Source organism: Dyadobacter sp. BE31 (assembly GCF_031457695.1).
GTDB lineage: Bacteria > Bacteroidota > Bacteroidia > Cytophagales > Spirosomataceae > Dyadobacter.
The window spans coordinates 115344-173014 of the sequence record NZ_JAVDXA010000004.1 but is presented as its reverse complement, the minus strand read 5'-3'; the positions used below and the strand labels follow the sequence as shown (position 1 = coordinate 173014).

At 50.2% G+C, this 57671-nt stretch carries 49 protein-coding genes (2 of these 49 cut by a window edge); 12 read left to right on the top strand and 37 right to left on the bottom strand.

Annotated elements, in window-relative coordinates; genetic code table 11:
• The 3 genes from J2Y43_RS21445 to J2Y43_RS21435 form a co-directional block, all read left to right on the top strand.
• On the top strand, positions 1-697 hold the 3' end of the coding sequence (locus J2Y43_RS21445) for an outer membrane beta-barrel family protein (protein WP_309987680.1). It extends 1769 nt beyond the left edge of the window; 697 of the gene's 2466 nt are visible here — the last part of the coding sequence; its start codon lies off the left edge, out of view; it ends in the stop codon at positions 695-697.
• Positions 698-834: 137 nt separating this feature from the next.
• The gene (locus tag J2Y43_RS21440; RefSeq protein ID WP_106597212.1) at positions 835-1284 is read left to right on the top strand and encodes a response regulator; all 450 of its coding nucleotides are present in this window, start codon (positions 835-837) and stop codon (positions 1282-1284) included.
• 51 nt (positions 1285-1335) lie between these two features.
• Complete coding sequence (locus tag J2Y43_RS21435; protein ID WP_309987685.1) at positions 1336-3735, top strand: PAS domain S-box protein; 2400 nt, start codon at positions 1336-1338, stop codon at positions 3733-3735.
• On the opposite strand, the gene J2Y43_RS21430 is transcribed toward J2Y43_RS21435, so the two are convergent.
• Genes J2Y43_RS21430 through J2Y43_RS21420 form a run of 3 tightly spaced genes read right to left on the bottom strand, consistent with a single transcriptional unit; the run spans position 3714 to position 7059 of the window.
• On the bottom strand, positions 3714-4598 hold the full coding sequence (locus J2Y43_RS21430; RefSeq protein WP_309987687.1) for a DMT family transporter: 885 nt from the start codon (positions 4596-4598) through the stop codon (positions 3714-3716). The two genes, J2Y43_RS21435 and J2Y43_RS21430, sit on opposite strands and share 22 nt — an antisense overlap.
• A gap of 9 nt (positions 4599-4607) precedes the next feature.
• Positions 4608-4817: a YwbE family protein gene (locus tag J2Y43_RS21425; protein WP_309987689.1), complete on the bottom strand. Its 210-nt coding sequence runs from the start codon at positions 4815-4817 to the stop codon at positions 4608-4610.
• A 1-nt stretch (position 4818) separates the two neighbouring features.
• The gene (locus J2Y43_RS21420; protein ID WP_309987690.1) at positions 4819-7059 is read right to left on the bottom strand and encodes an FUSC family membrane protein; all 2241 of its coding nucleotides are present in this window, start codon (positions 7057-7059) and stop codon (positions 4819-4821) included.
• 245 nt (positions 7060-7304) lie between these two features.
• On the opposite strand from J2Y43_RS21420, the gene J2Y43_RS21415 reads away from it, so the two are divergent.
• Positions 7305-7898, top strand: a complete 594-nt coding sequence (locus tag J2Y43_RS21415) for an HPP family protein (protein ID WP_223404039.1) — start codon at positions 7305-7307, stop codon at positions 7896-7898.
• 53 nt (positions 7899-7951) lie between these two features.
• Here the strand turns inward: J2Y43_RS21415 and J2Y43_RS21410 are convergent, their stop codons facing one another.
• Entirely contained in the window at positions 7952-8476 is a 525-nt protein-coding gene (locus J2Y43_RS21410; protein ID WP_106597205.1) for a ferritin, read from the bottom strand.
• A gap of 144 nt (positions 8477-8620) precedes the next feature.
• Between J2Y43_RS21410 and J2Y43_RS21405 the strand changes: the two genes are divergently transcribed.
• Positions 8621-8878, top strand: a complete 258-nt coding sequence (locus J2Y43_RS21405; protein ID WP_309987691.1) for a hypothetical protein — start codon at positions 8621-8623, stop codon at positions 8876-8878.
• A gap of 316 nt (positions 8879-9194) precedes the next feature.
• Here the strand turns inward: J2Y43_RS21405 and J2Y43_RS21400 are convergent, their stop codons facing one another.
• On the bottom strand, positions 9195-10865 hold the full coding sequence (locus tag J2Y43_RS21400) for a glutamine--tRNA ligase/YqeY domain fusion protein (RefSeq protein WP_309987693.1): 1671 nt from the start codon (positions 10863-10865) through the stop codon (positions 9195-9197).
• 104 nt (positions 10866-10969) lie between these two features.
• Here J2Y43_RS21400 and truA point away from each other — a divergent pair, with 104 nt between their 5' ends.
• A complete protein-coding gene (gene truA, locus J2Y43_RS21395; protein ID WP_309987694.1) occupies positions 10970-11716 on the top strand; it encodes a tRNA pseudouridine(38-40) synthase TruA in 747 nt (248 codons plus the stop codon).
• Here truA and J2Y43_RS21390 read toward each other — a convergent pair.
• The 4 genes from J2Y43_RS21390 to J2Y43_RS21375 all read right to left on the bottom strand — a co-directional run bounded on the left by J2Y43_RS21390 (position 11709) and on the right by J2Y43_RS21375 (position 18182).
• Entirely contained in the window at positions 11709-13304 is a 1596-nt protein-coding gene (locus J2Y43_RS21390) for an aldehyde dehydrogenase (NADP(+)) (protein ID WP_309987696.1), read from the bottom strand. The two genes, truA and J2Y43_RS21390, sit on opposite strands and share 8 nt — an antisense overlap.
• 99 nt (positions 13305-13403) lie before the next feature.
• Positions 13404-14366, bottom strand: coding sequence for a MoxR family ATPase (locus J2Y43_RS21385; protein ID WP_223403292.1), 963 nt, complete (start codon positions 14364-14366; stop codon positions 13404-13406).
• 56 nt (positions 14367-14422) lie between these two features.
• Positions 14423-15796 carry a peptidylprolyl isomerase gene (locus J2Y43_RS21380; RefSeq protein ID WP_309987699.1) on the bottom strand — a complete coding sequence of 458 codons (1374 nt, stop codon included), beginning with the start codon at positions 15794-15796 and terminating at the stop codon, positions 14423-14425.
• A gap of 94 nt (positions 15797-15890) precedes the next feature.
• Positions 15891-18182 (bottom strand): peptidylprolyl isomerase, encoded by a 2292-nt coding sequence (locus J2Y43_RS21375; protein WP_309987701.1) that lies wholly within the window; start codon positions 18180-18182, stop codon positions 15891-15893.
• Between the two features lie 345 nt (positions 18183-18527).
• On the opposite strand from J2Y43_RS21375, the gene J2Y43_RS21370 reads away from it, so the two are divergent.
• Positions 18528-19010 carry a hypothetical protein gene (locus J2Y43_RS21370; RefSeq protein ID WP_309987703.1) on the top strand — a complete coding sequence of 161 codons (483 nt, stop codon included), beginning with the start codon at positions 18528-18530 and terminating at the stop codon, positions 19008-19010.
• 15 nt (positions 19011-19025) lie between these two features.
• Here the strand turns inward: J2Y43_RS21370 and J2Y43_RS21365 are convergent, their stop codons facing one another.
• From J2Y43_RS21365 to J2Y43_RS21345, 5 genes are all read right to left on the bottom strand, one after another.
• Positions 19026-19415: a VOC family protein gene (locus J2Y43_RS21365; RefSeq protein ID WP_309987704.1), complete on the bottom strand. Its 390-nt coding sequence runs from the start codon at positions 19413-19415 to the stop codon at positions 19026-19028.
• A gap of 42 nt (positions 19416-19457) precedes the next feature.
• Complete coding sequence (locus tag J2Y43_RS21360) at positions 19458-20663, bottom strand: acyltransferase family protein (protein WP_409014474.1); 1206 nt, start codon at positions 20661-20663, stop codon at positions 19458-19460.
• A gap of 125 nt (positions 20664-20788) precedes the next feature.
• Positions 20789-22507 carry a GMC family oxidoreductase gene (locus tag J2Y43_RS21355; protein ID WP_309987706.1) on the bottom strand — a complete coding sequence of 573 codons (1719 nt, stop codon included), beginning with the start codon at positions 22505-22507 and terminating at the stop codon, positions 20789-20791.
• A gap of 64 nt (positions 22508-22571) precedes the next feature.
• A complete protein-coding gene (locus tag J2Y43_RS21350) occupies positions 22572-23171 on the bottom strand; it encodes a gluconate 2-dehydrogenase subunit 3 family protein (protein ID WP_223403281.1) in 600 nt (199 codons plus the stop codon).
• A gap of 227 nt (positions 23172-23398) precedes the next feature.
• Entirely contained in the window at positions 23399-24454 is a 1056-nt protein-coding gene (locus J2Y43_RS21345; RefSeq protein WP_309987933.1) for an acyl transferase, read from the bottom strand.
• A 51-nt stretch (positions 24455-24505) separates the two neighbouring features.
• Between J2Y43_RS21345 and J2Y43_RS21340 the strand changes: the two genes are divergently transcribed.
• Entirely contained in the window at positions 24506-25060 is a 555-nt protein-coding gene (locus J2Y43_RS21340; RefSeq protein ID WP_309987708.1) for a hypothetical protein, read from the top strand.
• A gap of 4 nt (positions 25061-25064) precedes the next feature.
• On the opposite strand, the gene J2Y43_RS21335 is transcribed toward J2Y43_RS21340, so the two are convergent.
• Entirely contained in the window at positions 25065-26348 is a 1284-nt protein-coding gene (locus tag J2Y43_RS21335; protein ID WP_309987711.1) for a HAMP domain-containing sensor histidine kinase, read from the bottom strand.
• 273 nt (positions 26349-26621) lie between these two features.
• Here J2Y43_RS21335 and hemA point away from each other — a divergent pair, with 273 nt between their 5' ends.
• Entirely contained in the window at positions 26622-27881 is a 1260-nt protein-coding gene (hemA, locus tag J2Y43_RS21330; RefSeq protein WP_309987713.1) for a glutamyl-tRNA reductase, read from the top strand.
• Between the two features lie 259 nt (positions 27882-28140).
• Here the strand turns inward: hemA and J2Y43_RS21325 are convergent, their stop codons facing one another.
• The 10 genes from J2Y43_RS21325 to J2Y43_RS21280 form a co-directional block, all read right to left on the bottom strand.
• Complete coding sequence (locus J2Y43_RS21325) at positions 28141-29931, bottom strand: ABC transporter ATP-binding protein (RefSeq protein ID WP_309987714.1); 1791 nt, start codon at positions 29929-29931, stop codon at positions 28141-28143.
• A gap of 46 nt (positions 29932-29977) precedes the next feature.
• Positions 29978-31321, bottom strand: coding sequence for a DEAD/DEAH box helicase (locus J2Y43_RS21320; RefSeq protein ID WP_309987717.1), 1344 nt, complete (start codon positions 31319-31321; stop codon positions 29978-29980).
• A gap of 68 nt (positions 31322-31389) precedes the next feature.
• Positions 31390-31932, bottom strand: coding sequence for a hypothetical protein (locus tag J2Y43_RS21315; RefSeq protein WP_309987719.1), 543 nt, complete (start codon positions 31930-31932; stop codon positions 31390-31392).
• 104 nt (positions 31933-32036) lie between these two features.
• Positions 32037-33434 (bottom strand): glycosyltransferase family 39 protein, encoded by a 1398-nt coding sequence (locus J2Y43_RS21310; RefSeq protein WP_309987720.1) that lies wholly within the window; start codon positions 33432-33434, stop codon positions 32037-32039.
• Positions 33435-33521: 87 nt separating this feature from the next.
• Positions 33522-34163 carry a porin family protein gene (locus J2Y43_RS21305; RefSeq protein WP_223403269.1) on the bottom strand — a complete coding sequence of 214 codons (642 nt, stop codon included), beginning with the start codon at positions 34161-34163 and terminating at the stop codon, positions 33522-33524.
• 204 nt (positions 34164-34367) lie between these two features.
• Positions 34368-35423 carry a hypothetical protein gene (locus J2Y43_RS21300; protein WP_309987723.1) on the bottom strand — a complete coding sequence of 352 codons (1056 nt, stop codon included), beginning with the start codon at positions 35421-35423 and terminating at the stop codon, positions 34368-34370.
• A 24-nt stretch (positions 35424-35447) separates the two neighbouring features.
• Complete coding sequence (locus J2Y43_RS21295; protein ID WP_309987725.1) at positions 35448-36362, bottom strand: hypothetical protein; 915 nt, start codon at positions 36360-36362, stop codon at positions 35448-35450.
• 8 nt (positions 36363-36370) lie between these two features.
• On the bottom strand, positions 36371-36940 hold the full coding sequence (locus tag J2Y43_RS21290; RefSeq protein WP_223403266.1) for a phosphoribosylglycinamide formyltransferase: 570 nt from the start codon (positions 36938-36940) through the stop codon (positions 36371-36373).
• Positions 36941-37074: 134 nt separating this feature from the next.
• Complete coding sequence (locus J2Y43_RS21285; RefSeq protein ID WP_309987727.1) at positions 37075-37770, bottom strand: hypothetical protein; 696 nt, start codon at positions 37768-37770, stop codon at positions 37075-37077.
• A gap of 90 nt (positions 37771-37860) precedes the next feature.
• Complete coding sequence (locus tag J2Y43_RS21280; RefSeq protein WP_309987729.1) at positions 37861-38742, bottom strand: geranylgeranylglycerol-phosphate geranylgeranyltransferase; 882 nt, start codon at positions 38740-38742, stop codon at positions 37861-37863.
• A 181-nt stretch (positions 38743-38923) separates the two neighbouring features.
• Here J2Y43_RS21280 and bshA point away from each other — a divergent pair, with 181 nt between their 5' ends.
• The gene (gene bshA / locus J2Y43_RS21275; RefSeq protein ID WP_106598535.1) at positions 38924-40066 is read left to right on the top strand and encodes an N-acetyl-alpha-D-glucosaminyl L-malate synthase BshA; all 1143 of its coding nucleotides are present in this window, start codon (positions 38924-38926) and stop codon (positions 40064-40066) included.
• Between the two features lie 127 nt (positions 40067-40193).
• Positions 40194-40451, top strand: a complete 258-nt coding sequence (locus J2Y43_RS21270; RefSeq protein ID WP_309987732.1) for a DUF4834 family protein — start codon at positions 40194-40196, stop codon at positions 40449-40451.
• 74 nt (positions 40452-40525) lie between these two features.
• Here the strand turns inward: J2Y43_RS21270 and J2Y43_RS21265 are convergent, their stop codons facing one another.
• The 6 genes from J2Y43_RS21265 to nuoB all read right to left on the bottom strand — a co-directional run bounded on the left by J2Y43_RS21265 (position 40526) and on the right by nuoB (position 52728).
• Complete coding sequence (locus tag J2Y43_RS21265; RefSeq protein WP_309987733.1) at positions 40526-44764, bottom strand: T9SS type A sorting domain-containing protein; 4239 nt, start codon at positions 44762-44764, stop codon at positions 40526-40528.
• 154 nt (positions 44765-44918) lie between these two features.
• Positions 44919-47762 (bottom strand): carbamoyl-phosphate synthase large subunit, encoded by a 2844-nt coding sequence (gene carB, locus J2Y43_RS21260; RefSeq protein WP_309987735.1) that lies wholly within the window; start codon positions 47760-47762, stop codon positions 44919-44921.
• 209 nt (positions 47763-47971) lie between these two features.
• The gene (locus J2Y43_RS21255; RefSeq protein WP_309987737.1) at positions 47972-49807 is read right to left on the bottom strand and encodes a hypothetical protein; all 1836 of its coding nucleotides are present in this window, start codon (positions 49805-49807) and stop codon (positions 47972-47974) included.
• 62 nt (positions 49808-49869) lie between these two features.
• Positions 49870-51549 carry a hypothetical protein gene (locus J2Y43_RS21250; protein ID WP_309987739.1) on the bottom strand — a complete coding sequence of 560 codons (1680 nt, stop codon included), beginning with the start codon at positions 51547-51549 and terminating at the stop codon, positions 49870-49872.
• A gap of 97 nt (positions 51550-51646) precedes the next feature.
• Positions 51647-52189 (bottom strand): NADH-quinone oxidoreductase subunit C, encoded by a 543-nt coding sequence (locus J2Y43_RS21245; RefSeq protein WP_309987741.1) that lies wholly within the window; start codon positions 52187-52189, stop codon positions 51647-51649.
• 8 nt (positions 52190-52197) lie between these two features.
• The gene (gene nuoB / locus J2Y43_RS21240; protein ID WP_309987742.1) at positions 52198-52728 is read right to left on the bottom strand and encodes an NADH-quinone oxidoreductase subunit NuoB; all 531 of its coding nucleotides are present in this window, start codon (positions 52726-52728) and stop codon (positions 52198-52200) included.
• A 130-nt stretch (positions 52729-52858) separates the two neighbouring features.
• On the opposite strand from nuoB, the gene J2Y43_RS21235 reads away from it, so the two are divergent.
• A complete protein-coding gene (locus J2Y43_RS21235) occupies positions 52859-53602 on the top strand; it encodes a hypothetical protein (RefSeq protein WP_309987744.1) in 744 nt (247 codons plus the stop codon).
• A 1-nt stretch (position 53603) separates the two neighbouring features.
• On the opposite strand, the gene J2Y43_RS21230 is transcribed toward J2Y43_RS21235, so the two are convergent.
• The 6 genes from J2Y43_RS21230 to J2Y43_RS21205 all read right to left on the bottom strand — a co-directional run.
• On the bottom strand, positions 53604-53939 hold the full coding sequence (locus J2Y43_RS21230) for a helix-turn-helix transcriptional regulator (protein ID WP_309987746.1): 336 nt from the start codon (positions 53937-53939) through the stop codon (positions 53604-53606).
• Positions 53940-54075: 136 nt separating this feature from the next.
• Positions 54076-54543 carry an NADH-quinone oxidoreductase subunit A gene (locus J2Y43_RS21225; protein WP_309987748.1) on the bottom strand — a complete coding sequence of 156 codons (468 nt, stop codon included), beginning with the start codon at positions 54541-54543 and terminating at the stop codon, positions 54076-54078.
• A 63-nt stretch (positions 54544-54606) separates the two neighbouring features.
• On the bottom strand, positions 54607-55488 hold the full coding sequence (locus J2Y43_RS21220; RefSeq protein ID WP_309987749.1) for a sulfite exporter TauE/SafE family protein: 882 nt from the start codon (positions 55486-55488) through the stop codon (positions 54607-54609).
• Between the two features lie 207 nt (positions 55489-55695).
• On the bottom strand, positions 55696-56637 hold the full coding sequence (locus tag J2Y43_RS21215; RefSeq protein ID WP_309987751.1) for a nitrilase family protein: 942 nt from the start codon (positions 56635-56637) through the stop codon (positions 55696-55698).
• 72 nt (positions 56638-56709) lie between these two features.
• On the bottom strand, positions 56710-57516 hold the full coding sequence (locus J2Y43_RS21210; RefSeq protein WP_310226640.1) for a helix-turn-helix transcriptional regulator: 807 nt from the start codon (positions 57514-57516) through the stop codon (positions 56710-56712).
• Between the two features lie 5 nt (positions 57517-57521).
• Positions 57522-57671 carry the 3' portion of a HesA/MoeB/ThiF family protein gene (locus J2Y43_RS21205; protein WP_309987755.1) on the bottom strand. 894 nt of this gene lie beyond the right edge of the window, so the window shows 150 of its 1044 coding nt (coding positions 895-1044); its start codon lies off the right edge, out of view; it ends in the stop codon at positions 57522-57524.

Genomic DNA, 57671 nt, shown 5'->3' with positions numbered 1-57671 from the left:
GTTTGCGACTTACAGCGATAACCGCAATTATTGGAGCGGTAACCCCGACCTGAACCCGGAGTTTACCAATGCATTCGAATTCGGCCATATCAAATACCTGAATAAGGGCTCGCTGACGTCATCGATCTATTACCGCCACACCAACGGCAAGATCATCAGTATCCGCACTGTGCAGGATGATGGAAGCTCCTATACCCGACCCGAGAACCTCGGAACGGAAGATGCATACGGGGCTGAATTTGCCGGGTCATTTAATCCATACCCATGGTGGAAACTTGACGGAAGCGCGAACTTCTTCCGCGCGATCACCGACGGAACCGGGGTAGATGAGGACTTTAAAAGCGATACTTACAGCTGGTTTATCCGCACAATGTCGCGTTTTACGCTTTGGAAAAATACGGATGTGCAGCTGAGAGGAAACTATGAAGCGCCGCAACAGACCCCGCAAGGCCGCAGAAAAGCATTGGCAACGCTCGACCTGGCTGCAACAAGGGATATCCTGAGAGGGAATGGCACGCTGACGCTGACAGTGGTCGACGTTTTCAATTCGAGGAAATACAGGTCGATCACCGAAGGGGGCAACTTCTATGCCCGCAACACTTCACAAGGGCGCTTGCGGCAGATTAACCTTACCTTAAATTATCGTTTGCATCAGGCGAAGAAGAAGCCGAAAGAGAGTCTGGAAGGGGAGTTTTAATGTAAATTAAATTTATTATACGGTTTTTATTCCCTACCTTGTATATCCTTACAACGGAATTGATTGCCACCGTACCTCGTTTAGGTTGAATGTATGAGCAACGTTTATGTTATTTCATGAATACTTAAATTCAGGTTATGAGCACAAAACCAAATAAATCTATTTTCCTGGCCGACGACGATGAGGATGATTGCCTGCTGTTTGAGGACGCGCTCAGGGAAGTGAGCACTTCGACCGAGCTGTTGACAGCTAGCGACGGAGTGGAGCTGATTGACCTGATGGAGAAAACGGTACCGCCTCCGCCGGACGTTATTTTCCTGGATTTGAATATGCCCCGGAAAAATGGTTTCGAATGCCTGGATCTGATCCGGCAGACCAAAGCCTGGGAGCACATACCGGTAGTGATTTTCTCGACCACCGGCCAGGAGGAAATGGTACGGAAGGTGCACGAAAAAGGCGCCAATTTCTTCATTCGTAAACCGGGATCGTTTCCCAAGCTGAAACAGGCTATCAAACAAATCCTGGATATCGACTGGACCAAGCACAGCTGGACACCGGCACCGGAAAACTTCTATTATCAATATTGACTTCTCACGACTTGTCCACTTATTTTGGAAGTATATTCTCAGTGAAAGCAGGTGGACAAGTCGAAACAACTCAATCAGCATATTTCTGAAAATGGCGAAGGTCACCCTGAGCAGGTGAATCTTGCGTCGTTTGCGGGTGAAAGCAAGTTCTGGAACACCGTGAAGCAGGCTCCCGTGGGAATGATTATCCTGCGAGGGGAAGATTTTGTGGTGGAAATGGCCAATGACGCCTATTTGAGCATTGTCGACCGTACGGAAGAGGAACTCGTTGGAAAATCCCTTTTTACCGGACTGCCGGAAGTACGCGATTACGTGGAGCCGATCCTGTTCCGGGTTTTACGAACGGGTATCGCTTATCACGGCAACGAGTTCGAAGTGACGATCCGTCGTTTCGGGCAGCCCGAGCTCTGCTATTTCAACTTTGTATACCAGCCGCTTTTTGAAGAGGACCCGGAGCAAGTATCCGGCATTATGGTTGTAGCCACAGAGGTTACCCAGCAGGTTTTGTCCAAGCATGCCTTGCAGCGCAGCGAAAATCAGTTCCGGAATCTGGTTACACAATCACAGTTTGCAAAAGCTATTCTCAAAGGCCCCGAACTGGTGATCAGCATTGCCAATGAAAGTATGCTCAATATCTGGCGGCGCAGGCTCGATGAGGTCGAGGGAAAAAGGCTCGTCGATGTCTTCCCTGAATTGAAAGGCCAGAAATTCCTGGCACTTCTAGACGAAGTATATCATAGTGGTCAAATCTACCGGGAAAATGAGGCAATCGCTTATGTCGATGGACCCGGCGGCCTGAAAAAGCATTACCTCGATTTTCAGTACGCGCCCATATCTGAAATTGATGGCAGCGTGTCCGGTATTATGGCCTCGGTGAACGACGTGACGGACAAGGTAACGCTGCGCCAGCAATTTGCTGAAACTGCCGACCGGCTTTCGCTCGCTACCGACGGAACACGCCTCGGGACCTGGGATCTGAACATCCAGACGAAAGAAATCATCTATTCGGGAAGAATGGCGGTGATTCTGGGATATGATGAGGATGCTGTCCTTACCCACAGTGAGATGAGGGACATGATTCATCCCGAAGACAGGCATACCATTGTGGAGAAGGCTTTTAGCACGGCGCTCGAAACAGGCGTTTATTACTACGAGGCGCGCGTTATCCATCGCGATCAGTCGGTGCATTGGGTGCGAACGCAGGGGAAGGTGTTTTTTGGTGAAGGACATGTGCCGCTACGGATGCTCGGTACTATGATGGACATTACCGACCGTAAGGAGTCGGAACTTGCGCTGAAAACCAGTGAGGGGAAGTTCCGGACGCTTGCGGATTCCATGCCGCAGTTTGTATGGACGGCCGATTCACAGGGATATATTACGTACTTTAACAGGTCGCTGCTTGACTACTCCGGTTTTGCGGCGGAAGAAATAGAAAGGGATGGCTGGCTGCCTCTTGTTCATTCCGACGACCTGGCCGAAAGCGTAAGGCTGTGGGTCGAATCGATCGCGAAAGGTACCGAATACCTGTTTGAGCACCGGCTTAAACGTGCCGACGGAGAGTACCGGTGGTATCAATGCCGCGCCATCCCGCAGCGCCGCGCCGACGGCACGATCGAAATGTGGGTGGGGACGAGCCTGGATATTCATGATAGCCGCCTGTTTATCGACCAGCTCGAAACAAAAGTACAGGAGCGGACTCAGCAACTGCTGGTGGCGAACAACGAGCTCGTGCGCACGAATATGGAACTCGCGCAGTTCGCGTACGTGGCGAGCCACGATTTGCAGGAGCCGCTCCGGAAAATCCAGACATTTGCCACCCGTATTCTCGAAACCGAGCGGGACAATCTTTCCGAGCGCGGCAAGGATTATTTCAAGCGGATGCAGGCTTCGTCCACGCGTATGCAGCAGCTGATCGTCGACTTACTGGCTTTTTCCAGGGCCAACGTTGGAGAAAAGCATCTCGAAAACACCGACCTGAATCTGGTATTGCAAAATGTGAAGGAACAGCTGGGCGAGGTCATTCAGGCTGGAAATGCGGTTATCAAAAGTGACGTTCTGCCGGTAAGGGAAGTGGTTACCTACCAGTTTGAGCAGTTGTTTATGAACCTGATCACGAATGCGATCAAATTTATCGGCCCCGACAGGACGCCGGTAATAGAAATCCGCTCGGGAGAGGTGCCCGGCGCTGCTATTCCGTTGGCCGAAGCCGACGCCACCCGCTTGTATCAGTACATTTCATTTGCCGATAACGGCATCGGGTTTGATCCCCAGTACAAAGACCGTATTTTTCAGGTATTTCAAAGATTGCACAACCGCTCGGCTTATGAAGGTACCGGCATTGGCCTGGCGATTTGCAAAAAGATCGTCGAAAACCATAAAGGGCTGATCGACGCCGTCGGGAAACCGGGCGTTGGGTCGACGTTCATTATCTATTTGCCCGTCGGGGCCTGACCCTGAGCCGGTTTTTTACGGCCGGTGTAGGTAATGGCAATGCCGATGAGGATAATGACACCGCCGCCGATCATTTGTGGAGTAATTTTTTCTCCAATAAAAACCCACGCAAAAATTCCTGTAACAATTGCCTGGCTCAAAAGGCTGAGTGAAACGCTTTTGGCATCCATTTGCTTCATCGCTGCATTGATCGTCAGCCAGCCGATAAGCTGGCAAACCAACCCTTGCACCACAAAAACGCCCCAGATCAACGGTTCGAAATGCCAGATGGGCTGATCGAAAATGAGGCATATGATAAAAAGGTAAATGCTCGATACCGCCATACTCACCGTCATAAAGCTGACAATATCGATTTTGTTCAAAACCGTTTTACTGATCAGCATATAAGATGCGTAAAGCACGCCCGAAAGCATCGCCAGGGCAAATCCCAGGTCGAATTTCATGGTCATGAATGTCTCGACGCCAATTAGAATGACCATTCCAATAAGCGCTATCAACGTGCCAAGCCAGAAGCGGGGAGCGGGTTTGTCGGGCAGGAACAGGAACGTGCCCACACCCACCCATACAGGCGAGAGGTTGGTCAATAAAGTGGCCTGTGTGGCATTGGAATAATGAATGGAAAGATTCCAGACTGCAATGTCACTCGCAAATATGATTCCGCATAGAACGATCGGGAACCAGAGCGCAGCGCTGGGTAATGTAAATTTCCCGCGAAACAACACGTAAGGCAGCAGCAACAGCAGCCCGAGAAACATTCTGTAAAATGCAGAAGTAACGCCAGATACCGGGGCCCATTTAACGAGTACCGGGAAAATACTGATGCTGATGATCCCGATAATCAGGTTAATGCGGGGATTTGACATAAATCGGGGCTAATCTTCGGCTTCAATAACTTTTACTCTTCCTATTTCGCCCGATTCAAGGCGCACCTTGATGCCGTGGGTGTGTACGGGTGCTTTTGTGAGAATGTCTTTCACAATGCCCTCTGTCAGTTTACCGCTTCGTTGGTCTTTTTTGAGCACGATGGAGACGGCGAGGCCAGGGGCGATATTTTTTCTTTCGGTTCCAGATAATGTCGACATGCTAGGCGGCTTTCGCGGTTTTAATTTTTTGCAGGATCTTGATTTCGTCGATCGAAATGGTGCTGATGAGTTCAAACAGGCCATTGATCGTTTTTAAGTCGGACAACATTTTCCGCACGGGAGACTGATCGGCTTTTTCGATGCCAAGCTCTTTGATTTGCTTTTTACGGTCGGCGAGTAGTGCGAGCAGGCGCTGATTTTGTGGTAACGATTCGCGCACAATTTCCAGGCTGTTACCGGTTTTTCCGTCGATAATGTCCATCGCAGCCTGTAACTGGCGGTCGATCTGCCGGGTCATCATTTCAAATTCAACCGAAAATTCCAGGTATTCCAACGTCTGCGCGTAAGTCGAAAGCGAGGCGATGTAGGAGGTAAGCATATGGCTCGTCGCGACGAACTGGTGGTACTCTTCCATGTTCAGTTGCTGGCGTTTGGGCTCGGAAAGCATTTTTTGAAAATTATCCGAAAGGTTGGCCATGGCGATGATCGCATTCTTTCTTAATAATTTCAATTCATTGATATCCAGTTGCTTCCCGGTGAATTTGGCCGCCACAATATCAAAATATTTCCGGTTCGCATCCAGCGCCTCTTTCATATATTGCTTGATCTGCGAATGCTCCCAAACCGGCAGGACATAAGAGGAAATAACGTAGGCAATCAGCGAGCCGATCACGGTATCCACCACGCGGTCCTGCAACACATTGGTCACATGCTGCGGATTAAGGAAGTGAAACGACAGGATTACATACAACGTAATGCTCGTGGACGCGACGAAGTAGTTGATTTTCAAAAAACTGTATGCCAGTATCATCGCAACCATCATCAATATGAACAGCGGTGTGCTTTCCTGGATCAGATAGAGCAGCAGAAACCCTATCACTACGCCCAGGATGGTCCCGCCGATCCGGTGGATATTACGCTGCTTGGTAATACTGAAAGCCGGTTTCAGGATCACGGCGATCGTCAGCAAGATCCAGTAACCGTGTCCCACATCGAAAAAGAGCGAGGCAATGTACCCTGCCAGCAACCCGAGCGTTACCCGTACCGCGTGCCGGAAATGGCTCGATTTGAGTGAAAGGTTATCCAGCAGAATGCGCGGGTGGTAATCCTGCTTTGGTGTGAAATCTTCCGCTTCGACGGTCAATTTATAATCGTTGCTCACGTCCGCTTCATACTTTGTGGCGCGGTGCAATTTTTTCACGCGCTCGGTGACGTCCTGCAAGCTGTTGAGGATCTGCCGGAGCATGATGAAATCCTCCATATTATCATGGTTCATCTTATGCTCGCGCATGCGCTCGAATGCGCGCTGGCATTTGTTGAATGCCTCGTCTAGGTCGTGACGAGGGTGGGAGGCGTATCCGCTCTGTACCGCCAGCCCGATCTGCTGTATTTCAGCCGCAAGCCAGGTAATGTAGGTGCCAAATAGTCGCAGCACTTTTGTATGGTCGAATGCGCGGTGAAGGTTGGCGTAGTTTTGTTGTGAATTGAGTATCCTTTCAAAAAGATCGATGCTATCGAGGAACATCAGCATCAGTATCCGGCTCTTTGTCGTCGATTCCGTTACGATTTCCCGCGTTTTGAACAGGATTTCGCGCAGGTTTTCGTGGTTTTCGCGGAGGATCACCTGTTGGTGCACCATCCTGTTGAAGAGCTCGTCGTAATCCGGATTGGCGAAATAGTAATCCGCTTTGATAGACAGCAGTTTGCCCAGTTCTACAAAATTTTCTCCCAAAAGCTGTTGAATGAGCTTGTAGGGAAGCAGTTTTTGTAAAACCATAAACAATATAAAGTACCAGATCCCGCCGGCCGAGAATATCGCCGCAGTGCGAAACACCATATCGCCGCTGAGGTGGTCATCAATATTAAATACAAAAACGAGCAGCGAAATGAGCCCGATGCTGTTCACGCGGTTGCCATACACGCCCACGAGCGAGAAGAACATCCCGAATACGATGATTTCAAGAAATATAATGAAGTGGAAATGCCGCAGGTAGCCGGTAACGCAAGCCACAATGAAGCAGGTTACAATGGCGACGAGCAGGGCATTGCGTCTTCTGTGATAAGGCCCGGGATTGTCGGTGCCGCCGATCAGCAGCGTACCGAGCGGAAAGGCGATCCACTCGCTTAATATGCCATAATGATGAAAAATAAGGCTAGGGATGATCGTCCCGAGGGTTAGGCGTACACCGGTCGACAGGTAATGGCTGGAAATAAACTTTTTGAACTCGTCGAGGTAATTCATGGAATCAAATCACGGTGTGTTATTGCAATACTACTATTTTAAATTTCGCAACCCAACAAAAGGCGTACCAAAATTTAATGGTAGCCCGAAGGCGCTTATCGGTCCGGCCCGGGCCGTTTTTTGTATATTTGGAAGGGATTAGGAGAAAGGAACCGGAGAAAATTTGGAATCTTCCCGTAATTTACGAACCATCGCCATCCCGTTATAGTTCTATTTCCAACGCTACTTCAACCAAAAGTTTCCCTATTTTGAGAAAAAGGATCAAACGTAACGCAAGACTAGTCCGTTACGTCGTCTACAAAGAGACACTGATTGACTTTAAAGACCATTTCTGGACTTTCCTCGGCTCATTCCTCGGCATCGGCCTCATTGGCCTGCTCAACGACAAGCAATTCACCGATTCCGATTCGCTGTTCCTGATCGGCTCCTTCGGGGCATCTTCGGTGCTCATTTACGGCATCGTGAACAGCCCGCTCGCGCAGCCGCGCAACCTCATAGGCGGGCACGTGTTATGCGCGCTCGTGGGTGTGACGGTGCATAAAATCATCCCGGATCAGATCTGGCTGTCGTCGGCATTCGCGGTTTCGGTATCCATTGTATTGATGCAGGTAACCAAAACGTTGCATCCTCCCGGAGGTGCTACGGCGCTGATCGCCAATATCGGCTCGGAGAAGGTCAAGGCGCTTGGCTATATGTACGTACTGAGCCCGGTGCTTAGCGGGGTGCTTATATTACTTTTTGTAGCTGTGATGGTGAACCGTTTCGCCGCTCACCGCAAGTATCCGGCTAACAGAAACTGGTACAAAGTGTGGGAAAGGAAGTATTTCACAAGGGTTTAAAACAAAAATAGCTGCTCTTTCGGGCAGCTATTTTTGCAGATAAGAAACTTATATTATTCTTCGGAACCGATTTTGCCGATCGCCTTGTCGATCACATACAGACCTGTTCCGTCTTCACCAATTACATCGAAAAGCTCGATCGCGCGGCGTGCATTGTCTTCTTCTTCGATCTGCTCGCTCACGAACCATTGCAGGAAGTTCTCAGTCGCGTAATCTTCTTCTTTGCGTGCGGCTGTAACAATGCGGTTGATCGACTGCGTTACGGCGATTTCGCTTTGAAGTGCTGTTTCGAATACGCTTTTGAAAGTGGGATATTCCTGTTTTACACCTGAAATCTCAGGAGAGATCGCTGTGCCGCCTACTGTCATCAGGTAGTTAAAGATTTTCAGCATGTGGGTGCGTTCTTCGTCGGATTGGTGCATGAAATACTTGGCGCTGTGTTTGAAACCGTTGCGGTCGCACCACGAAGCCATGGCAAGATATTTAGCAGAAGCTTCTGCTTCCATCTTCACCTGGTTGTTCAAAAGTATCTCTATTTCCTCTTTGAGGGAAGTACGTGCTCTAAGTAAGTCTTTCATGATTTTGCCTGTTTATTCGTGTATTAACAAGTGCAAATATCATGCGAAAGTTCATGATTCCAAATCGTTTTAGAAATTTGGAAACGGTCTAATATAGTCTGAATGAGTAATTTAGACTAATTCTTGTTCAGAAAAGAGCACTTCATGAAGCATGGAATTGAGCTCGATAGCGAAGTGTGTGCCGTTTACCAGTTCACGCAGCTGGATCACTTCGCAAAGGGTCATTTTGTGGCCCATGTTAAGGCGGGGCACCTCAACGAACTCATAGTCAGATTCGTCCGACAGGTCGAAAAGTTTGCTGTGGATATCGATGCTGTTGATAAACCGGCGGAAATTCAAAAAATCCAGGATCTTAAAAGGAGCTTTGATATCGCCAAAGTGAAGGATAATACGGGAAGTTAAATCACACTGTACGCTGTAACCTTTAGCGGTACTGAACAATTCATTCTGGGTATTCACTGACAGCAAGGATTTGAATTGTGGAAATTGTCGCACAAAGATAAATTCAAACTTCTTGCTAAGCAAGTTTATTTGTAAACAATCTAATTAATGATTTTAAATTAATCAATCAATCAATCAATCAATCAATCAATCAATCACCGTCGACTTAAGTCGACGGCAGGGAGATTAATTCTGGAGATGAGTTTGAAAAGATTGAAATGCAGAATCTTAATCCTTAGCCGTCGACTTAAGTCGACGGGAAGAGATTAAATCAATTTCAATTTGCGGCTTTCGCCCAGTTATCGCGCAATGTCGATGTCCGGTTGAAAACCAGCTTGTCGGCGGTGCTGTCCGGGTCTTTGGCAAAGTATCCTTTTCTCAAAAACTGGAACGATTCGCCTTCTTTCGCTTCCAGCAATGCCGGTTCAGCATAGCCGGTGATCACGTGCAAGGAGTCCGGGTTCAGGTAATCTTTGAAATCACCTTCTTCGGACGACGGATCTTCGACCGAGAACAGGCGGTCGTACAGCCGCACTTCAATTTCAGCCGCATGCGCAGCGGAAACCCAATGCAAAGTTCCTTTTACGTTAATACCGGTTGTATCTTGCCCGCTTTTGCTGTTTTCAATGTAAGTACAGCGCACCTCGGTAATGTCGCCGTTTTCATCTTTTACAAAATCATCGCACTGGATAATGTAAGCGCCTTTCAAGCGCACCATCTTACCTGGCGCGAGACGGAAGTATTTTTTCGATGGCACTTCCATGAAATCTTCTTTTTCGATGAAAATTTCACGAGAGAACGGAATTTCGCGGTTGCCCGTCGAAATGTCCTCCGGGTTGTTTTCGCTGTGGCACATTTCGGTAACGCCTTCCGGGAAGTTGGTAATCACCACTTTCAGCGGATCGAGTACCACCATCCGGCGCAATGCCTGCTTGTTCAAATCCTCGCGAACGCAGAATTCAAGCAGGCCTACATCCACCATATTCTCCCGTTTCGCAACGCCGATGCGGTCGCAGAAATCACGGATGGAGAATGCGGTGTAGCCTCTCCGGCGCATCCCGCTGATGGTTGGCATACGCGGATCGTCCCAGCCACTTACGTGGCCTTCCTGTACCAATTGGAGCAATTTGCGCTTGCTGGTAACGGTATAATTGAGGTTACGGCGGGCGAATTCGTATTGGTGCGAGGTATATATGCCGAGTTTCTCGATCAGCCAGTCGTATAGCTCGCGGTGTGGTGCAAATTCCAGTGTACAGATCGAATGCGTAACCGTTTCGATGGCATCGCTTTGCCCGTGCGCGAAGTCGTACATCGGGTAAATGCACCATTTGTTGCCCGTGCGGTGGTGGTGCGCATGCTTAATGCGGTACAAAATGGGATCGCGCATCAGCATATTGATGTGCGCCATGTCAATTTTGGCACGTAGCGTGCGGCTTCCGTCAGGGAAATCGCCGTTTTTCATTTGTTCGAAAAGTGCAAGGTTTTCCTCCACACTGCGGTTGCGGTAGGGGCTGTCCTTGCCGGGCTCGGTAGGCGTTCCTTTCAGCGTCGCAATTTCTTCCGACGTTGAGTCATCCACATAGGCCAGGCCCTCGTTGATCAGCTTGATCGCATAGCCGTAAAGGGTATCGAAATAATCGGAAGCATAGTTCTCGTTCTCCCATTCAAAACCCAGCCAGCGGATATCATTCTTGATGTTTTCAACGTATTCGGTGTCTTCGGTCACCGGATTGGTATCGTCAAATCTCAGATTGGTATAACCCGGAAATTTCTTGGTCAGCCCGAAATTCAGGCAAATGCTTGTAGCATGCCCAATGTGCAGGTAGCCATTGGGTTCGGGGGGAAAGCGTGTAATAATCTGGGTATATTTTCCTGATTGCAGGTCAGCGTCAATAATCTCCTCGATAAAATTCAGGCTTTTCTCTTCTTTTTTGTCTTCCGTAATCATACTAAAATGAAATTTTCCAATTTTCAAAGTTAACCTTCTTCCTGCAAATTCCGCAACCAGCCTGTCGAAATCGTAAATCCGGAGGTTTGGCTTAATTTTGCAAAATGCGCTATTTCCTAGAATTCAGCTATCGCGGCACGGCCTATAACGGCTGGCAGAAACAGAACAATGCATTGGGCATCCAGCAGGTGCTCGAAGAAGCCCTCACCAAAGTCCTGCGAATGCCTGTCGAGCTTACCGGCAGCAGTCGCACCGACGCCGGTGTTCATGCAGAACAGCAATTTGCCCATTTTGATTTACCCGAGCCGGTTTCCGACGCCGATTTGCTGGTTTACAAACTGAATGCATTGGTTCCGAAAGATATTGCTGTCCAGCGCATTATACCTGTCGGCGATGAGGTGCATTCCAGGTTTGCGGCAACGCACCGGAAGTACGAATACCGCATTACTTATCAGAAAAACCCCTTTCTCACGGATTTGGTGACGCAAATGCGCCGGAACCTGGACGTTGCGCGCATGAACGAAGCAGCTGCGTTGCTGTTGGTCCATAATGATTTCGAAAGTTTTAGCAAGATCCACACGAACGTGAATAACTTTCGTTGTACCGTCACCGAATCGCGCTGGGTGGAATCGGGCGAAATGCTCGTATTTCACGTAAAAGCGAACCGCTTCCTGCGCGGAATGGTGCGTGCGCTGGTAGGCACAATGCTCGAAGTAGGGCGCAAAAAGATCACCGTGGCCGATTTTGAGCAGATAATCCTTTCGCGGAACAGAAAAAATGCCGGAGCGCAGGCCCCGGCAGAAGGTTTGTTTCTGGTGGAAGTAGGTTATCCGGACTCGCTGTTTAAATAGTAGCTTCTTTGGTCAGGACGTTATCTACAAGCCTGAAAATGCCTAGCGGGTTGCTGTTTTTCAATTCCTCAGGTAAAAGTGCGTCCGGCCAGTTCTGAAACGATTGCGGCCGTACAAACCGTAAGATCGAATGCCTTCCTACCGATGTGAACTTAGAATCGGCCGTTGCCGGGAACGGGCCGCCGTGGTGAATGGATGGGCAAACCTCCACGCCGGTAGGCACGCCGTTCATGATAAACCGGCCGGATATTTTGGCCAGTTGCCGTACGATTTTCGGGTAATGTGCTACCTCAGCTTCTTCGGCGATTAATGTGGCTGTCAGCTGGCCTTTCAAATGCGCGACTGCATTGTAAAGTTCGTCGGTGTCCTCACAAACAATCAGCAGTGAGAATGGCCCGAAAACTTCTTCGTGCAATTTCGGATTGGCAATGAAATTTTGACCAGAAACCAACGCAATGGAAGCCTCTGCCTGGTTTTGCCCTTCCGAATGGATGTCCGAAATAGCCAATGCCGAAACGTCCGGCTGTTTCAATGCCTCTCCGCGCAGCTTGTAATAGGTTTTGCAAATGCCAGCCGTCAGCATCGTGGCCGAAGGGGTACGCAGGATTTCAGTTTTATAGGCATCCTGGAATGTTTCCAGTCCTTCTGTTTTGGTAACAAACACCAATCCCGGATTCGTACAAAACTGCCCCGCGCCGAGACTTACCGACCCGGCCAGCGTTTTTCCGAGTTGCGCTGCATTGTTTTTCAAATATTGAGGTAAAACCACGATTGGATTTACGCTGCCCATTTCCGCAAACACCGGAATCGGCTCTTCGCGCTCCTGTGCCAGCCGGAAAAGCGCCATACCGCCGCGGTAAGAGCCGGTAAACCCGACAGCCTTGCTGGCAGGATGCTTCACCAGTGCCGTCCCGACATCAAAACCGTCATCATAAAGCATTGAAAACGTTCCCTCGGGCATACCTGTGCGCTCGGCGGCGCGCACGATCGCCTGTGCCGTGAGGTCGCTCACGCCCGGGTGTGCGGGATGGGCTTTGACGATCACGGGATTCCCTGCCGCCAATGCAGGGCCGGAGTCTACGCCGGCCACCGAATAGGCAAACGGGAAATTGCTCGAACCGAACACGATTACCGGTCCGATCGGCACGAGCATTTTACGAATATCGGGTTTCGGAACTGGTGCGCGGTCGGGTAGGGCGGTGTCGATGGAAGCCTCCACCCAGGAGCCTTCGCGCAGAAGTTCCGCGAATTGGGTGAGCTGGTTGATCGTGCGGGCTCGCTCGCCTTGCAACCGGGCAACGGGTAACCCTGTTTCGAGGCTTGCGCGTGCAAGCAGCTCGTCGCCCAATGCGAGGATTTCTTCGGTAATGGCGATCAGAAATGCCGCGCGCCCGGCCGCAGGGACTTGGGAGTAGCTGTCGAATGCCTTTTCAGCGAGCTGCATCGTTTTATTTACTTCCTCAATGGTCGCGCATTGAAAAGTCTCGGGAAGGTAACTGTCACTCGCTGGCGCGTAAGCTTTGAAGTGCTTTTCGCCCTCGGACGATAGCGCATACCCTATGAAGTTTTTGCCTTGGATGGTCGTCATTGTGATGATGTGGAATTGGTTTGGGCTAAAAAACAAAAGTTTGTGCCATCCGCGAATGACACAAACTAATAATGTTGAAATAGTAAATTCTTACTGGTTTTAAAGCAGTCTTCCGATAATGTCGTCGACAGAAATGCCTTCCGCTTCGGCCTTGAAATTGCGGATAATGCGGTGGCGCAATACCGGCAATGCAACCGCTTGCACATCCTCGATATCCGGCGAATATTTGCCGGAAAGCAATGCATTACATTTCGCCGCCAGGATCAGCGATTGCGACGCCCGTGGACCAGCTCCCCATTCGAGGTAATCGTTGGTGTCCTTAATGGCCAGACTGCCTTTCGGACGGGTTTTGTGTACCAGTTTCACCGCATATTCGATCACATGGTCGGTCACGGGTACTCGGCGCACGAGGTGCTGGAAATCGGTGATTTCCTCCGCACTGATCACTTTTTTAACCTGGTAACGGTTATCGCTGGTCGTGTTCTTGACGATATTCACCTCCTCGGCATAAGAAGGATAGTCGAGCTGGATCATGAACATGAAACGGTCGAGCTGTGCTTCGGGCAGGGGATAGGTACCTTCCTGTTCGATCGGGTTTTGCGTAGCGAGCACGAAGAATGGCCTGTCGAGCGGGTGTTTGGCGCCGGCGATGGTTACCGAATATTCCTGCATCGCTTCCAGCAATGCCGATTGCGTTTTAGGCGGCGTCCGGTTGATCTCATCGGCGAGGATGATATTCGCGAAAATCGGTCCTTTGATGAATTTGAAATTCCGGTTCTGGTCGAGTGTTTCCGAGCCGAGAATATCGGAAGGCATCAAATCGGGCGTAAACTGGATCCGGTTGAAGTTCAGGTCGAGCGAAGAAGCGATGGTTTGGATGAGAAGCGTTTTTGCAAGCCCCGGAACGCCTACCAGCAAACAATGCCCCTGGCAAAAAATGGCGGTAAGCAGTCTTTTAACAACTTCATCCTGTCCGATAATCACATTCCCGATTTCACTCCGGATTTTATCATAAGCTACTTTCATAGCTTCGGCAGCTTCTACGTCCGATGAATACTTCACGTTATGTTTGGTTAGATTTTCACTCGTTAAAAGCAATGATTACCGTCGTTTTACCGCTATAAATCGTCGGCGTTGGCGGCCAGCCCAAGTACTTTGCAATTTCTGTATTCGGGTTCGATGCTGATGTAAACGTCGCCCTGGGCTTTTTTGAACCACTCTTCCAGCGCGTTGTTACGCTTGTTGCTCAGTACGATCTGCGCCATTTTTTCATAGTCGTCGTGCAGGTTAGCGGTATGCGGTTCCGATTTGCTTTTATACCAAAGGATACGCATTGCGCTGCTGCCGTCTTCCAGGCGGTACGAAACTGGCATGCTCAGATCGCCCACTTTCATGGTATCGATCGCGAAATACAATGCGGGGTCCATGGAAGCGTCGAGTGTAAGTTTGGATTGTCCTGTGCTTCTGTCCTGGATCAATCCGCCCGATTCTGCCGTTTCCTTATCGTCGGAGTTGTCCAAAGCCGCTTTTGCGAATTTCAATGTATCGCTTTTGATGAGCGTGCGGAGGCTGTCGAGCGCGCGGGTCGCCGAGGTCATATCTGTTCCCTTGTTGTAGTCGGGGCGTAGTAGGATGTGTCTTGCGTGGTACTCGGCACCTCTTGTTTCGAGGAGTTTGATTAAGTGAAAACCAAACTGAGATTCCACAATTCCTGACATTTCCCCAGGTTTGAGTGCCAATGCAGCGCCTTCAAATTCGGGGACCATCGCACCGCGTTTGGCAAAACCGAGGTCGCCGCCAACTTTGGCCGACCCCAAATCCTCCGAATAAACCTGCGCCAGCATGGCAAAGTCTTCGCCTTTTTCAGCCCGTGCTTTCAGGTCTAGCAACTGCTGCCTTAGTTTCTCTTTCTGCTCGCGCGTAACGGTACCTTTCTTCACGATATGGCCCACTTCCACTTCCGAAGGAATGTAAGGCAAGCTGTCTTTGGGAATAGAGTTGAAGAACTTGCGCACTTCCGCCGGCGTGATTTTCACGTTACCGGAAATCGTACGCTGCATTTTTTCAACGATTTTCTGTTCCTTCACCTGTTGGCGAAGCTCGCCTTTGAGGTTTTCGACGCTTTTGCCATAGGCTTCCACGATGTTCTTTTCCGAACCGAAGCGCTGGATCATGTAATTCATTTTCGCATTCAGCTCACCGTCGACATCCTTGTCCTCCACCGTCACGGAGTCGATTTCCGCTTTGGCAAGGAGCATTTTGTTGATAATCAGGGATTCGAGCAACTGGCACTTTTCGGGAGCCTGGCGTCCTTCGGCTTTGTACTGGTTGTACATATCTTCCAGCTCCGAATTCAGGATGTAATGATTATCGACCCTGGCGATGATCTTGTCAAGGCTCACTCCCTGCTGACCTTGTCCGTAGCTTATCACGCTGATCAGCAGCATGATAGCGGCTATCAAATGAGCCCCGATCCATTTATTTACTTTCATATTTTCCTTGTATGCTGATTTGGATTATTGCGGGTTTTATTGAATTAAACTCCTAAAAATGAAACAGATTCGATTTATGAATGCTAAAATACGGCTATCGCTTAATTTTTTCTAATTCCTGTGCATTGACTTTAACGGGGAACTTCTCCTGCAACCTCGCCAGCCATTGCTTTTCCAGCTCTTTCTGGTAGTCGTTGATTACCGTTCCGCGCGCTTCCGCGAATGTCTTGGGACGCGGCGGATCAATCTTCGCCACATTTGCCCAAAGGAAGCTACCACCGCTGGTTGCCGTCTGCTCGCCAGCCTGCCATTTGAAACCAGCGAATAGCGGATCGGCTTTCGGGAAATAGCCTTCCCGGATCGTTACCGAGCCTGGGGCATCCGCATTGTAAACCTTTTCCACATCACTTTTCGACTGGCTGTAAAACTGGAACGCCACCCTGCGGTTACGCTCCTGCTCGGCCGTTTGCCGGAAAGAACCATAGTCTTTTTCTATGATACGCAGAATAGGGATGTTTCGTGCATTTAAATATTTAACAACATTGCGGGCACGGGTCGAAGAAATGATTTCAGGCTCGTCGGCAGAGCGGTATCCGGCGATTTCAACCACGTAATCCGCATTTTTTTCCATGATAATATAAAGGTCATTCAGCGCTTCCAGCTGCTGATTGCCTATTTCGGCGGAATTGACGGGGAACAGCAGCTCCTTCGATTTTCTTTCCAGCTTGTAGGGGCTGGTAGCTAAAGTTTTTTTCACGCTGTTCAAAGTTTGCGTGTCTTTGGCAGTTACGATGGTTGCGAATGCACGTTCAGGATAGTTGTAGCGGGCCTTGTTCTTCTCATAAAAACTACGCTGCCCGGTAGAGTCCGAAAGCGAGCGTTGCCAAACCTGCTCCTCCATGATTTGTGAAAGCAGTACGCCCTCGCGGATTTCGTTCATCAGGCTGCGAAACTCCGGATTGCTTTCTTCCAAATGCTCTTTTTCGTAATCCACGAGCGATTCGGTGAGGTAGTCGTTGTAGTAGCGGCGGAAAACGACAGCGGGCGACGCGTCTTTCGGGCGGGGCTGTTGCTTGCGTTTTACGTAGTTCAGGAACGATAACGCGTCATAAGGCCGCTGTTCGATCCGGAAAAGGGTCACAGTAGACCAATCGGCTGAAACGGCACGCTGGTAATCCCATTTGCCGGTCCGCAATGTGCTATCGGCCAATACCGCAACCTGCTGCCATTGATCTGCCGCTTCCTGCACGGCATATTTCTCGCGCAGGCGCTTTGCATTAGCCTGCTCGATTACCTTACCGCGGGAATCGGTCACGACTTTTTTACGGAGCGACGGCGCCATGTTGGCCAGTGTTTCAATCGGGCGTTTCTCGACGAGGCGGATGATGTGCCAGCCGTACATCGTCAGCACAGGTTTCGAGTAGGATTGCACACGGGTCAATGCAAATGCGGTCTCCTCAATTTCCGGTACCATCTGGCCGGTGCCGAACAGGGGTAGCAGCCCGCCGTTTTTTCTGGATTCACGGTCGTCGGAATACTTATCTACTACCATATTCCATTCCGTACCATTTTGCAATTGTGTATATGCTTCATCGATGCGCGCTTTGGCCGATTCTTTCTGGGCGGCGGTGCCTGTCGTATCCACCTTTACCATGATATGCGCCACGCGCACCATGCCTCGGTTGGCCCGGCGGTCGTTCACTTTAATGAGGTGGTACCCGGCCTTCGTCCGAACGGGTTGCGATATTTTACCCACAGACAATGTGTAAGCTGCGGTTTCGATCGGGTAAAGCGTCTGGAATGCAGTGAAATAGCCCAGGTCGCCCTTAGTACTCTTTGCGGCAGGATCTTTGGAGAAGCGGGCTGCCATATCGGCGAAATCCGAGCCTTCTTCGAGGCGTCCGCGGAGGGCAATCGCCGCACGGTAGGCTTCGAGGGTATCTGCGGGTGAGGCGTCCTCGGATACACCAACCAGGATATGCGACGCCCGTACTTCCTGTTTCAAGCGGTTATATGCCTCGTTGGTCAGCTTTTCGACAAGTTCCTTATCTACAAGATGGTTTTTTGCCAGCTGGTCACGGTAGGAGGCTATTTCTTCTCGGTAGTCGAGCGTAGTATCCTTTCCGTCCGATTTTGCTTGCAGTACTTTAATTTTCAGATCGGTATAGAGCGGAAGGTATTCCTCCGGAGTCAATGCTTTGGTCGAATCGGCTGCGTACTTGTTTTTATTGTAAGAATCCTGGTAATCATCGAGGGAGAATTGCTCTTTTCCGATTTCGAGGAGCGGCTGTGATTCGGCTACCGTTTGCTTTGGCGGGGCAGTAGTCTTACATGCGCTTACAAGTGAAATCGTAATGAGACCAATATGAAATTTAATTTTAGACATATTCAGAATTTGTATTAGGCTTTCGCTGCTCAATAAAAACCGCGATAGCGCTCAAATATTGTAAAGCCAGCAAAGTTAGCGGCTTTCTGGTCAGGACAAAAAAATGCGGTTGGGTATGTGGTTTGCGTAATCCACATTTCCCCATCCCACGGGCCACAGTTATGGCAAAATTTGCCCACAAAACAGCGTTCATTTTGTGTCCGATATTTTGAAAAAAGGTTATTAAAAAGTTTTTATGACTTAAAAAGGAATTACTATTTAAATACCCATAGAGCCGGATATTAGGGCGGATTCAGGTACAGTTTTTTAAGAACTTATTCTACAACGCTTTAACTTTTGGAGCATATGGAGGAGAGCAAAGGCAAAGAGTTCATTCAGATGATCAGGGCATTATGGAATGAGCAGAAGAAGAGGGAAGTTTTGTATCTGGAAGCATTAAAGATGGACGGTATGGGGCCGTTCAGGCGGGTGCTAAGCCAGGGACATCTCAGCGCCGTTTTGTTCCAGAAAGAAATCCGCGCTGTGTACGATTACTTCAAATGTTTTCTCAACGATAAGGAACTGGCCGACCAAAACCAGATCACTTCTCATACTTCGCTGCAATTGCTTGGGAGTGCAAAAGGGAGGGAGGAAGTGGCTTCCTGCCTTAAAAAAATTGAAGCGGCTACTATTCAGCTCTACAAATCGCTCCGGTATTATCTTGACCGCGAACCTGAGGCGCAACGCCTGATGGACGAGCACCTCACCCGCACTTCGGAGTTTTACGATATGCTCTGTAAACTTGAATCAGGCAACCAACGCAGCTATGGCCTCACGGCAGCTGCCTGATCCTGTTCTCATTCATTAGATTTCATACAATTCGATCGGCAGATCGTCGGGATCTGAGAAGAAGGTGAATTTCTTTCCTGTGAACTCGTCAATGCGAACAGGTTCCGGGAAAATCCCTTTTGTATTCAAATCGGCGATGGCTTCTTCCACGTTTTCCACCTGGAAAGCAATGTGCCTGAGGCCGCAAGCCTCCGGGCGCGATACGCGTGCAGGCGGCGTGGGGAATGAAAACAGCTCGATAATGTACTGACCATTCAGCGAAAGATCGAGTTTATACGAGTCTCTCGCCTCTCGGAAAACCTCCCGGTCGATGGTAAATCCAAGAACCTCGGTGTAAAACTGTTTCGACTTCGGATAGTCGGAGCATATGATTGCGATATGGTGTACTGCTTGAAGTTTCAGCATGGGAAAAATAGTTGAGAATAACCCCAAAGATAGGGGCGCAACTCAGATCTTGATGAAAATCTTCTTTTTGTACATCCACCGGAGGATTAGCCATTCGGTAAACAGGATCAACGCGCCGCTCACGAGCGAGGCATACCCTTCCCCGAAGACCGTATCATAATGCTGTCCCAAATGGATTTTAAACGATCCGCGGACGAAACTGCCGAAGCCGTCGGCAATTACGTAAGCTGCAATGGAATTGGTGCCGATCACAATCAGTGGGTAGAACCAGGATTTCAGATCTTTTACATCCACCGCAAAATAGAATGCGGATAGGAGCAGAAATGCACAGCCGCCGCTGAACAACGTCCAGGCGGGGGTCCAGATGCGCTTCACGATAGGGTTAAGACCGGTGAAATGGAATGCCAATGCGAGTACCAACAGCACCGCCGCGGTTATGAGGAAGCGTTTCAGTAACAAGGTTGACGACGTCGCCGATTTCAGCCATTTGCCGGCGATCAAACCCAATATCATGGTTCCTAATGTGGGAATGAAGCTCAAAGTGCTGTAACCGCCGCCATTGAACTCGAACGGTTTTTCGCGGGGGAAGAGGTTCAGGAACCAGCGGTCGAATGCCCAGGCCGCATTGGTATTTTTGTTCCAATGGGCAGCGAAGCCTTTCAGGTTATGCTCCCAGTCGGCCGTAGTACCGGTTTGCGACCAGTCGAAATCGGGGCCCGGAAGTGGGTATAATGCAAAGAAGGCTGCATAACCTACTAGAATCACAGGTAATGCGCCCCATACAAGCGTGTACCGCTGAGTCTTTTCCGAAGCAAATCCCAGGGCAAAAAGGATCGGGTATCCCATACCTATTTGCGTCAGTGTATCTTCAAATGTAAAGTTAGTCTGCTCCGAATGCATCGAACGCAGGAAGATTCCCAGCAATATCAGGATCAGCGACCGCCGGAGCGTGTGCAACCACATCACCGTCACCGATTGGTTTTTGCTTGCACGGCTGGCCATCGAATAAGGGAGTGCCACCCCGACGAGGAATGAGAACGAAGGCTGGATCAGATCGTGCAGCGAGCATCCTACCCAGGGAACGTGGCTTTGGTGGAAATCCAGAAATGCCCAGAAAGCACTCTCCGGAAATGCCTCGGCCACTCTGCCGAGCCGCAGCACTTCGGCCATCATGAGGAACATTACAAATCCACGGTAGGCGTCGACAGACGAAACACGTTGAGGCGGCAGCGTAGTAGTTTCTTTCAAAACAAGGTGGTTTAGGGAACGGTTACAGGCAATACTGATAAATAGCCGGAAAGGGTTACACCGAAAAAGAAAAAACCTCGCAGGATTTACCTGCGAGGTTTTAGCGTGTTACGGATCGGGATCCGTTAGACGTTCATTTTTTTGAGCTCTTTCACGGCATGGTCGGCTGCACGTGCGGTCATCGCCATGTAAGTGAGCGACGGGTTCACGCAGGATGCCGAGGTCATGAACGATCCGTCGGTAACATATACGTTCTCAGCGCCCCAAACCTGGTTGTGCTTGTTCAGAACAGACGTTTTAGGATCGTTGCCCATACGTGCCGTACCCATTTCGTGGATACCGATACCCGGGTGTTTCGATTCGTCATTGTAAGGTGTCACGTTTTTCAGACCGGCCGCTTCGAGCATTTCAGCTGCGTCGTTCATCATATCCTGACGCATTTTCTTCTCGTTTTCGCCATAAGCCGCATCGAAAACGACTACCGGGAGACCCCATTTGTCTTTTTCAGTAGGGTGCAACGTGAAGCGGTTTTTCTCGTCAGGGATCATTTCACCGAAACCACCGATGTTCATCGTCCATCCGCCTGGTTGCGAGATTTCCTTTTTGAAATCAGCACCGAAACCGTCGGTTCCTACGCCGCGGCCCCAGCTTTCGCGGCTCGCACCACCCTGGTAGCCGAACCCGCGCACATAGTCGCGTTTGTCGTTGCCCCAGTTGCGGTAACGTGGAATGTAGATACCGTTCGCACGGCGTCCGAAATAGTATTTATCTTCGAAACCTTCCACATCACCTCTTGCACCCACGGCCAGGTGATGGTCCATAATGTTACGGCCCAGCTGGTCGCTGTCGTTACCCAACCCGTTCGGGAAGCGTTTCGATTTGGAGTTCATCATGATCGATGAAGAAGCGATCGCCGATGCATTCAGGAAGATGATTTTGGCAAAATATTCCTTGGTTTCAAGGGTATTCTGGTTGATCACGCGCACGCCGGTCGCCTTGTTCAGCTTATCATCGAAAATAACTTCTGACACGATCGAATCCGGGAGCAATGTAAGGTTACCGGTTTTCTGCGCTGCCGGCAATGTAGCCGCCTGCGTGCTGAAATAGCCGCCATAGGGGCATCCGCGCATACACATGTTACGGAACTGGCACGCTGCGCGTCCAAGCTCGGTATGGAACGCCTGCGGCTGCGTAAGGTGCGCCGCGCGGCCCATGATGATGTGGCGGCCGGCGAATTTCTTCTCTACTTCACCTTTGACGTGCTTTTCAACGCAGTTCATTTGCATTGGAGGCAGGTAATGCCCGTCGGGAAGCACGTCGAGGCCGTCTTTGGCACCACTGATACCCGCGAATTTCTCTACGTAGTCGTACCAGGGAGCGATGTCGGCATAGCGGATCGGCCAGTCTACACCGATACCTTCTTTACCGTTTGCTTCAAAGTCGACAGGGTTCAGGCGGTAGCTCTGGCGGCCCCACAACAGGGAACGGCCACCTACGTGGTATGCACGGATCCAGTCGAACTTACGGGTTTCGAGGTAAGGATTTTCTTTATCGTTTTCGAAGAGATAGCGGTGCTCTTCGTTGGCGGTATAGCCTGTGCGGATACCTGCCCAGTATTCTTCTTTCGCCACGGTCGTAACCCTGCCGCGGTGTTCCAGCTCCCACGGTGCGAGGGTAGCTGTTTTATAATCTACAATATGCTTGATGTCCCGGCCCCTTTCGAGCATCAGTACTTTCAAACCCTTTTCGGTCAACTCCTTGGCGGCCCATCCGCCGCTTATACCCGAACCCACCACAATCGCGTCGTAAGTGGCTTGTTTTGTTGCTTTTATGTTCAGATTCATGATGAATATGCTTCAAAAAATTTTAGAATATGGCCGTGGCGGCCCTTACTTGGTTGTTTGGGGATTACATTGCCCAGTTTTTCTGACCTGGTTTCAGGTCGATGCACCCGTCGTAACGACCCGGAACGGCAACGTATTCCAGCGCCTGGGTAGCGCCCGGCTCGGATGTGAAGTAGCCCAGCAGGGTCAACTCTTTCATCAGGCGGAAGAACGGCACACCGGCGTCGGTATATTCTTTGCCTGCTTCGGTATATTTTTTCTTTTCCTCACCTGCCTTCGCGAGCTCATCTTTCGCATTGGCTTCCATCTCTTTCAGGATCTTGGTTTGTTCTTCCGGTTTCGCTTTCAGAAAATCCTTCTTCTCCAACTCTGCCAGGCCCTTGTTAAAGCTTTCCTGATCTTTCGCCGCGTAGCAGTCTTTCAGCATCATTTCAATAAACTCACCCACTTTGGCGTCTTTTGCTCCCGGGGTATCTGTTTTTGGAATGATAATTTCAGCCACCTCCGACACAAGTGCCTTGCGGTCCGTGGAAAACGGAAAAGTCATTGCTGAGGCAGTCTCTGTGGAGGACTTACAGCCTTCCAGAAAAGCCAGCATGGTGGGCGCGGAGAGTGTGCCACCCATTAATAGTGCCACACGACCAAGGGCATCACGTCTTTTCATCTGATATACTTAATATAGGTTAACAATCCAAAGTGAAATTTCGCATTTGATAAATGCAATTTTGAACAGCCTGCTAATTTATGAAATATTCTGACTCATATGTTGGTTAGAATGATTCTATATAGGTGCCAGGGCTGTATCAGGCTATTTCAGAGGGTACTCGGAGGGATTAAATTTATATTAAAATGTAACCGGGCGGTTATGCGCAGCACGGTGATTCTAACGATTCAGAGGACCATTAAATTGCAGCCGCGGATATCCGAATTGTCGAAGCGGCCCATGACATAGAAGGTCCCGGGTTTTTCCCCGAACCGCCCAAGGTCCTGGGTTTCGATGAATGAGCAGCTATCGAGGTTGGCCAGGTCGATGACGTTGATGCCGCCGGTTTTGGACGAGCCGAGGTTATGGTCGCTGATCGCGAAAGGATCGTTGATATCGCGCAACAGGACGCGCATCGAATACCCGGGCACGAACAGGCCATCGCCATGCGAGTAGCCTTGCGAAAGAAGTTCGGTCATCCCGTATTCCGAATGGATCGCCGGCACGCCGAGGCTGGCGGTGAGGATGTCGTGAACCTCTTCTCTGAGCAGCTCTTTCCGCCGGCCCTTCATCCCGCCTGTATCCATCACCGTGAAATGACCGGTATTTTGGAGAAAGGAGAGGTCAAAACTGCTTTCGGCCAGGTCCAGCAATGCGAACGTAACACCCAGCAGCAGAATGCCTTTGCCATCGGGGTTATCGGCGAGGTAGCGCAGCCGATGCAGCATTTCGCCCGCGTTGTTAAGGTAAAACCCTGAATATTCGGATTCGCTCTCCTCAATAAAATGCTGCATCATATACACGAGCGAAGAGTTGTTTCGTTCAAGGTATGACGGTAGCAGGGCCAGGATATGATAGCGGTTCAGGTCGCCATAGTTATGCTGGAAAATACGATATGAAACGGCTTTGTAAAGCGGTTCGTCGTAAAGGTGATGATGGCTGGTAGTCTGGCCGGTTGTCCCGCTGCTCTGAAAAATAACTGACGCGTCGGAAGAATGCCCCGTAGCGACGCGATGATTCTTAAAAAACTGGATTGGAAGGAAGGGAATTTGGGTCAAATCGGCGATATGTGCCGGATCGACGCCCAGGTGCCGGATATATTCCCTGTAAACGGGATTATACTCGGCCTGAAAGCGGAAGACCCTGAGTGCAAGCGACTCAAAATCGGCCGGTTCGAAGGTCACGATCTGCTCCCGGAGCCCTGCCCGTATTTCGGCAATGGATTTATTGTTTTGAAGTTCCAATCCTCTTACTTTCGTAGATACTAAAAAAGCAAAGTTAAAAATAGAACTCATATGAAGCTGCAAGTTTCCTTGTTCATACTATTGGCGGTTGCATCGGCGAGTTGTGTCGATATTCCCGATTTCAGTGATACACCGGCGATTTACTATAACGGGGTTTCGCAGGATACGCAAATCGATAGTGTTGATGGAGCGCCGACGGGGGAAACAGAAGTTGTAACAATCACAGTTGATTTTGAGGACGGCGATGGTGACCTGGGCGCTACCAATGCGGAGGTACAGGACAGGGATGTTTTTACCAAAAGATATATGGATGCACCTGGCTGGAATCTGGAAGCAAATTACAGGCTGATAACAATGATTAAGCAAAAGAACGGCACATGGTCTGAAAGGATCATGAGCGGTGACTCATTCAAGTTTTTTCCAAGGTTGAAACTGGACGGGAAAGCCGGGCCGATCAAGGGTAAACTGGATTTGAATGCCCGTTTCTTTAAATCACGCAGTGCGGTTCCGACTACGGTAAAATTCAAAGCCAGCATTATCGACCGCGCATTCAGGGTCAGCAATGAAATCATGACGGATACCGTCGTAGTTCCGCTTCTGCCGTAATCTCCTAAGATTCTTCTATAATATCGGCATTCAGGATTATCCTGAATGTCGTTCCTTTTCCTACCTCCGAGGTTTTAACGAATAGCTTGCCGGCGTGGTAGTTCTCGATAATCCTTTTGGCGAGTGTTAATCCCAAGCCCCAGCCGCGTTTCTTGGTACTGAAACCAGGATTGAAGATTTTGCTTGCCTGTGCCTTGGTCATCCCTTTTCCGGTATCGGCAATGTCGATCCAGATTTCCTTCGCGCGGGGAGGCGCTTGCAGCGTAACATGAATTTCACCTACACCGCTCATCGCATCCACCGCATTCTTGCATATATTCTCAATCACCCACTCAAACAGGTTTTTGTTCAATAGGGTAGTTTGCTCTTCGGCAAGCTGGTTATGGACTTCGAATTTTACTTTGGAAGAAACCCGTTTTTCGAGGTAGTTGATAAAATGGGTCACAATATCCGCGATGGGTTCCTGCCGGAGCGTCGGAACAGACCCGATGTTCGAAAAGCGGGTCGTGATCATTTCAAGCCGTATTACGTCCTTTTCGATTTCCTCGGCGATGGACGGATCTATCGTCGGGTCGCTGCGGAAGTACTCCACCCAGGCCATGAGTGAGGATAGCGGCGTGCCCAGCTGGTGGGCAGTTTCTTTTGCTAAACCGACCCAAACCCGGTTCTGCTCGGCCTTCCTTGCCGAACTGAATGCGAGGTAGGCCAGGTAGCCGATCAGAAGCATCACCGAAAGCTGCAAAAACGGGTAGTAACGTAGCTGTGTAAGCAAAAACGAGTTGCTGTAATAGATTTTCCCCGCCCGGCCTTTGCCCAGCTCCACCGGGATGGGCGGATGTTCGAGTTTCATTTCTTCCAGCTTTTCCTGAATAATGCGTTCGCGCTCCTGGCGACTTATTTTGGCAGGGAATTTGATGTTCTTGTTGGGGTTCGGGATGTTGTTTTCATCCACGTAAATGGCCGGAATCTGGTAGAAATTCACGGCATCCTCAATGACCTGGTAAATCACATTGAAGTTCTCGTCCAGCGGACTGTTTACGACGTACCGCAAGCCTTCTGCATAAAGCTGCACTTCCCTTTCCTCCCGTTCTTCCAGCTCCTCTACCAGTTTGTCGGTATAAAACAACGAACCGATGCTGAGGATGAGCAGGATAATCCCGATCACGTATTTGTAAAAGCTTTTCTGGTCATAAGTATCCATCAACGAACGGCGCAAGCGCTGGCTGTTCAAAATGGCTACGGGGTGCAGCTTGAAACGTGGTTTTTCTTTTGGGGTTTCGCTGATCATTCCGGGTCGGGCACAATAAGCCCGATGTTAATGTTATAGTTTACAAATAACGCAAATAATTTAAGCTTAGTGGCTTCACGACCGTTTTTCATCACCCTCGCGGGTCAGCTCGGAATATGACGAAGATCATGTTTTCCGGCCTTTCCAGGGATGAAATTTGTATGACTTATGGCAGTTTTATTTAAATGCTTTCTAAATAAGTGAACGGTCATAGTTCCACATTCATATTATGATTTTTGTACAGTATTTTTGTGAATCGAATTAGACCAAGTGATGTATAACCAGTTCAAATCAGTCAGTTTATCACATCGGAATGCTCCTCTTGCTATCAGGGAACAGCTTGCATTGAATGAGGCGGAAGCAAAGAGCATGATGCTTCGTCTGAAAGATTTTTTCGATATCGCCGACGTTCTTGCCGTCTCCACCTGCAACCGCACCGAAATATACTACTCCTCCGCTACCGATCTTAACGAAGACATTATCAAGCTTTTGCTGATCGAAAAAGGAGTTGAGGACGTAGAAAGTTTTAAAGCATATTTCGAGCAGTTTTCGGAAGGCGACGCAGCGGTGCAGCACCTGTTCCACGTAGCCACGGGCTTGCAGTCGCAAGTGGTAGGGGATATGCAAATCCCGAACCAGATCAAGCATGCATACCAATGGTCGGCCGACCTCAATATGGCCGGGCCGTTCCTGCACCGACTGCTTCACACCATATTTTTCGCAAACAAACGCGTCGCGCAGGAGACATTCTTCCGTGATGGCGCTGCTTCTGTTTCCTATGCGGCCGTCGAATTGCTCGAAGGACTGATGCCAAATCCTAAAATCCTCGTGGTAGGATTGGGTGAGATCGGAACGGATGTGTGCCGCAACCTTTCGCAGAATACCAATGCGGAAGTAACACTCGTAAACAGGACCCGTAGCAAAGCCGAAGCACTCGGCGCGGAACTGGGTTTCCGGGTTGCGGATTTTGCAGATATTGAAACAGAAATTTCAAATGCCGACATTATCGTATCGTCCATTCAGCGCGAAGAGCCGTTCTTCACGAAGGAAATGATGGTACGCCTCCGCGGCATGTCGTTCAAATATTTTATCGACCTCTCGGTACCGCGCAGCGTGTCGCCGGAAGTGGAAGAAGTGCCAGGGGTAATGCTCTACACGATCGATTCGATCCGATCCAAAGCCGATGAAGCATTGCAACGCCGCCTCGACTCGGTGCCGCACGTGGAGGAGATCATTAACGAAGCGGTGGTCGAGTTCAACGACTGGTCGCGCGAAATGATCGTTTCACCGACGATCCAGAAGCTGAAAGGCGCACTCGAACAGATCCGCAAAGAAGAGCTGGGGCGTTTTACGAAAAACCTCACCGAATCGGAGCTGGAAAAAGTGGAACGCATTACCACCAGCATGATGCAGAAAATCCTCAAACTGCCGGTACTTCAATTGAAAGCCGCTTGTAAAAGAGGCGAAGCCGAAACGCTGATCGACGTATTGAACGACCTGTTCAATCTGGAAAAAGAGAAAGAAAGCCATTAATATCACATAGACCTCTTCCAATATCATTCTCCCGGATTCGCTCCGGGAGTTTTTTTATGCATAAAAAAGAGAGGGTGACATTCGCCACCCTCTCTATGTATTACCTTACCCTCCACAATAATTAAATTGTATCTTAAAATCCAGCCGCTAATGGCGTGCAACGCCGGGCGGTTTTGGATTAGTCGTTCGTCATCATGAAACGACATACGATGGAGGGATCTCTTTAGATCACCGACCCGAAAAAATATTTTAAAATTTTTCAAGCCTGGTCGCGGCCCATGGTTTCGAGCATCTTTCCGAGGTTCAGGCTTCGGGCCGAAGCATTGAAAATTTGCCTGTAAACGCCGTTTTGCTCATATAAATCTTCATGCTTGCCGGATTCGACGATCTGACCCTTTTTCATGACGTAAATTTGATCCGAATCCAGAATTTGTGCGAGGCTATGCGAAATGATCACGACCGTCCGGTTTTTCTTGATCGCGTCAAGGCTGTTTTTGATTTGCTCGGTGGCAATGGCGTCGAGACTGGCCGTAGGCTCGTCGAGGAAAATAATGGGTGGGTTTTTAAGGAAAAGACGTGCGATGGCAATGCGTTGCTGCTGGCCTCCCGAAAGCAGTTGCGCATCCGTTTCGTACCCATTCGGCAGTTCCATAATCTGCTCGTGCAAGTAGGCGCTTTTGGAGGCATCTACGAGTTCGTCCCGGGTAGCATCGGGCTTGCCGTACCAGATGTTTTCCGCAATGGAGCCTTTGAAAATGTGGTTCTTCTGAAGTACCATGCCAATCGCGTTCCGCAATGAGGACAGGTCGTAGGATTTTAGTGGTTTTCCATCCAGCAGTATCTCGCCTGTATCCTGTGCGTAAAAGCCTACGAGCAGGTTGATCAATGTGCTTTTGCCCGCGCCCGAGAGGCCTACCAATGCGGTGGTTTGTCCGGATTTGATTTCCATATTGATCCCCGACAGTGCTTTCGTACCATTGGGATAAGCAAACGACACATTCCGAAGCTGGTAATCGCCCTGGAATTGCGGCTTCACGGTTTCGCCGCTGGTTTCTACGGAACTGCTGGCGTCGAGAATATCGAAAAAGCCTTCGGAGTACGTCAATGCGTCGTTCATCTCGTCGTAAATGCGGTGCAGCTGGCGAATAGGGGCGGAGACGTTGTTGAATAGCAGAATATGGAACATGATGGCCCCGATAGACATCTGCTGGTTGAGCACAAGGTAGGCCGTCAGAATAATGATCAGTACCACACCGATTTGCTCGATAAAACTCTTGATACCGTCGTAAGTGAAGTTGGTTTTCCGCGTTTTGAGTTGCGAATCCATCAGCTCCATTTGCAGCCGGTATTGTTTTTCGCCTTCCAGCTTCTCGCGTACAAAGGATTTGATCACAATCACCGACTCGATCAGGTTAATGAGCCCATTGCTCTTGTTCTCACGCTGCCGTTTCAACTTCCGGCGCACACCTTGCAACTCGCCAGCCTGTTTGTAGCTTACCCAGAAATAGACCGGCAGAATGGCCAATGCAATGCAGCCGACGTAGAAATTGGCCGAAAACATAATGCCCAGCGCGACAACCGCATTGGCAAACAATGGCAGAATATCGATGAAGAAGTTCTGGATCAGTTTTGTAAGACTTTCCGCACCCCGGTCGATGCGGGTTTGCAGCTTGCCTTTCTGATTCTCATTATCGCTGAAAAATGCCAGATTGTATGTAAGAATGCGATTGACGGCATTCTGCGCGAGGTCGCTGGAAACTTTGATACGGATTTTTTCACCAAAATACCGCTGTCCGAAAACGATGAACGTGTTCACGATCTCTTTCACGAACAGTATCGCTGTGATTTGCAGCAGTAGCTCCTTGCCTTGCAGGATACCCCAGTGTTTGTCGAGCATCGACTGCACCGTGTCGACCGTATAGCGAAGTACCCACGGGTTCACCTGCGCCGTAATGGCGCCCAGTAATGTAAGGAATAATGCAAATGCGATTTGCCGGTGGTACGGCTGTACGAAAGGATGGAGCCTTTGAAAGATTTGCCAGATATTCATGCAAGGTCAACACGAAATCTGGCAAAATGATTTGAATATCTATGGCTTAACTATTTCTCTTGGGCTTGTTACCGGAGCGTTTGATAGGTCGCCCGTATTTGGCCATTTTTTCCTTCGCATGATCGCGGCGGATATTAACTTTCTGATTTTTAGCTTTCTTTTCGTGAAATGCCGGGCCTACGTCCTCGCGTTTGGGGCGTTTCAACTCAATGTTTTTCATGAAAACTTTCGGCTCTTCATCCGGCGTCAGGATTTCAGAAATTTTCAAGCCTTCGGGCAGCGGAAGAATGGGTATTTCAAAATCCATCAGCTCCTCGATCTGTTCCTGAAATGGCTTCTCTCGCTCGGTAATGAAGGAAATAGCGATGCCTTTCTGGTCGGCGCGACCGGTGCGGCCTATCCGGTGAATATAGTTTTCAGGGACTTCGGGAATGTCGAAATTGAATACATGCGACACTTCCGCCACGTCGAGCCCGCGGGCGATAATGTCGGTTGCGATCAGGATGCGGTAATTGCCTGCATGGAACTGCCTGATCGTGTTGAAACGGTGGTTCTGGTCCTTGTTGGAATGGATAACCCCGATTTTGTTCATATAACCGAGTTCCAACTGGCCGTAAAGCTGGTCGGCGAGCTTTTTGGTAGCTACAAAAATGAGCACCTTGTTCATTTCCTCGTGCCGGTCGAGCAGGAGGTCAAGCAAATTTACTTTTGTATAGAAATTGGGGACCTCGTAAGCCTGCTGCTCGATATTCTCCAACGGCGTGCCCACAGGAGCCGCCTCGATGCGCACGGGGTCATTGAAATAGGTCTTCATCAGAGCCTCGACTTCCTGGGTAATCGTGGCCGAGAAAAGCAGGTTCTGGCGGCGCTGCGGAAGCAAATCGAGGATGTTTTTCAGCTGTGGGCGGAACCCGAGGTTCAGCATTTCATCCACCTCGTCGATCACCAGCTTTTTGATGTTTTTACTTTTCAAAGAGCCATTCAACGCAAGGTCATATAAGCGGCCGGGTGTAGCCACCACCACATCAGCGCCTTCGTGCAACTCCGCCATTTGCACCTTGATATTCCCGCCGCCATACACGCCCACAGCTTGTAACGTAGTGTAAGCTGCCAATTTACGTACTTCTTCCAGCACTTGCACCACGAGCTCGCGCGTAGGCACGAGGATCAGCAATTGCGGCAGGCGATCTTTGGAATACTCAATCTGCCGAAGCGTGGGTAGTAAATAGGCGAATGTCTTGCCGGTACCGGTTTGTGCAATACCGCAGACATCTTTCCCGGACATCATAACCGAAAAGACCTTGTGTTGGATAGTGGTGGGCGTCGTATATCCCGCTTCTGAAAGCGCTTTCAGAAGCGGTTTGGTGAGATTTAGATCTTCAAAAGTCATAATACAATTTCTAAAAGACTACAAAGGTACGGCTAATCCCTTTGAACGCATTATGCAAGTCGTTTTATCTACTCGTGCGGGGAATGCGCGGCGCGCCTGAACAGCAATGCGGATCCCGCAAACAACCACGCAAAACATGCATGCAGGCCAAAGACGGCGGCCAATCCGTTCGCAAATGCAGGTGTGCCAATGGCCCAGGCTACCAATGGCACTAGTACCATTGCAAATGCCGTCGCAAATAATGCATGCGACATTCCCTTAGGTTTGAGCCGCGAGATCATTGCGCCTGCAAGTCCTACCAGCAATACTCCGAAATACATCATATTGGCAGGGTTATCGCCTAGAATGCCACCTACTGCCACATTCATCCAAACTAACAGCAATACGGCAGCGACGGCGAGCCCGAAAGCCAGTTGATAAGCCCGGTTACTCATTTTCTTCATGATGAGTAGCTCGTAGGCGATGCGTGCGCCCCCGAGTGCAAGTACAGACGCGAGGACAAAAACGCCCGGTTTCCAATGCCAGAGGGCAAGGCAGGTTAGTAGCAGCGGAACAAGCACGCCGACGGCCACAATATGCCAGGGCGACAATCTGGTGTTAATGGTTTGCATAAGGCAGGTGATCGTTTAAGTTTGACAATCCAAATTTATGAAAGTACTTTGTATTTCAAAGTAAAATTTGAAAACTATATTTCAGACCAATGTATATGGCGGATTTATAACTTGATCAGCACCTTGGATTGCACGTAGGAAGCCCTGGTATTCGGGTCCAGAAAGCGGAAATCGAGGATTCTCCTGGGGTATTCTTCACAGCTTCCGAGGATTTGCATGTCAGGCCGGATGGCCTTGAATTCCCCGACGAAGTTTTGGTGGGTATAAACCAGGCAGTTTTTCATACTAACAAGTTTTCCGAAGTCGTCCAGCTCGGTAACTTGTGTACCTGAGTAGAAGCGAAGGCTGTAAGGCGCCCCGGCCTGGTAACTGAACAGCCGTTCCTTAGCGGCCCCGTTTGCCCTGGCGATGATACCGAGCTTAGCGGGAGCCTGGTACTCGTAAATATTGGGATAAAAATAGGTGGTAAGTACGATGTTGGCCCCGATAGCGAACACCACGCAGCCGGCAATGAGCTTGTTACGGACCGATGAGAAGAAGATCAGCCAGGTGAGAACGCTGAGGAGCGCCATGAAATGGACCAGGCCGTAATAATTGTCGGCCGGGAAAGTGAACCACACCAGACAGAACAGCAGCGCGAGCGCCGCATATGCTGCTACCGCGTGTACATATGCGAGCAGGCCCGAGAATGTCTCCGGAGCACTCCGGAGGCGGCGGATCATGTAAGTTGCCGTAACGACCGCGGCTACCGGGTAGGCCATATACACGTCAAACGTAGCCCTGAACGGATTGATATAGCTGAAAATAAAAGGCATGATGATCGCGAGCAGGCAAATCAGTTCATGCTTCTGCTCCTGGACTACATCAGGAAAAATAATCCGCTGAACCAGATCGATCATCGCCAGGATGAAAAAAATCGTCCACGGGGAGAATGTTACCAGCAGCGTCAGCAAAGGGTCTACGGGCCACTGGTTGGTGCTGTCGGGGAAAGTGTTTTTAACGAATATCAAACCGGCGATGCCGAGGAGGGAAAGCAGCAGGTTGATTGCTTTCCGGCTTTCGATGTAGGCATTGATTTGCCACAATGCAAAAATGAAGCATGCCGCCAGATAACTGGAATCGCCCAGTTCATTGTTAACCAGGAATGTCGCTTGCGAGGTAGCCAATATCAGTACCGAAAGAATAGCAGACTCCGCACCTGCGAGGGCACGCGTGAGGCGGTAAGTGCAAAACAGGCTGAAAAGAATAGCCAGGAAACCGGGAATGTGCAGCGACAGCTGATTGATTCCGAAAAGCCGCATGGCTCCCACGGAGAATGAAATAATAGGCGGAGAAATACCCGTTTGATCAACGAAACGACCATTCTTTACCGCTTCGGCGGAGATAGCGGCTATTTGGGCAGACAAGTCTTCGGGAATCAGCATCAGCCATCCGATCATCCAGATCAGCACGGCGGTTCCCAGGCCCCATTTGGTAATTTTCAACAAATCCTTTTGAAGCATAGGCAGTGTGCGTTAAAACCTACCGGTAGCAAAAGTAAAGAAGGGCACTCAAATTTGGATGCCCTTCTCATCATGGATCATAGTGTGTCAGCGCGTACGTAGCCTTCCGGTATGCTTGTTGTAAGTGCCGAGCGGGAAGCTCAGCCCCACATTGATACCCCAGTTGTTGTTTCTGATCTTCGAATTGTCGAGCCTTGTCACATCGAGCAATCCGACGCCGTACCGTACATCGAAATTCAGCCATATCTTCTCTTGCAGGCGGTAGTTTAATCCACCACCAAAGGTAAGGCCGAGGTCGAACGGAGCGTAAACGCGGTTGTTAGAGTCGCCATTGATGTTGTTGCCGTTCTTATCCCTTGCGCCAACCAGGAAGTTGAGGTTGGGACCGAGGAAAATTTTAGGACGTACACGATCACCGTAACGTCCGAAAAAGAAGGTAGCCAGCAATGGGGCCTGGATGTAGTTTAGGTTAATCTCATTGGTTTTGTTGTTGATTTGCGCGCCGAGCTGCGTAAAAAGCAACTGTCCGCTGAAACCGAAGCCCGATTCGGAGCTATAATTGTAGAAGCCGCCAATGGTTAACCCTGGTTTCCAATCGGTGTTCGAGACATCGCCGCGGAAATTGGCAATTGATAACCCTACCAGCGGGCCGATGGAAACGTTTTCCTGAGCTTGTGCCCGCGAGCTACAAAATACGACTGCGAGCAGCAAAAAAATGCAATTTTTCATCTAAATGTGAGTTTGGGTGCGTCAATCCCACTAAACACAAATTATATGCCACTGGTGCATTTTGTGCCCCATTTTGCTTAACCAGCTAAACACTAGCATCGTGTGTGGCCATATTTATAAAATCACATTTAAATGAATGTTGAATATCGTGGAAAAACATCTACGCATTGTATACGTTTCCCGCAAAAAAACGGCTGTTTTCGGCTATTCATCGGAATCATCCTCGGGCTGATCGGGGATCTGGAAGGGTTTGAGATAGGCTTTGAGCTGTGACGGCACGAGCCAGTGTTTGTATACTTTTCTGATATTTTTGATCTCAGCCTTCAACTCGTTGATATTGGTATTGAATTTCGCGATAACGGTAACCTGGGAATTGGCGTGCTGATAGGGTAGGCCGCAAATGGCCGATACTTTTTGCTGTATCGCGATTTTTTGCTGATCCAGCTCCTCTACCTGCTGCCTCAGGATCTTGTTGTAATAGCTGAGTTGGTTTTTGTTGAGATTTTCAAGCCCGCTGCGGTCGGTCTGTTCGAGTTCCATTTGCAGTTTCAGCAGGTCGAGCAGATTGTTGGCCTGGTACGCCTTCGTAATGCGCTGCATGGTTTCGGTCTTGCGCAGTTTTTCGGCCTCATCGGTTTCGCGGTCGGGGTGGAAGGTCTTTACGAGCTCCATGTAAACGCTCCGCACAGATTTCGTGGTCTTTGCCTGCTGTGCTTCCCGTGTGCGCTGGTCCATGCGCTGTTCCCGTCTTTCCGCTTTAATGCGCTGCTGCTCTTCTTCCGGCAGTTCGTGAAAAGATATTTCCGGATCTGCCTCATATTCGCTTTCCAGCAAAAAAGCCGGGTCTTTGATGCGGGAAATCTCTCTCAGGCGCTCCTCTTCCAGCAGCACATCGATGTCTACCGGGCTGTATTTGTTAAAAACTGGTTTCAGCTCGTACTGCGCGTGATTTTTAATAAGGTCGTAGGCATTCTCGGTGATCAGGAAAGCCAGTTTGGTTTGATAGGCTTTCCGGAAATGGTCCGCTTCGTAGGTCCGGTCCCAGAGGTTGACAATGTCGGCCCGGCAAGCCTGGTACTCCCGTACGAGGGGATCCAGGTCGGATGGCATTCGCCGCAGCATTTCGTCATAAGCCTGTTGAAGGTCGGCGATCTGGCGGTCGAGTGCCTCGATCGTGTCGGAAAGCAGGTTAAACTCCTTTTGTTTTTTGTTGAGCGGTTTGTCTTGCTCGGGAATATGCAGGATGGCGGTGTCGGTCATGGTCAGTAAACAGCGCTCGCGGGATCACAGGTTCAGTTCCTGGTAGGAAATCAGTACTATTGCGGCTACCGCCAGCACAAGTCCCCATTTATTCAGCGTATTGAGGCGCTCTTTGTATAATACCCAGGCCGCGAGGGCCGAAACGAGCATGGTCAGGATATTATAGATCGGGAAAACATAAGCCGCGCTATTTCCGAATGCAGCAAGCGCGAGCAACAGAAAATAGAGTGATAAAAAATTGGGCACGCCAAGCACCAGCCCGCCGACGACGCTACGGAGTTTCAGTGAATGGCCGTGCGCAATAATGCGGTAAATGAGGATCGAAGTGCCGATCACCACAGCGCCGAAGCACGCGATGATCATGAAAACGGTGATCTGCCCGGCAGGATAGTACTTGGAGGACAAGAAGTTGATCAGCGTATTGTTCGTGCCCGTGGCAAAGAATGTCAGTATGGGTAAAATCCATAATGCCTGCTTCGCGGTTTGCGCGGTACTTGCCGCATCGGACGACTTCGGCGTGCGCTGGATTGCACCTAACGCCAGTGCGACGAGCGCAAGCACGAGCCCTAGGTAGTTGAGCGCGGTAAAGTCCTTATTGTTATTCCTGAAAACAAACAGCCCGAAAAGCACCGGGATCACCAACGACATATTCCCCGCCAGCGACGTGGCCGTCACACTCACTTTTTGCGCAGTAAGCCCGATGAGCATAAATGCCGTTACAAACATGGCTCCAAGTGCCATGGTGAGGACCGTTCCCTCCGAAGTCCATTGCACTTGCGTGAACAGGCCGAGATCGGGCGTCAGAACGAGGCCGGTAAGCACACAGGAGTAATAGTTGAACACCACCGCATGGAACGAATCCACCCGATAGCGCGGGTAAGCGCGCATGATCAGGTAGAGCATTACCGTGAAAACAACCGCTAGCAGGAAGAACAGCATGGCGCGGCTTACCTTCCAGTGAGGATTTCGTCGATCACACGCGGGTAATGCGCGTATTCGAGTGCGTGCACTTTGCGCGCAACGTCGTCGGGCGTATCACCGGGTGCGACCTCGCATTTAGCCTGGAAAATGATGTCGCCCTCGTCGTAATGCTCGTTCACATAATGGATCGTGATGCCCGATTCGGTTTCGCCCGCATTTACCACCGCTTCATGCACAAAATGCCCGTACATGCCCTTCCCGCCATATTTAGGCAGCAATGCCGGGTGGATGTTGATCATTTTGTTGGGGAATGCTTCCACCAGCACCGGTGGCACGAGCATCATAAAGCCTGCGAGTACCACGAGGTCGATCCCTTCGTTTTGAAGAATCTGGGGGATTTTTCCCGTGTGGTAAAAGGTTTTCCGGTCAAAGAACACAACCGGAACCTGCAATTTGAGCGCCCTTTTGATCACTCCGGCCATGGGGTTGTTAGTGAAAATCAGCGACACATCCACGTCGTCGCGGCCCGCGAAATGCTCGCAGATCTTTTCGGCATTGGATCCCGAACCGGAGGCAAAAATGGCAATTCTCTTCATTATTAAGCGTAGTTGATATATGATAGATAAGGAGTATCCGTGAAAAAATACCCGGACAAAGCTATAAAAAGAACGGCTTGCCGACGAACCGGAAGCCGTTCTTTATGGAAATGTTAATATTGAGTTGCCTGATATCAATAGATTTTGGACAGTTCACTATATCCCATCAGTTTCCCTTTGCGGTATGTCTCGGTTTTGAGGTCCCATACTACGCCGGGGGCACGGTACGAAACGCTCTGCATTTCCATTTTAACCGGAAAGCCCATGACCATTTCCATGTTCATATCCGAATTGATTTTGTAAACATCGTAAGTGCCCGCCGCGATGGTGAGCTTTTCCTGGCCCGCCACCGTGCGGTTTTTGATAAACATATTAAAAACCACCGGCATCGGCCCCGACTTCCCTTCACCTTTGACAGCCGCGTCTTTCAACTTATCGCCAACCGAAAGTTTGGACGGGATTTCGATATTCTCATAGGTAAATTTCATTTCCATGTTCTGAAACGATTTCAGTTGCTCCTGGTTAATGAGCGAGGCCGCATCAAGCGTCAGCACATTCCCGTCGCATTTCATCTGGTAAGTGTTTTTGAGCTCGGATTTACCTTTCGTGTTGAAAGATTCCATATCAATCGTTACCACGGTGTTGCTGCCTTCCTTGGCTACTTTGGCGATTTTATAGGTGAGCTTGCCCAGCGCCTTGCCTTTGCCGTCGTAGTTGTTCATCTCGAATCCTCCTCCTTCTTTGAAGGCAAAACCTGCGCATTCCTGGGCATAGGCCCTCAGACTGAGCATCATCAGGCAGACGATGCTCCATAGAAGTAACTTTTTCATATCGGTAACAGCGATTTAGTTTTGGGGTGATCAAATATAACTTTTCAACCGGTTAATTAAACGGCGTGAAGCGTTAAATTAATCGGTGCGTCAGGTCCAGATCATGGTGATCAGGCCAAGCAGCATGATGATCTTGCAAAGGCTGCTGATATCCTTGAAATCACGACGGGTGTCGGCCTGGTACAGGCGCAGCACAAGCAATGCGATCGGGATCAGGAGCAGCAGGAAGAGGAGGGTGAGCAGGTTGTTCTGCAATGCGCGCGCCATGACGAACAGCGTGAGTACAAAAACGATGATAACCGAATACAGGAATGTTTTGGTCCGGCGGATGCCCCAGATGATCGGCAGCGTGCGGCAGCCGTGCGCTTCATCGCCGCGAATGTCTTCCATGTCTTTCACTACCTCGCGGATCAGCGAAATGAAAAACGAAAATACCGCGTAAATGAACACCAAATGCCGGTTGGCCGGGTAATGCACGGTGAGTATGAGCAAGGTAAGTCCCGTGAGCAGCGAAACGATGAAGTTACCGATGAACGGCAGCCGCTTGTAGCGCTCGGAGTAGAACCAGAGCAACGTGATCGAGAATACGTTGATAATGAAGACGTACGGGCTGGCCACCAAGCCGAGTACGGCGCCGACGACATTCAAAACCTGGTGCGCGCCCATGGCCCAGCGGCGTTTCAGGTAACGGCCCACCACTACTCGTTCAGGCTTGTTGACGATGTCGATCTTGACGTCGAAATAGTCGTTGATAATGTAGCCGGCAGCAGCAATACAGACGGTCGAGAGCGAGAGCACGAACATATCGATATCCGTCACGATCGCTTTCCATTCATGGCGCGGGCCGATCAGCAGGATGCGTGTAAGGTACTGTGTGAGGGCCACAATGACGAGGTTGGTCATGCGCACAAGACGCGCACTCCCGGTGACATAATCCCACGTTGTGATCTTGGGTCTGGCCGACACATTCATGAAGTTTGACGCTGGAAAAAGAAGGTTTAGGCAATAAAATTATTCATTTTATCCCATTAACGACAATTCTTCACTTCTTTATCCATTTTTGGGATAAAAAAACTGCATTTGTTGTTAGCTATTTCGAGCCGTTATCCGGACGGTTGTTGATCCCGGACATTCAACCATTTGCTGACCTATTATGAAAATTGGTATCGTATGCTATCCTACCTTCGGAGGAAGCGGTGTGGTAGCTACCGAGCTTGGAAAAGCGCTTGCGAAAGCCGGCCACCAGGTTCATTTCATTACCTATTCCCAGCCTCAACGACTGGACTTTTTTAATGAGAACCTCTATTATCATGAAGTAAATATACCTGCCTATCCTCTGTTCCAGTATCCGCCTTACGAGTCGGCGCTGTCGAGCGAAATGGTGCATGTAGTGGCCAATGCGGGCCTGGACTTACTTCACGTACATTATGCGATCCCGCACGCGTCGTCGGCGTACCTCGCAAAGCAGATCCTCGCCGCGCAGGGCATTCACATTCCGGTGATTACCACCTTGCACGGCACCGATATCACCCTGGTGGGAAAAGATCCTTCCTACGAGCCGGTGGTAACGTTCAGTATCAACCAGTCGGACGGCATTACTGCGGTTTCCGACTCACTCAGAAAAGACACCTACGATCATTTCAAGATCACCAAGGATATTGAAGTAATTCCCAACTTCATCGATCTCGACCGCTTCAACAGGCAGAAGAAGGACCATTTCAAACTTGCTATTTGTCCTAACAACGAGAAGCTCATCGTCCATACCTCCAATTTCCGGAAGGTCAAAAGGATCGACGACGTGATCATGATCTTCGAAAAGCTGCGCAAGCTGCTGCCGAGCAAGCTGCTCCTCGTAGGCGACGGCCCCGATAGGATGCGCATCGAACGCCTGTGTAAGGATTTGGATATGCTTTCGGACGTCCGTTTCCTGGGTAAGCTGGATGCGATCGAAGAAGTGCTCTCCGTGGCCGACCTGTTCCTGATGCCTTCCGAATCCGAAAGTTTTGGATTGGCTGCACTGGAAGCGCTGGCTTGCGAAGTGCCTATCATTACGTCCAATGCAGGCGGCTTGCCCGAATTGAATGTGCATGGCGTAACCGGCTTCCTGAGCGACGTGGGTGACGTGGAAGACATGGTGAAGCATGCTGCATACATCCTCGATGACGCCAACCTGCCTACCTTCAAAGCGAATGCACTGGCCCGCGCCCGCGAATTCGATGTGGCAAAGATCCTGCCGCATTACGAAGCCTATTATGAGCGCGTGGTGGAGAACAGCAAGGCGGTCGACCTGGCGTAAACGACCGCTGGTAAACGGATAGCACCGCTCAGTTCCCGGTTTCGTCTTTCATGCGGTTTTCCTTATATTCGTGTGCTAATTATGTTAGGTTTACGTTATTGATTGAGGTAAAAAACATTGTTGAAAGATGAAAGTGCTATTTAATATATTATTCATATTCCTGCTCCTGATTGCATTCGTGCCGTTTTTCCGGCGCTTCCTTTTCCACCTGCTGGTGGGCAGGCAGCTGATCAAGCAGCAGGAGAAAGCATACCGCGCGCAGCAGCAAGCCGAGCGCGCCCGTACGAAACCGGGAGGTATCCGGGTCGACAGCGCTCCGCAGAGCAACAGCGAGTCATCGAGGTTCAAAGGCGGCGAGTATGTGGATTATGAAGAAGTGAAATAAAAAGATTTAGAAATCGATATAATGCAAGAAGCCCGGAGCGATCCGGGCTTCTTTTGTTTTGGTATAAATGTGTTTTACTGCTTGATGACCCTGAATGTGGCCTTCCTGCCTTTGGCATCGATGTGGAGCAGGTAAATGCCGCTCGGAAGGTTGCGGATATCCAGGCGCTCTTCGTGCTGACGGGTTTTAAGGGTACGGACTATCGCGCCGCTTTGGGAGATAAGCTGTATCGTTTTATCATCACCATTTTTCGATTTTACTGTAAGAATATCCTGAACAGGGTTAGGTGCGACGACAACCTCAAATCCGGGTGCACTCGGCTCCGTTCCCGTTACGATTTCCACTTTCACGGTCGAAGGAGACTCGATAATCCCATTACCGCAGCCATTGGAAACGCTGAACAGGCGATAGTACTGGCTGGGGGATGCCTGGAAGAGTTCGATAACGTCGGTCGGCCTGGACGACTGACGGTTCATTACATTCGCATCCGTACCAAAACGATAATACCAGGGCCCGCCGCCTTCAAGTAGCACTGTGATTTTGGGATTGTTGATACCATCGAAGATCACGCTTTCGGATGCGAAACGGGCTTTGGCTTTTTGCATTGCTACAACAGGCGTTGCGTATGCACCGCTGCCGGTGTTCGGGTCGGAGGCGGCCAGGCGAATGCGGTATTGTGCATTCGGAGTCAGATCGACGGGTAATATGGCCTGGATTTTGGAGCCTGCGATCGTTGTTATGTTGCGGAAATTCCTGCCGGTACTGTCCGAAATCTGTGCGGTGAATATGTTGCCGGCGGAAAAACTACCCGCGGTTTTGTACTCAATCGCGATGGTATCGCCTGTACACATGCTGAAACCGGACTTCGACGTGAGCGCTGTGACCGTCACGCTCCGTTCGGAAGGCGGATTGACTTCGACCGTCGCCGAGCCGGTGGCGATTCCGTTCCCACACGCATTGGTGATGGAGGCAATGGTGTAGGTGGTTGTTTTGCCGGGTGAAACTTTGATGTAATTAAGTGCCCCGACGCCGGTGTAAATATTTCCCTTGGTACCGTCCGATAATGTAAAATTGGGAACATCTGCATTGTACTTATTAGAGCGTATCACCAGCTGCGTACTTTCGCCGCTATTGATGGTGGTGCTGCCGAGAAGCGTTACGTTGGGCTTGGTAGTGACGCTTACACTCAGATTGGATGTAAGATTATATTTTGGGACCGAACAGACAATCGTGTAGTAGCTTCCGGGCAGTGTATTGGGCAGCCTCAGTGTGATATTGCCTTTAAGTGTACGGGTGGAATCGAGCCGGATCGTGTTGTTATTGCTTTGATCCATGATCGAGAAGCGGATGTATCCATCCGCCAGGTCCACGTCGCCCATCAACTCGTAGTTAACGACGATCGAACCGCCCTCACATACACTCCACGATGCGGTATTGGCGGTAAGTTTCGGATTGACGGCAACATCCACCTTGCCTGTCGCCGTGCCGTAGCCGCATACATTACTTACCGAAAGAATGCTGTATTGCTGACTTTTGGTAGGGTAGACGTACCAGCTCTGTTCGCCGCTAGACAATTCCTGGCGGGTATTGTTACTGTAAATGGCAATAATCGGTGCCGCGCCTTCTGCACGGACGCGCAATGCGACGCTTTGCCCGGCGTCGACCTTTACCGGGGTTCCCTGCGAATTTTCTGCCGTGAGCGTGGTGGTCGCCGGTGTGGAAATCTGAATGCCCAGCGGGTCGGACATAGAGCCGTCAGACGACACGATGCGCAAGCTGTAATAGCCGGTTGAAAGCTCGCGAGGAACTGTCGTGCTGAACTGCTTCCCTTTTTGACCGGTTACCAGAGTCTTGAAGTCGACCGTATTTGCGGGAGCGATCTCGAGTGAATAGATGGCGTCAGGGGTTTCAACGCCGGAAGTGATGTCGAAAGAAACGGCCAGCGGCGACCCGGTGCAATATACCTGGGATTGCAACGATGAAAATTGGATAAAGCCCGGCATAGCCCGAATGTAGGTCGTTTTGTCGACAGGAAAAGTGCCGCATGCATTGGTAGCCGATTTTACCACGTAGGTTGTTACCTCGCCAGGTTTCGGAGTGATGTAAACTGTGTTGGAATACTGAGCGAAAACGGCATTCTTTTCCACGCCGTTCTCCGTATAGCTCATACTTTGGATCGGGGAATTGGCCGATAGATAGAGCTGCGCGCCACTCTGGCTGATCACATAGCGCTGAGGTTCTTCCGGTCGTGTCTGCGGCGAAAGGGAGAATTCGGTGAGAGGAGTGTTCAGCCTGATGCGCTCGGAGTTGCTGAACAGTACCGGGTTCGACGACGCGATGCGAAAGTCGATTTCGGATGAATAGTACTCTGAAACAGCCACTTTTACCTTATACTTGCCGCCTTGCTCGACCACAGTTAAGGCTTTGAAATCGCAGCACGGCTGGTTGGATTGAATGCTGAATTTGTTTCCCGAGCCAAATTGTCCCAAAGTGCCGAATATGATTTCCAGGCTATCGTTGTTACAGATGGCATTTTTGAGGGGCTCAAGATAAATGGTTGGCTCAGTGGTAGGTTGGTATTTCAATGTCAGGGTCGGGGGGGTGCTATTTTTAAAACAACCGTTCGAAACCGATTTGACCTTATACTCAGTGGTTTGCTTCACAAACAATTGCTTCGCGTCGAAGCTTCCCCACTCTGATGTCCTGATCGTACCGTCCGATTCTTCCACGGTATAAGGCCCTCCGCCATCCAGAATATAGCCGATCGTCATGCGCGTCGGCACATTGAATGTTGTCGAGCCCGAATATGTGCTGTATCGGATGGCCGGCATACTCTGAATCACCAAATTAGAAGAAAACTGCGATTGGAGATTTGGATTGGTCGTAACGATCTGGTACTGGGCATAATAGAAAGTGCCGTGCGTTGGCGGCAATGAGAATTCGAGGTAATCGCCCGACCGTTTGGCGTCGACATAGTAATGAGGATTACTACCTGAGCTGACCCCGATTTTGAACTTGGTGGCGTCGGTAAGCGCTGCACTGCTTACAAACTTGACGCGCATAGTCGGCGCTGCACAAATCGTTTGCGTGCCGTCGGCAAACCGGATTCCCGGCCTGACTTTGATCTGCACGACCTCGGGATCACTCACATTCACTGTACCGCAGCCCGAAGTGACTGTCTTGATACTGTAATTCTTGTCGCCGGTCGGGGATAGCTGGAAAGATACATCGCCATAGGAGGAAGTCGCTTTGCTGCCGTCGGTCAGTTCTACGGAAAACGGCGGTACTCCATATGTTTTTACATACAGGGACATAGTTGAGTTGATGTCCACTGTTTGGCTGGCCGTGCTGAAAGTAGCGCCGGTTTTGGGATAAATGCTCAAAGAAGTGGGCGCTACGGACGAAACCGTGGAAGGATTGTCCGTGATTACCTGCACGCTGAATTGCACACTGTTGGATAATTTGAGGCGGTCGGGGAATTTGCCGACGAGAAGATCGCCCTGCAAGGTGGCGGGAACTTCGACTACCCTGGGGGCGCCTGCGGGATAGGTTTCCCGGAAACGCAACCGGTAGCGGGTTTGAGCGGTGAACGCAGTTCCGAGCGTTGAGAATGTCACTTTTACGTCGCTGTTCTCGCAAATTTGCGTAGGCGAAACGGAAACGGCCTTAATAGCTGTCGTGTTGATGACAGGCTGGTAGCGGCCGCTGACTTGCATGGCGCCGCAATTGTTCTCTGCGTGTGCGATGGTGTAAACCGAAACGGTCCCCGGAATAATGAGTGACTGAGTTGCAGAAAAACCGACTTGATTGCCGTAAAAGCTGAACCTGCTGCTGTCGTTCAATGTCACCCGAATTTCTCCCAGTCCTATCCCTGAAAAATTGATGGGCACCGTGTCGAACGTATTGATCGTGTCGCGGGTATTGCCGGGATTCAGAGTGAGGCGCCCTTTGGTGAGCACATTAATGCTGTACGACCAGTCACTCTGTGTTTTCGGTGACGATGCCACTGCCCGGAGCTGAATAGTGGCGTTGCCATAGGCGAGAGAATCATTGAGTACGAATTCCAGCTTGCCGTTGTTCAGCGTCGCCGGTACTTCTTTGAGCACGGTGGAAGTTTCGGCCTTGCGGATCTGCACCGAATACTTGTTGTCGGCGTTGAATGTGCCCGAAGTATTAATACCGAGCCGGAAGGTCGAGTAAAGGCAAGCTGAACCGAAATCGTTATAATTGAGAGAGATAGTTGGTGTCTGTGCAAATGCGGCTGATACAAAACAAAGCCACATTGCAAGAACGCAAGCGTAAAACTTAAACATGTAGGGGAGTGGTTACAATAATTTTCCGAAAATAGCACATAATATAGAATATGTTAGGAGAATGTGACCACTATTTTATTCTTGTTTACACATGCATTTAAATGCAAAAAGCCCCGGATTTCTCCGAGGCTTTGCGTATTGCTAATTGCTATTCTTACCGGCTAAGGTAAAGATTCCTTTCGCCGTAAATTTTCTGGAAGAATTCGTCTTCGAGATCTTTGATGAAGTAGATCGCTTCACCGGTCGATTTCATTTCAGGGCCGAGTTCCTTGTTCACATTCGGGAATTTGTTGAATGAGAATACAGGGATCTTGATCGCCCAGCCGTTTTTGACAGGTTTGAAATCGAAATCCTTCACCTTCTTGTCTCCCAGCATCAGCTTGGTAGCGTAGTTCACGTAAGGCTCCTGGTAAGCCTTGCAAATGAACGGTACGGTACGCGAAGCACGTGGGTTCGCTTCGATCACGTACACGACGCCGTCTTTCACTGCGAATTGTACGTTGATCAACCCTTTTACGTTCATCGCCAGTGCGATTTTGCGGGTATGCTCTTCAATCTGGCGGATTTCGTCGGCTGTGAGGTCGAAAGGCGGCAATGCAGCGTGCGAGTCGCCGGAGTGGATACCCGCAGGCTCGATGTGCTCCATGACACCGATGATGTAAGCGTCTTCGCCGTCGCAGATCGCGTCTGCTTCTGCCTCCAACGCGCCTTCGAGGAAGTGGTCAAGGAGAATGTTGTTGTCCGGAATATCGTGCAGGATTTTCACCACGTGCTGTTCCAGCTCCTTCTCGTTGATCACGATTTTCATGCTCTGTCCACCCAAAACGTAGCTCGGACGAACCAGCAATGGGAAGCCCAGCGTGCGTGAAAGTTCCACCGCAGCGTCGGAGGTTCTTACGGTACCGAATTTCGGATAAGGGATGCCGAGCTCTTCGAGCAGCGACGAGAACCGTCCGCGATCTTCTGCCCAGTCGAGTGAGTGGAAGTCGGTACCGATGATTTTGACACCATATTTTTCCAGTTTCTCAGCCATTTTCAGAGCAGTCTGACCACCCAGCTGAACGATCACGCCCTCAGGCTTCTCGTGCTCGATAATGTCGAAAACGTGCTCCCAGAAAACGGGTTCGAAGTACAACTTGTCGGAGATATCCGGGTCAGTCGAAACGGTTTCAGGGTTACAGTTAATCATGATCGTTTCGTAACCAGCCTCTTTTGCAGCCAATACGCCGTGTACACAAGAGTAGTCGAATTCGATACCCTGGCCGATACGGTTAGGTCCTGAGCCCAGTACAACCACTTTCTTACGATCGCTCACAACAGACTCGTTGTCAGGGAATTCCTGCGAGGTGTTGAAAGTAGAGTAGTAGTAAGGTGTTTTTGCTTCGAATTCAGCCGCGCAGGTGTCAACGCATTTGTATACGCGATTGATGCCCAGTGCTTTCCGGCGATCGTACACTTTGCTTTCTTTGGTGCCAAGCAAATGCGCGATCTGGCGGTCGGCGTAGCCTTTTTGTTTCGCTGTCAAAAGAAGGTCTTTCGGCAGGTCTTCCAGGTCAAATTTCTCGATCTGGTGTTCCAGCTCGATCAGCTCTTCGATCTGTTTAAGGAACCACGCATCTATTTTAGTAAGGTTCTGGATCGTTTTGAACGATAGACCTATTTTGAATGCATCATAAATGTGGAACAGACGGTCCCAGCTAGGATGTGCCAGGCTGTGCTTGATCGCTTCCTGGTCGCGGAGCTCGCGGCCGTCGGCACCAAGGCCATTGCGGCGGATTTCCAGCGACTGACAAGCTTTTTGCAATGCTTCCTGAAAGTTCCGTCCGATACCCATCGCTTCACCTACCGACTTCATCTGAAGACCCAGTGACCGATCTGCACCTTTGAACTTATCGAAGTTCCATCGCGGAACTTTCACGATCACGTAATCGATCGAAGGTTCGAAGAATGCGGATGTGCTGCCGGTGATCGGGTTAATGAGCTCGTCGAGGTCGTAACCGATCGCCATTTTCGCAGCGATTTTCGCGATAGGATAACCGGTTGCTTTCGAAGCCAGAGCCGATGAACGAGATACGCGCGGGTTGATTTCGATCGCGATGATCTTGTCGTCAGCAGGATTTACCGAGAATTGTACGTTACAGCCACCCGCAAACTTGCCGATACCATTCATCATTTTGATCGAAAGGTCGCGCATTTGCTGGTACAATGTATCCGGAAGCGTCATGGCAGGCGCCACGGTGATGCTGTCGCCGGTATGCACACCCATCGGGTCGAAGTTCTCGATCGAACAGATGATGATGAAGTTACCTTTGCTGTCGCGGAGGAGTTCGAGCTCGTATTCTTTCCAGCCCATTACGCTTTGCTCAACGAGTACCTCGTGTACAGGCGATGCGTGCAAGCCGTAGTTCAGCGCTTTGTCGAAATCCTCTTCTTTTTCCACAAATCCACCTCCCGTACCGCCAAGGGTAAATGATGGGCGAATTACCAGTGGGAAGCCGATTTCCTGTGCGATCTCTTTTCCTTCGAGGAAAGAGCGGGCTGTGCGGCCCTGGCACACATTCACGCCAAGTTCGAGCATTTTCAGACGGAATTTCTCCCGGTCTTCGGTCGTTTCAATCGCTTTGATATCCACACCGATAATATCCACCTCGTACTTTTTCCAGATACCTGCCTTATCACAATCGATAGCCAGGTTCAACGCCGTTTGGCCTCCCATGGTAGGAAGTACCGCGTCGATGGGCCTGCCCATCGCCTTGTGTTTTTCCAGAATCTCAACGATGTACTTCTTTTCGAGTGGCAACAGGTACACATGATCTGCACTGATAGGGTCAGTCATGATGGTTGCAGGATTGGAGTTGATCAGAACTACCTCAATCCCCTCTTCGCGTAGTGAACGGGCTGCCTGAGAGCCAGAATAGTCAAACTCGCACGCTTGACCGATGACGATGGGGCCTGAACCGATAATCAGAACGGATTTGATACTCGTATTTTTGGGCACAGTAAATGGTAATTTGTAGAAATGAAGGAAATACTTGAACAACTTTTGGCAGTTGCCTGACGATTTTGAGCAGGGGTACGTCCAAAAATTCCACAAAGTTAATTCTCATATCTGAAAAAGGACAGGTTGTGGCTTGAAATAACTGTAAAATTTTGAAATCAGGTCGTTAATTGTCAGGTAGTCAGTTAGTTGTAGGAGTGATTTGTTCACTACTGAAAAGGCGCAATGGCCGGTGCGGAGATGTCGAAGTCGCGCAGACGCAGGGGAACGTTGCCCGAAGCGGCGAAACGGGTAGGAGAGGAGAGCTCAGGGATATTGACATAATATCCGAAGCGTACCTGCAGGGTATTGAAGGTGAGATTTTCGTTTCGGAGCCGTAAGCCCAGCCCGTAACCCTGGTACAACGGGCTCTTCCAAAGGTGCGGCACGCCATTCACCAGGCCCAGATCCGCGAACACGAAATAGGCGATACGGAAACCTAAAAGGCTCTTGTCGGAGAAGAATACGGTCTCCGTTCCGATAGTAAGTTTCTTGGTGCCGATCAGCCGGTCGTTGTTGATGCCCCTGATGCCCTGATTCCCGCTGATGTTCAGATAATCCAGCGGATCCCTGTTAATTCCCTTTGCAAATCTGATATTGACAAACTGCCGGAAAAAGCTGTATCGGAAAGGGATCAGATTGCTGATATAAGTGACTTCTCCATTGATAACGCCCTGCTGCGCCACACCTTTTTTGGAATAGGTGCCCAAATTGGCCAGCCCGTAGAAATAGCCCAGGTTATGGGGCAGGTATTTGCCCGTCGCGAATTGAAGTCCGCCGTAGCCGCGCGCACCGAACTCGGTGTTCTCGCGCCCGATCGTGAGCGCGAACAGGCTACCCACCGGCACGTCCTCCGTCCGTCCGAAGCCGTAGATCAAGACGTCCCGCTTGTAGTTCCGGTTGGAAAATCCGAGGCTGATCAGCGTCGCGGTGCGGTTCCAATAGTTTTTGTTGAGGTTCGGTGCTACTTCCGGGCGTTCGTCGTAATTGTATTTATTATGCCTGAATGCCGTTACGATCCGGGAGTTCTGGGCCAGTTTACTGTCGGGGAACGGAAACTTGAATGCGCGCCCGATCCAGAAATCGTAGTATTTATAATCGGTCAGAAGGAGTGTTAGGGAATCTTTGGATTGTAGTTCCCGCTTGACTTGCCTTGTGTTATAATGACCTACCTCCAAAGCACCGGCATATTTCGTTTCGGTCGTGATAAACCTTCGGTTGAAACGAATGGATTGTTCTTTCAGGTCGCGCTCGAAGATCAGACTGGCCTGGGCGGTAATAAAGGTTTTGCCAATATAGGGAACTGTGTAAATGGCCCGGAACTGAAACTTTCGCACGGAATCCTTCGAATCCCAGCGAATGGCCGTTCGCTGGGAATGCGTGGTCCCGCGCACGTTGATGTTTTCAAGCCCCAGACCGAATTTATTGAAGGAACTGAAACTTCCTGAGAAGTTAAGCGACCAGGAATCCTGTATGAGCACCATTACATCGGCCATCCAGGTAACATCCTTTCGGGGAATGACAATAATACGCGCATCGACGAACATCCGGTTGGAACGCAAAAGACGTTCGGTATCTTTCAGAACGTGCGCCTGGATGTCGTCACCCTCCGAAAACAGCAGGAATGATTTCCGGATAATGCCCTCCCGCGTGTTCGTATGGACACTTTTACTCAAAAACCTTTCCAGCTGGTTACCTTTCCGCGTGGTGTCATACACCGATTCGCCGAGGATATTCAGTTGGCGGATGTAGATTTTCCGGATCACCATCCCCTCATACGGCGTAAACGGGTTGGTTTCGATCTCCTTAACCTCCGTCACCTTGCCCTGGTTGTATACGTCCCTGAACAGCAGCCGGTAAACCGCCCGCGAGAACTTGGTTTTCGACATCCGGGCTTTGAGGTTGGTGTACCGGATACTGTCGCGGCTGTGCACTTCCAGGCTGTCGGGGTTTTGTGCCGACGCGCAGAAGGAAAGCATCAGAAACAACAGCAAATATTTGCACATGGGCTATCCGGATTCCAAATCAACTGTTTCTTAACGCAAACGCACCAATGCGAGGTATAAAACTACTGGCTGTTAACCTCGATCAGCGCCTTGGCCGTCTTTTCTGTTTCGCTTGGTGCCGGGGCATTTTTGGTAGCAAACTTGCCGTTTGGCCGGATAATGGAAAATGTTGCAAAGTCCAGCGGGTTGAGGCGGAACAGCAGGTCCATCGCCTGGTTATCGTCTATCGACATATGAATGCCTTTTAACCTGTGCCGAACGATATATTGCCGCAGCAGGGCATCCGAAACCGTGTAATTTTCGGTTGAAAAATGCACGAACAGAAACACGATGTTGTCCGGAAGCCGTGCTTGCAATGCCGGGATGAAATCCAGTTCCTCGCGGCTTTTGGCATCCTCGATATTCCACTTCACGACGTAAATGGTTTTTCCCTTCAAGCCATCCACAATGCCGTTGAACCACGGAGTACCCCGGTCGTTCGAAGCGCTGAGATAATAGCCGGGCAATGCCTCGACGGGCGCCGTACGCACATTCTTGAAGTCCACCAGCTTACGGATGTTCGCGCTGTCCTTCACTTCCAGCTGGATCAGCTCGTCAAGCGATTGTTTGAACTGCGGAATGCCGGTGCGGGACTTAATGTGGTTATTGAGCAGCAATTGCTGCGGATAGGTGTATTTATAGAGGTTTTTGGCCAGGTAGCGTACTCTTAGAAACTCGGTGGCGGTGCTGTCGTACAAGTCCCCGTAAATGCGGCTTTCGCGTTCGTAGTTGAAAAGCAGGTTCAGGACCATTTCATTACGGGCAAAAAGCTTGTTCATGAAATCCAGCTCGCCTTTTTCGGCCAGGCCGTTCGCTGCGATCTGGTTCAGGTGCTGGCGGTCGTCCGCAGAAAGGTTTTTGGCGTTGTCGCGGATGAGCGCGGCCATGAGTTTCACGGGCAGGGAGTTGGTCCTGCTGGGGTTATCGAATTTTTTTCCTTCCACCATCTGGTCGGCGTAGTTACCGAATCGGGTCGCCCAAATCACCCGTTGTCCGGTCAGTGGAGCCCGGTCGAGGCGTTTCAGGCTGTCGAGCAGCGCTTTGCTGATCTGATACTGATTGCTCAATGCGTGTTCATACAAAATCTGCAACTGTTCCTCGTCCGTAACCGATTTGACCCAATTATATAAAACAGGTGATGCCACGGTGTTTTGCGTCGCAGCTTTTACCGATCCGAGGCGCAGTTCCGCCCGACTTTCGGCGATAAAACGGGCGTCGGACGGGCTTTTCTCCCAAAATGTCTTGAAAAAATCGGTACCCAGCGTTCTGCTGCCGTTCAACCGCTGGTTTTCTGCGGCCAGGTAGGATGGATATTGATTATTGGCATCTGCATTGGCGCCGGCGAAATAAAACAGCTTTTTAGCCCTGCCAATGGAATCTCCGTTGAAAGTAATTTCGACGGTGCCCGGCGATCCGAGAAAAGTAGTGAAGGCCTTCCCGCCGTAATCCATGTAAATTTCCTCCTGCGGAAAAAGCATCGGAAGCGACACGCGGAACGTTCCGTCGGCCTGCAAATCAGCCTGTTTGCTCAGTTCCGATTGCGGTTGCAGGATATTGTTCCGTGAAAAAGTAATGAACGGGGCCTGGCGGTAAAGCCGCCCGTTGAGGTTATTGATCCGACCCTTGATGATAAGTGAGTCGGTGACTGCGAAAGCTGAGTGCAAAAAGCCGAGAAAGAGGGCCGTCAGTATGATGAAGCGCATGCGGGTGATCATTAAAATTTAGTAACGAAAAATAACGAGGCTTTTTCATGCTACCAAATATGAGTGATTATTTGCCCGAATGCACGGAAAACATGCGCTATGCCCTGTCCGGATTAGTGGACGGTTCCAGCTCCTTACCATCTTCGTACCGGACATAAATGCCATGGTACCTTTCCTGCGCGTCGTAGTCCTTGCGGAGCGGGTGGCCTTCCCAGTCTTCGGGGAGCAGGATCCGCCGGAGATCGGGGTGTCCTTCGAAAGTAATGCCCATTAAATCGAATGCTTCGCGCTCGTGCCAGTCGGCGGTACGCCAGATGTGGCTCACAGTTGGCACGGATGGCAGCACAGCCTCGGCCGTATTTCTCGGGAAAATGGTTTTTAGGGTCAGATCCAGGCCGTAAGGAATGGAAGTGAGGTTGTAGATCAGTTCCATCGTTTCGGCAGTGGTGCCGTTGTCGATGGCTGTAATGCAGGCCAGGTAGTCGAAATACAGCCTTTCGTCTTCATGTAAAAAACGGCACAACGCGGCAATGCCTTGCGCAGGCACGACGAGCGCAGGTTGCGGGTTTTTGGTTTCGGCCGTAATGGCGTACTCCGGGAACTGGCCCGCAATAATATCGGTGATTTCCTGAAAAGTCATACGTAGGATTAGGATAAAACGGCTTGCGCTCCTGCGGCTTCCATTTCCAGGAACAGGCCAGGGACTGCCTCTTGCTTGCCGCGGATTTTTTCCTGCAATTTCATAAAGCCACCAATCAGCGCCTCGGGGCGGGGCGGGCACCCGGGTACATATACATCCACGGGGATAATGCGGTCGACGCCCTTCACGACGTGGTATCCATGCTCCCAGTAAGGACCGCCGCAATTGGAACAGCTGCCCATCGAGATCACGTAGCGAGGTTCCGGCATTTGCTCGTATAGCCTGCGAATACGGTCGGCCATTTTAAAGGTAACAGTACCGGCCACGATCATCACATCCGACTGCCTGGGTGAAGGCCGCGGCATAATACCGAAACGTTCGAGGTCGTAGTTGGCCGCGTAGGTAGCCATCATCTCAATCGCGCAGCACGCCAAACCGAAGCCCATAGGCCATAGCGACGACAGGCGGGCCCAGTTCATCAGGTCTTCCGCGTTGGTCAGGATAATACCGCCGTCGCCGGTTTTGATTCGTTCACTCATGAATATTTGAAGATGCCGGATTTTGGTACGGATATTGCTTTAAAATACGTTGTCCGTCTGCAAAACTAACCATATTTGGCAAGAAACTGTTTCAGGCGGCGTTACAAAACAAACACAAACCATCAACTATATGAAACGAAAATTACTCATCTGTTTCCTGCTTTTGGCCTTTTGCATCAGCGCAGCGTCGGCCCAGTCGGATTCTACCGTCAGGATATTCAAAACGGGGATGGCCGTTTATGCGGAGCTCGGCATGCTTCCGAACAATAAAGCCCTGCGTGACCAGCTTGCACGTTTACAGGTAAAACCGTTCACGTCTTTTATGGGTAATCTCGTGCTCGCTCGCCGTACCGAATCGGAGCGATGGTTCTCCGAAGCCAGGATTATCGTTATGAACAGCACCAACTACACCTCCGACCGCGATACGCGCAAAGCATACCTGAACGGGTTCGGCATCGGTACCGACGGCGGACCAAAACTCGTGAATAATGCACGCTGGAATGTGACGATACCGCTAGGCGCCGATTTCATGTTGTACAGGCTCAACATCAAAAGCAATGCGTCCGTATCTGCCCAGCAGCTGCTGAACAACCCTTCGGCTTATCAGGCAGTGAAGCTGTACACCGCCAATATCAATCTGCACGGAGGCATTGGCGTGGATTACAAAATGGATTTCCTGCCTAAAATTCACGAAAAAGTGTACCTGAGCGGCAAACTGACCTACCATCAGCCCATTCTGGGAAGACGCAAATGGAAAGGCGACAACGTGACCGTCGACGATCTGTCCCGTTTAAAGGTGAACCAGCTCTACGTGCAACTTGGATTTGTGTTCTTCCCGCGTCCGCACATGAAAAAATGGGGCGGAATGCATTAGGTCAGGCGCCTTTTTTCTCGGCGAGTAGCGTGCGCAGCTGGTTTTCGAGGATTTTAATATAAGTATCCTTGTCTATTTCGCTCAGCGATTCGGGCGAAAACTGCCCAAGCGGGATGTCGCGAACGATCTGCTGCACGGGGCGGTCGGTGATCAGCTCCGGCACGGTACTGTTGAGGACTTGGGAGAGTTGTCTAAGGGTGTCAACCGAAGGAGTTATTTGCCCGTTTTCCAGTTCGTTATATTGTTCTTCGCTGATTTGGAGCGAGGATGCCATATGAGCGACGGAAAATCCTTTTCGTTCACGCCCGGCGCGCAAGTTCTTTGTGAAAGCCTCCATAGTATTTTGTTGATGATGAAAGAATCGGTAACAAGCCCGAAAAATCGGTAATTTTTAAGTAACTGTCAATATAATTCGATAAAACAACCACTCCTTTGGATAATTTACGGGGTTGTTTATCAGAAAGTTATATATGTTACTTCTTGTACCGTTCATTCACCTTCGCATACAAATCAGCCGGAACGGGTGATTTGACTTCCGGGATCTGCGGCTTGGGAAGCACCCAGTCGAGGTAGCCTTTGGCCCAGGCGTAGGCGAGGCCGAAGATAAGGATGCCGATAAAAACGGTCATTTCTGCCATGGCAAACCAGCCCCATTGGCCGTTCGTTTGTGCGATGAGCTCTTCACTTCCGAATACTACCGACCAGGGGAAAAGAAACAGCAATTCCACCTCAAACAATACGAAAATCAACGCGACGACGTAGAACCGGACATTGAACTGGATGTTGGCATTGCCCAGTGGCTCTTCACCGGATTCGTAGGTGGTCAGCTTCTCTTCATTGGGATTATGCGGCCGGAGAAATTTCGCAATGGTGAGCATTACACCGAGTAATATCAGCGCGGCGATAATAAAGAGCAGGATATAACCGAAATCGGTGAGCATGGTAATGTGCCTGGTTTGTGCAAAACTAGGCAAAATGCGCCGGATATCGTGAAAACAGGACTATTAAATGCTGAGCAGGATGGTGCGGATGCTCAGTGCGATTACCAGTGTGCCAACGATCAGCATCAATGGCTTGCGTTTGATCTTGCCTACAAGCATGGCGCCGAAAGGCGCGGCCATCACTCCACCGACGATCAACCCCAGTACGACTTTCCAGCTGTCAACTCCTGTGAAAAGCATGAAAGTAATACCGCTCGCGAATGCCACGGCAAATTCGGCGGCATTCACCGATCCGATCGTATAACGCGGATCGCGGCCTTGTCCGAGCAGGGTAGAAGTTACAATGGGCCCCCAGCCGCCCCCGCCGATCGAATCCAGGAAACCTCCTGTTGCTGCGAGAATGCTGATGCGTTTGGTTTTGTTTTTGACAAATGTCTTTTGCAGCGCTTTGCGGATGATGATCACACCCAATACCAGCATGTAGAATGCAATGAATGGTTTGATAGCATTGCCATCAATAATGTCAGAAAGTAGGTAAGCACCCGTAATGGAGCCTAATACACCGGGTATAAGCAGGCTTTTGAACAGCTTTTTGTTGATATTCTTAAAACGGAAATGCGAGATCGCCGAAGCACCGGTAGTAAACATTTCGGCGAAATGCACGCTGGCACTGCTCACTGCGGGTGTAACACCCAGGCTCAGCAAAAATGAGTTGGAAGTAACGCCGTAAGCCATTCCCAATGCGCCGTCCACAAGCTGGGCTGCCAAACCTACCAGTACATACAACGCGAAATCGCCCGTCAGGAAGTCGGTTACCTCTTCGGTGCTGATCGTAATGACGCCGTTTGTCACCAGAAGGCCGAAGAGCAGAAGAATAGCCGCGGCCGGAACGATATACCACGTCGGTGACGAGGGCAATTTGAGCGAGAGCACTTTGGCAAGCATTACCGTGAATTTTAGAATTTTGGAATATAGAGTTACAAAAATAGCAAAACTATTTAATCTACGTAATTGATAGATTATTAAATTTTCCTTAAACTCAAAATTGCCGGTAAGCGCTCCTGGCTCGTTTGCCCTCCAAATGACCAAATTCTGCGGCTCAATTCAATCAATTCAGCTAAATTCATTGAACGCATTCAACCAATTTAGGTTTTACAGCCAAATCACCCGTTGCTCTGAAACATGTCCTTGCCCGATGATATCCCGGTATAATTCCGGTCGGCGGGCCTGGATGTAGCGGTGGCCGCCGGCTTGTTGGAGCTTTTCGGGAGTGAGTGTGGCGATGGTGAAGTCGTTGTCGAGTTTGCGGCATTCGGCGATGATGTCGCCGAAGGGGTCAAGGATCATGGAACAGCCGTTTTTGAGCTGGTCGTGGTCCATGCCGATGGGGTTGGAGAATATGGCGTAAACGGCGTTGTCGTAGGCACGGGCGGGGAGCCACTTCATGAGCCACGCGCGTCCTTTGAGCCCGTCGAACTCCTGGCGGAGGGAGGTCGGGTCGGCTTCGCGATTGTGCCAGAGGGCTGGATCGACAAACCCCGCACCCGGGCGTGTGGAAGGCGTGCACATGGTTACGTGCGGCATGAAAATGATGTCGGCGCCCAGTAGTTTGGTGGCCCTGACATTCTCGATGACGTTATTGTCGTAGCAAATGAGTATCCCGCATTTCCAACCCAATAAATCAAAAGTCACATATTCATCGCCAGGGGTAAGGTTAGGATTGATGAAAGGGTGCAGCTTGCGGTACTTGGCGACGAGACCGTTTCGATCTACGCATACATAGGCCTTGTACATTTTTTCATCCGCATCTTTCTCGAACAGCCCGGCCAGGACTACAATGCCGTGCTCTGCCGCGATGTCCTGCAATGCGCGAATGCTTGGACCGTCGGGGATCGGTTCGGCGATTTCCAGCAGTTGTTCCCGTGATAGATTTCGTGCAAAAGTGTAGCCGGTAACAGAACATTCGTGGAATGCGATGACCTGCGCACCTGCTTTTGACGCGTTTCCGGCAAGCTGGCGGATTACCCCAAGATTGTAATCTTTGTCGCCGCTTTTGTTTTCAAATTGGGCTGTTGCGATTTTGATCGGTTTCATAGCTGACGTTTTTATCCAAAAGTACATGCACTAAGATCACATGTATTGTACAAACCCGACAAGCAACAAAAACTAATGAACGAGCCGGATCAGATTGGCAGCGAGGACGTTTTGCGGACTGAGGTATTGCCCGGGTGTGAGTCCCGACAGGTTCTTCATTTCGCGGATAAGGTGTGCCTGGTCGAAGAAGCCCGATTCGCATGCAACGCCGGCCAGTGACAAATGGGCGGACTTTTTTCGCAGCATTCTCAGCGCGTACTGCATACGGGTAATGCCTGCATAGCGTTTCGGTGAAATGCCGATCTGCTCTTCAAATTTGCGTTGGAGCTGGCGTTCCGTGGCGCCGGTCAGTGTGGTGAGTTCCGCAACCGAAATCAGGCCGTTTTGGGAATGAATAATATCAATGGTTTTGGTTACCAGTGTGTTATATTTTGGTGGATTCTGCAAATGGGTCAGTAAAAAGCGCTCTGCTGCCCATATTTTGTCTTGAATCGCCGGTGAGGAGGCAATTTGGTCGTTCAACGATTCTATATGGGTTCCAAAAAACTCTCCGCACCCGATAATCTGGTTTCTGAGTTCCGACGCGGGTATTTTAAACAATGCTGCCGCGCCGAACGGATACAGAACTGCGATGAGCAAGCGGATTCTCCCCTGTGCCCACACATTCCTGTACGTATCGAGTTGGCCGTACAAAAAGCTGGCGGGAAGAGGCGCAGGACCCGAATGCATTTCATTTTGATAAAAAAGCGGGTCGCCGTAGTTGAACACCACTCCCGTATTGCCATCCGAAAAAATCCGCATGGTGGACTGCGTGTCACTTTCTATGAGCAGAAAATGTCGCACTATGCCGGAAAGGAGGGGTGTCGGTTTGACCTGCATATTCATTACCAGTGCTGTGCCCAGAAACTCTGCCCTTCGTAGCTGCTTTGCGTCAGCAGTTTCGCTGCCTGCAAGCTTCGTTTGCCGCTATTGCAGTAAAAGACTACTTTTTTACCCGAAGGAAATGTTTCGATACTTTCGGGGATTTCTGAGAG

Coding starts and splice junctions, on each gene's coding strand:
- J2Y43_RS21270 (WP_309987732.1), top strand. CDS start 40,194: ATGAAAGTGCTATTTAATATATTATTCATATTCCTGCTCCTGATTGCA.
- J2Y43_RS21355 (WP_309987706.1), bottom strand. CDS start 22,507: ATGAATCTGAACATAAAAGCAACAAAACAAGCCACTTACGACGCGATT.
- J2Y43_RS21265 (WP_309987733.1), bottom strand. CDS start 44,764: ATGTTTAAGTTTTACGCTTGCGTTCTTGCAATGTGGCTTTGTTTTGTA.
- J2Y43_RS21350 (WP_223403281.1), bottom strand. CDS start 23,171: ATGAAAAGACGTGATGCCCTTGGTCGTGTGGCACTATTAATGGGTGGC.
- J2Y43_RS21255 (WP_309987737.1), bottom strand. CDS start 49,807: ATGTGCAAATATTTGCTGTTGTTTCTGATGCTTTCCTTCTGCGCGTCG.
- J2Y43_RS21290 (WP_223403266.1), bottom strand. CDS start 36,940: ATGAAGAGAATTGCCATTTTTGCCTCCGGTTCGGGATCCAATGCCGAA.
- J2Y43_RS21425 (WP_309987689.1), bottom strand. CDS start 4,817: ATGTCGACATTATCTGGAACCGAAAGAAAAAATATCGCCCCTGGCCTC.
- J2Y43_RS21230 (WP_309987746.1), bottom strand. CDS start 53,939: ATGGAGGCTTTCACAAAGAACTTGCGCGCCGGGCGTGAACGAAAAGGA.
- J2Y43_RS21400 (WP_309987693.1), bottom strand. CDS start 10,865: ATGATTACGGAAGACAAAAAAGAAGAGAAAAGCCTGAATTTTATCGAG.
- J2Y43_RS21365 (WP_309987704.1), bottom strand. CDS start 19,415: ATGCTGAAACTTCAAGCAGTACACCATATCGCAATCATATGCTCCGAC.
- J2Y43_RS21335 (WP_309987711.1), bottom strand. CDS start 26,348: ATGATCAGCGAAACCCCAAAAGAAAAACCACGTTTCAAGCTGCACCCC.
- J2Y43_RS21285 (WP_309987727.1), bottom strand. CDS start 37,770: ATGAAAAAGTTACTTCTATGGAGCATCGTCTGCCTGATGATGCTCAGT.
- J2Y43_RS21235 (WP_309987744.1), top strand. CDS start 52,859: ATGAAACGAAAATTACTCATCTGTTTCCTGCTTTTGGCCTTTTGCATC.
- J2Y43_RS21340 (WP_309987708.1), top strand. CDS start 24,506: ATGAAGCTGCAAGTTTCCTTGTTCATACTATTGGCGGTTGCATCGGCG.
- J2Y43_RS21245 (WP_309987741.1), bottom strand. CDS start 52,189: ATGACTTTTCAGGAAATCACCGATATTATTGCGGGCCAGTTCCCGGAG.
- J2Y43_RS21210 (WP_310226640.1), bottom strand. CDS start 57,516: ATGCAGGTCAAACCGACACCCCTCCTTTCCGGCATAGTGCGACATTTT.
- J2Y43_RS21320 (WP_309987717.1), bottom strand. CDS start 31,321: ATGACTTTTGAAGATCTAAATCTCACCAAACCGCTTCTGAAAGCGCTT.
- J2Y43_RS21315 (WP_309987719.1), bottom strand. CDS start 31,932: ATGCAAACCATTAACACCAGATTGTCGCCCTGGCATATTGTGGCCGTC.
- J2Y43_RS21310 (WP_309987720.1), bottom strand. CDS start 33,434: ATGCTTCAAAAGGATTTGTTGAAAATTACCAAATGGGGCCTGGGAACC.
- J2Y43_RS21430 (WP_309987687.1), bottom strand. CDS start 4,598: ATGTCAAATCCCCGCATTAACCTGATTATCGGGATCATCAGCATCAGT.
- J2Y43_RS21410 (WP_106597205.1), bottom strand. CDS start 8,476: ATGAAAGACTTACTTAGAGCACGTACTTCCCTCAAAGAGGAAATAGAG.
- hemA (WP_309987713.1), top strand. CDS start 26,622: ATGTATAACCAGTTCAAATCAGTCAGTTTATCACATCGGAATGCTCCT.
- J2Y43_RS21250 (WP_309987739.1), bottom strand. CDS start 51,549: ATGCGCTTCATCATACTGACGGCCCTCTTTCTCGGCTTTTTGCACTCA.
- J2Y43_RS21215 (WP_309987751.1), bottom strand. CDS start 56,637: ATGAAACCGATCAAAATCGCAACAGCCCAATTTGAAAACAAAAGCGGC.
- J2Y43_RS21295 (WP_309987725.1), bottom strand. CDS start 36,362: ATGCTGTTCTTCCTGCTAGCGGTTGTTTTCACGGTAATGCTCTACCTG.
- J2Y43_RS21375 (WP_309987701.1), bottom strand. CDS start 18,182: ATGTCTAAAATTAAATTTCATATTGGTCTCATTACGATTTCACTTGTA.
- J2Y43_RS21325 (WP_309987714.1), bottom strand. CDS start 29,931: ATGAATATCTGGCAAATCTTTCAAAGGCTCCATCCTTTCGTACAGCCG.
- J2Y43_RS21300 (WP_309987723.1), bottom strand. CDS start 35,423: ATGACCGACACCGCCATCCTGCATATTCCCGAGCAAGACAAACCGCTC.
- bshA (WP_106598535.1), top strand. CDS start 38,924: ATGAAAATTGGTATCGTATGCTATCCTACCTTCGGAGGAAGCGGTGTG.
- J2Y43_RS21225 (WP_309987748.1), bottom strand. CDS start 54,543: ATGCTCACCGATTTCGGTTATATCCTGCTCTTTATTATCGCCGCGCTG.
- J2Y43_RS21280 (WP_309987729.1), bottom strand. CDS start 38,742: ATGAATGTGTCGGCCAGACCCAAGATCACAACGTGGGATTATGTCACC.
- J2Y43_RS21390 (WP_309987696.1), bottom strand. CDS start 13,304: ATGACGACCATCCAAGGCAAAAACTTCATAGGGTATGCGCTATCGTCC.
- J2Y43_RS21440 (WP_106597212.1), top strand. CDS start 835: ATGAGCACAAAACCAAATAAATCTATTTTCCTGGCCGACGACGATGAG.
- J2Y43_RS21305 (WP_223403269.1), bottom strand. CDS start 34,163: ATGAAAAATTGCATTTTTTTGCTGCTCGCAGTCGTATTTTGTAGCTCG.
- truA (WP_309987694.1), top strand. CDS start 10,970: ATGCGCTATTTCCTAGAATTCAGCTATCGCGGCACGGCCTATAACGGC.
- J2Y43_RS21370 (WP_309987703.1), top strand. CDS start 18,528: ATGGAGGAGAGCAAAGGCAAAGAGTTCATTCAGATGATCAGGGCATTA.
- J2Y43_RS21405 (WP_309987691.1), top strand. CDS start 8,621: ATGAAGCATGGAATTGAGCTCGATAGCGAAGTGTGTGCCGTTTACCAG.
- J2Y43_RS21380 (WP_309987699.1), bottom strand. CDS start 15,796: ATGAAAGTAAATAAATGGATCGGGGCTCATTTGATAGCCGCTATCATG.
- J2Y43_RS21220 (WP_309987749.1), bottom strand. CDS start 55,488: ATGCTTGCCAAAGTGCTCTCGCTCAAATTGCCCTCGTCACCGACGTGG.
- J2Y43_RS21420 (WP_309987690.1), bottom strand. CDS start 7,059: ATGAATTACCTCGACGAGTTCAAAAAGTTTATTTCCAGCCATTACCTG.
- nuoB (WP_309987742.1), bottom strand. CDS start 52,728: ATGAGTGAACGAATCAAAACCGGCGACGGCGGTATTATCCTGACCAAC.